Here is a 55,405-nt window from a genome sequence, read left to right on the forward strand (position 1 = left end):
GCCGGGGGGGGGGGGGGGCGGGCCGCCCCCCCCCCCCCCCCCGGGCCGCGGCGACATCAACCTGGCGCGCACCCACCGGCGCGCCACCGATCGACTCGGGTACGCCATGACACGAATCCTGACAATCGGCGTCTACGGCTTCACCGCCGAGACCTTCCTCGACACGCTCGCCACCGCGGGCGTGACCCTGCTGCTGGACCTGCGCCAGCGCCGAGGCGTGCGCGGTCCCGACTACAGCTGGGCGAATTCGCTGCGGCTCCAAAGCGCCCTCGCCGCAACCGATATCGGGTATCGGCACATCCGGAACCTCGCCCCGACCACCGAGTTGCGTCAGCTGCAATACCGGGAGGACGACAGGCGCGGGGTCGGCAAGCGCAATCGCGTGGCCCTGGCCCCGGAATACACCGAGCGCTATACCCGCGAAATCTTGACCCCGTTCGACCTGGACGCCCTCGTGGCCGGGCTGCCCACGGACGCGTCGGTCGCGCTGTTCTGCGTCGAACGCGACGCCGGCGCCTGCCACCGCTCCCTGGTCGCGGCGCGCCTGCGCACCGATCTTGGGATGGCGATCACGAACCTGCACCCGGTGTCGGCTATGACAAGGGAGCCGTAGCATCCTCCGAATTCCGGGCAGATATGGCGAGCCCGCTGGTGGGGGCCGAGTTTGGGCTGGTCGCGCGCACCATGGCCGGTGAGCGACTGATGGCCGATGTCCCTGTGCCGACAATCCCGGCTAGCGCGTCGATCGATCAGCGTGGCGTGACGAGCCGGGCTTCGTAGGCGAAGATCGCGGCCTGGGTTCGGTCGCGCAGGTGGAGTTTGTCGAGAATTCGGCTGACGTGGGATTTGGCCGTCTGTTCGGAAATGACCAGATCTCCGGCGATTTCGAGGTTGGAGCGGCCACGCGCTATCAGAGTGAGGACCTCTATCTCCCGGCCCGTGAGGCCCGCCAGGCGGTTCTTCACCGGGGCGGGGGGATCGGCCCGGGCGGCGAACTCTTCGAGCAGGCGGCGGGTGACCGATGGCGCGAGCAGCGCGTCGCCGCGCGCGACCACCCGGACGGCGTCCGAAAGCGCTTGGGCCGAGGACTCTTTGAGCAGGAAGCCGCTCGCCCCCGCGCGCAATGCGGCGTAGACGTACTCGTCGAGGTCGAAGGTGGTCAGCATGATGACGCGGGTGGACCGGGCCGCGGCAGCGATACGGCGGGTGGCTTCGATGCCGTCCATGACCGGCATCCGAACATCCATCAGCACGATGTCGGGACGATGGTGTTCGACCTCGTGGATCGCTCGCATGCCGTCCTCGGCGAGCGCGACGACGTCCATGTCGGGCTGAGCGTCGAGCAGGACGGCGATGCCCTCGCGAACCAGGCGCTGATCGTCGGCCACCAGCACGCGAACGGTCATGGCTTCGGCTCTCCGATCGGGAGGGAAACGGCGACGCGGAACATGCCGGTCGCGTCGGGTGCGGCGTGAAATGTGCCGCCCAGCAGTGTGACTCGTTCACGCATACCCGGCAAACCCTGCCCGGCCCCAGATGCGGTGCCGGCATGGCGGCGGATCTCGTTGTCGATCCGGATGCGAATCCGTTCCGGGGCGATGTCGATCACGATCCGCAAGGGTGCTCCGGGGGCGTGCCGCAGGGCATTGCTCGAAGCTTCCTGCACGATCCGATACGCGGAGAGACCGAGTCCGGGCGGCAATCCGGCGGGGTCGCCGGTCACCGCGCAGTCGACGGGGGTTCCGGCGGCGCGCACCGAGTCGATCAGGGCATCGATATCGGTCAGGGTGGGCTGGGGGAGTAGTCCGGTCTCCCCGGAGCGCAGCACACCCAGGATGCGCCGCATCTCCCCGAGCGCGGTCACCGCGCTGTCGCGAATGGTGTCGAGACCGGCGAGGGTGGAAGGCGCGGCCGCGGGGTCGCGAACCCGGATCGCTTCGGCCTGGATCGCGATCACCGACATATGGTGTGCCACCACATCGTGCAGCTCGCGCGCGATACGCGCGCGTTCCTCGAGCAGGGCCCCGCGTTCGCGCTCCCGGTCGACGGCATCGCGCTGGCGGCGCAGGGTGCGCCTGGTGTCGAGCAGAGCGCGGGACGCTCCGCCGGCCACCAGGGCGAGACCGGCCAGGACCGCCAACTCGATCGACCCGGCAACCGCGTCCGGGGGGCGTAGCGCCAGGGTCAGCCCGAGGGCGAGAACCAGTGATACACACCAGTACCCGGCCGCGATGCGCGGTGTCGTGCCGAACGCGATGAGCGCGAGCACGGCAAGGTGGCTGTTGAACATCGGGTCCACCCACAACCCCGCGTCCACCCACACCGAACACAGCGCCGTCGCCCCGGCCGAGATCACCCAGGCGGCGTGCGGTACGCGCACCGCGATCAGCAACGCGAGCCCCTGCGCCAGGGCCAGCCCGAGGGCCTGCCGGTTCGACAGGCCGGTATCGGATTGCAGGGTGTGCAGCACTATCGCGAAGGTCAGAATCGTCAGCACGGCCGTCGCCACGAGCCATCCCCACTGCCGGACAACGGGCTTCGCGAATCGATTCATGCGTCACGCCGATCGAACATCACGCCCGCGCCGGCCAGCGCGAGCATCGAGTATCCGAACATCACCGCCAGGGCGGCCCAGCCACCCAGGGTTCCCAGGAGCTCGGGCGCGGAGTCCGAACTCTGTGCCAGTTTCGCGACGACCGCCGACGGACTCGCCCCGCTCACCCACGGCCCGGCCCTGCCGAGCAGCGGACCGAGGATCCCGGGCAGCACGGCCACCGACAACATCAGCGCGACCGCGCCGGCGGACGATCGCAATGCCACGCCCGCCGCCACCCCGAGGCAGGCCATCGCCGGATAGCAGGCCGCGACCCCGAGCAGCGCCGGAAATGCATCGCCCGCAGCGTATTTCGATGGATCGAGCAGCGTCGTGCCGAGAGCCATTGCCAGACGGCCGGACAGCGTCCCGACAATGCTCGCCACGAGCACCGCGACAAGGGTTTTGGCCGCGAGAACCACCTCGCGGCGGGGCCGGGCGGCCAGCACCGCCCACAGCGTGCCCGTCGAATACTCGGTGGTCACCAGCAAGGCGCCCCACGCCCCGATAAGCGCGAGACCCAGCCCGGCTCCGGTCAGCGACCCACCGAGCACCGTATCGTCCGGACGCAGGCTTTCGGTGAGCCCGACCAGCAGCGCCACCGCCGGGCCGAGCAGCGTCGTCAGCAGTGGCAGCGCGCTGAGCGACCGCACCGATCGGACCTTGTGCGCCTCCGAACGGACCTGTGCGGCCAACATTCACGCCACCTCCCCGGCGACCCGGTGCCGATGACGCCCGTGCGGGGTGACCAGGTCGGTGTACACATCCTCGAGCGAGGCCCGCTGTTCGGTCAACTCGGAGACGATCACCCCGGCCTCGGCCGCTATCGCACCGACGCGGGCGGCGGGCACGTCCCGGATCACCAGCCGGTGTTCGGCATCCGGTTCGATCCGGTCCGCGCCGACTCCGGCGCGGGCGAAAGCCCTTGCCAGCGCGGCATTGTCGTCGGATCGAACCCGGACTGCTCCCGCCGTGCTCCGGGCGATGAACGCGGGCATGGGTTCATCGGCCAGTAATCTGCCGCCGCCGATCACGAGCAGGTGATCGGCCACCAGCTCCATCTCGCTCATGACATGACTCGACAGCAGCACCGTGCGACCCTGTCCGGCCTGCCCGCGCAGGAAGCCGCGCAACCATCGAATGCCCTCGGTATCGAGCCCGTTGGTGGGTTCGTCCAGCAGTAGCACCGCGGGATCGCCGAGAATGGCCGCGGCGATGCCCAGGCGCTGCAACATGCCGAGGGAGAACCCGCGCACCCGCTGCCGCGCGACCGAACCCAGGCCGACGACGGCGAGCACCTCGGCCACGCGCGCGCTCGGAATCGCATTGCTCAGCGCCAGCATGGTCAGGTGATCGCGGGCGCGCCGATCCGGATGTACCCGGCGGGCATCGAGCAGCGCCCCGACCGTTCGCAACGGTTCACGCAGGGTGCGATAGGGCCGGCCGCCGATCAGCACGGTGCCCCGGCCGGGCCGGTCGAGGCCGAGGATCATGCGCATGGTCGTCGATTTCCCGGACCCGTTGGGGCCGAGGAAGCCGGTCACCCGGCCGGGCTCGATTGTGCAACTCAGCTCCGAAACCGCAACTGTCGCACCGTAGTTCTTGGTCAAGGCATCGCATTCGATCACGCATTCCACGCTATGACCGCGGCTCGCCGACCACATCCGGCGAAGGAGTGCATCCGCGCATCACTCTCGAGGACCACTCGGCACGATCCGATCGCATCGCGCATCCGCCCGGGCGACCACTCGCTGCGCCGATGTCGGCCGAGCGGGCTGACCGGCGGAACGAGAAGACGGGTCGAGGTGATGTGGGCATCGTCCGCATGCAGCCATGTCTGCTGGATTGGATGGTTGCCAGATCCTGCTCGGCCGACAGCGGGGCGCTCGATCGTTGTCCGGTGCGCGAACCGCGCCGAACAGGACGAGCCGGATCTGCAGGAGAGGACTGTCCGCGACCCCGGACATGGGCGGGGGCAAGGAGAGAAATCATCCTTGCCCCACTTCAATATATAGCTCACCCCGGGGCTTGCGGCAAGGCCCGGGTGATGCTGCACAATCATCGGCCGAAGCCGGTACCTGCGGAAATCGGGTTTCGCGACGCATCCACGCACCGCTTCGCCCGGGGGTTCCGCGGCAGGTGGAATCTCCGGATGAACGGCGCGGGGGAGTCGGGAACGCTCGGCGCGGAGCGGCCGGCCGAGGTGGATCGAGGGAACGGAGAGTTCATGATTGATGTGATCGTGGCCGGCGGCGGGCCGACCGGGATGATGCTCGCCGGTGAATTGCGGCTGCACGGGGTGGAGGTGGTGGTCCTCGAGAGGGACCCCGAACCGACGCCCGTCGTGCGCTCGCTCGGGCTGCACGCGCGCAGTATCGAGATCATGGATCAGCGTGGCCTGCTGGATCGATTTCTCGCGCAGGGCACGAAGCATCCGGTGGGCGGATTCTTCGCGGGCATTCCCAAGCCGTCACCCGAGGGGCTCGATACCGCGCACCTGTACACCCTGGGCATTCCCCAAACCCGCACCGACCGGTTGCTCACCGAGCACGCCCTCGAATCCGGCGCCGAACTGCGGCGCGGCTGCGCGGTGACCGGGCTCGACCAGGACGAGCAGGGGGTGCGGGTGGAACTGTCGGACGGAACGAGTCTGCGGGCGCGGTACCTGGTGGGGTGCGACGGCGGCCGCAGCACCGTGCGCAAACTGCTCGGCGTGGACTTCCCCGGCGAACCCGGCACGGTGGACACCCTGCTGGCCGAAGCGAAGTTGACCGCGTCCCCGGAGTACATCGACGAGATCGGGGTCGAAGTCCGCAAGACCCAATTGCGTTTCGGCGCAATGCCGCTGGGCGACGGGGTGTACCGGATCGTGGTCCCCGCCGCCGCGGTCGCCGAGGACCGTTCGGTGCCGCCGACCCTGGACGAGCTCAAAGCGCAGCTGATCGCGACCGGCGGCACCGATTTCGGCGTGCACTCGCCGCGCTGGCTCTCCCGCTTCGGCGATGCCACCCGCCAGGCCGAGCGCTATCGCACCGGACGGGTGTTCCTGGCGGGCGACGCCGCGCACATTCACCCACCCACCGGCGGACAGGGGCTGAACCTCGGCGTCCAGGACGCGTTCAATCTGGGCTGGAAGCTCGCGGCGGCGGTCAACGGCTGGGCGCCGGAGAATCTGCTGGACACCTATCACGCCGAACGGCATCCGGTCGCGGCCGAGGTGCTCGGCAACACCCGCGCGCAAATGCAGCTGATGCTGCTGGAGCCGGGGCCGCAGGCCGTGCGCAAGCTGGTGGCACGACTGCTCGACTTCGAGGATGTGAACCGCTATCTGACCGAGATGATCCTCGCGATCGGCATCCGCTACGACTTCGGCCCCGGCCCCGACCTGCTCGGAAAGCGTTTGCACGACATCGAATTGAAGGAGAACGGCCACCTCTACGGCCGCATGCGCCGGGGCCGTGGTCTGCTGCTCGATCAAACCGGCACGCTGTCGGTGTCGGGCTGGGCCGATCGCGTGGACCTGGTCTCGGATGCCAGTGACGAGCTCGACGCGCCCGCCGTGCTGCTGCGCCCCGACGGTCATGTCGCATGGATCGGTTCCGAGCAGGCGGATCTCGCCGCGCACCTGCCGATCTGGTTCGGCGCAGCCACCGGGTAGTGCGCCTAGTTGGGCCGGCCGAATTCGGGATGGTTCGAATTCGGCCGGTACCTATGCAGATTCATCCAACCGAGGCCCGTGACTCCTAGCCCAGCCACTCCGACGTTCGGGGAGATGCGGGGGCCGGTGGCTGGAGGACGTTCATGCACATCCGCGCGCAGTCGGCGGCGAGTTCGGCGGCGGTCATGGTGATCGCACCGGACAACCATTCCTCGATTATCTGGTCGACGCCGCCGGTGATGAACAGGCTGGCGCGGCGGAGCCGGGACGGGTCCGGGGCGAATCCCAGGGCCGCGGGGGCGTATTCGACGACCAGGTCGGCGACGGTGTCGACCACGGCGCGGCGGCGCTGGGCGAGGGCGCCGATGCCTTTGGGGTCGCTCGAGATGATGCGATGTAGATGCGGGTCGCTCGCCACGGCTTCGAAGAACGCCTCGAGCGCCGCGACCAAACGCGTTTCGGCCGGTCCGGTGCCCGCCAGTCCGGCAGTCACCATCGCGGCCAGCAGTTCGTCGCGGACCTGGTCCGCGACCGCGAGCAGGAGTTCGTCGAGGTTGGCAAAGTGCTCGTAGAAGTAGCGCGGAGTGAGGCCGGAGGTCTTGCATACGCCCCGCACGGTGACCGCGGTGATGCCCGACTCTCCCCACGCCGCGGTCGCCGCGGCCAGTAGCCGATCACGGCGGGCGGAGCTGCGTTCCGCCGCACTCACACCGCCGTAGGGACGGGACTCCTCAGACATTGACAGCAGTGTAATCGGCTCCTACATTCTGATAACGCTCGTATGCAGAATACGCGCGTTATCAGAATTGGTTCAAAGGAGAACCGCGATGACCACAGCGCGAACCGGCCGGGCCCTGACGCCCTATCAGCAGGTCACAGCCCCGCTACTTGACGAGCACGATTACCACGTGACCCGGATCGACGGCGCCCTTCCCCCCGACCTCACCGGAACCCTCTACCGCATCGGCCCGGGCAAGTACCAGGTCGGCCGCACACTGCTGCACAACATCTTCGACGGCGACGGGATGATCTCCCAGTTCATCCTCGACGGCCGCTCGGTGCGATTCCGCAACCGCTACGTGCGCACCCGGCACTTCGAGCACGGTCAGAAGTCGAACACCGTCCGATTCCGTGGCGTCGGGGATCAGATCCCGGGCGGCTTCTGCGCCAACGTCGGCCGGTTGCCGGAGAACGTGGCCAACACCAACATCGTCAACTACGCCGACGAACTGCTCGCGCTCTGGGAGATCGGCAACCCGCACCGGATCGACCCCGAAACCCTGGACACCCTCGGGCGCACCGACTTCGATGGTCAGCTCGGATACCTCGGCGCCTTCTCCGCCCACCCGAAGTGGGACCCCGTCACCGGCGACATGTACAACTTCGGCCTCGACCTGCTCCCCACACCCCGCATCCGCACGTTCCGGATCGACCGCGGCGGCAAGCTCACCAAACTCGCCACGGTCCCGATGCTGGATCTGCCCTGGAACCACGACTTCGCATTGACCCGGAAGTACATGGTGTTCGTGCTGGACCCGATCATGCCCAACATCGCCAAGATCGCGCTGTCGATGACCTCGTTCGTCGACTCTCTGGAATTCAAGCGCAACAGGGGAACCCGGTTCGTCCTGGTCCCCAGGAACGGCGGCCGCGTCCGCATCGTGGAGCACGAGGCACTGCTGCACGTCCACTTCACCAACGCCTACGACGACGGCGACGATGTCGTCGTCGAACTCCCGCGCCTGGAAACCGACTGGGACAAACTACGGAACATGACCGGGGTGGTCAATCGCACCGACCGCGGCATCCCCGAGTACCCGGACTCCACGCTCATGCAATACCGGATCACCAGGGACGGCCGCATCATCGAGAATCAGATATCGGACCGATCCGGTGAGTTCCCGCAGTACGACTGGCGCCGGGGCACCCGCAAACACCGCTACACCTACTTCGCCGGCAAGGGCGGCCCGGCGAAGCTGTTCAATTCCGTGGTCAAGGTCGATACCGAGACCGGCGAGACCACCGGCTGCGACCTCGGCCCCAGCTCGGTCGGCGAACCACTGTTCATCCCGCGTAGCCGCGACGCGGCCGAAGACGACGGCTGGCTGCTGGCCATGAACCACCATTTGGACGAAGACCGCTCCCAGCTCGTCGTCCTCGACGCGCGCGATCTCGAGCGCGGGCCGCTGGCCACCGCCTGGCTCGACCACCACATCCCCTGGGGATTCCACGGAACCTTCAAACGCCGGATCGCCGCACCGGCGCCGGTGTGGTGATCGAGACACCGCGCGACACCCCACGGCAAACGACGATGCCCGCCCGGAAGACTTCCCGGACGGGCATCGTCGGTACTCCGAATCAGCTGACCGGCACCGGATCCGGCTTCGGCTTGCGCTTGGGCCTGGCGAAATTCTTCATGATCGGCAGATCCACCCAGTGGTACAGCACCGCCGCGATGGCCGTCGCGACCACCAGGCTCAGCAGGGAGAAGCCGGCCCAGCCGAGAATCCCGAACTGCTTGCCGCCGATGAGGTATCGGGTGATCACCACCATGACGGGGAACTGGATCAGGTAGAAGGCGAACGACACGTTGCCGAGCCAGACCATCCGCGGGTGCGAGTTGATGCCGCGGATGCCCGCCAGATCACGGGTGGCCATGGTGGCGACGACCGCGGTCATGGGCACGAGCATCAGTACCGACATCTTGTAGTTGACCGGGACGACCCAGGTTGCCGCGTAGGTGATGGCGAGGGTGAGCAGGGGCAGCACCATACTCGTGTTGCGCCACTTGCCCTCGAGCACCATGCGGGCCGCGAGCACGCCGAGGAAGAACTCCGGCAGGCGCGAGAGCGGGAAGGTGTAGCTCAGCCAGTACGACAGCGAGACGGGGATGTCGGGCTGGGCGAACCACGCGGGGGAGGCGTGCAATTCGTAGTACGGCGAGTTGTCGCCCGGGACCAAACGCGGGGCGAAGGCGTTGGCCGTGCCCTTGAATCCGTCGACCCAGAAGAAGTAGCTGGTGTGCAGCGCCACGATGCCGAGCATGAGCAGGCCCGCGGCCAGGAGCAGATGGCGTGTGGGGATGCGCCGGATCAGCGGCAGCACCAGCGGGAAGGTCGCGTAGAACAGCACTTCCGAGGCCAGCGACCAGGAGGGCACGTTCAGTCCACCGACCGTGGTCCACTTCGGCACCCAGGTGTGCACCAGCAGCAGGTTGGGCACCCAGACCACCACGCGGCTCAGCGGCACACTGGCCGCGACGATGAACGCGGCCGCGGCCAGCAGGTGGGTCGGATAGATCTTGAGCACCCGGCGCCGATAGAACGCGCGCGTGGACATGCCGGGCCGGACCGACCAGTAGATGATGAACCCGGACAGCACGAAGAAGAACGTGACGCCGGCCGCGCCCAGCTGCATCGGAATCCACTGGTGGATGGTCTTGAACGTTTCCGACTTCTGGAACGGATAGACCGGCAGGAACACCAGCGCGTGCAGCACGAAGACCGCGAACGCCGCCCACCAGCGCGCGCCGGTCAGCGAGGGCAGCGGGGGCCGAGTCCGATCGGCATCCGCTGCCGTCACCGCGGCAGCGGATTGCACTGGGGGAGCGGTCGATCCGGCTTGCGCCGCAGGCACGACCTCGGGTGGGCGGGTCATCGGACGTACCTTTCGTACAGCGCATTCGCGACTACGGCGTCGCCGGTGGGCGACGGGTGGAACGGCAAGCCATCGAACTTGACGGTCGGATCGAAGACGCCGTTGACCCACGGTTCGGGCGAACACAATCCGTGCCCGGTGGTCACGGCGCGGGCGTCGAAGAACTCCACGTTCAGTTCCCGGGCGGCTTCACGCTGCGCCAGGTCCATCCGGTTGAGGTATTCGACGATGGTGCGGCCTCGCGGCTGAACGAAGGGTACGACACCGAAGAAGTTCAGGCAGACCGTCTCCTGCTCCTCGCGGAACAGTTCGGGATAGCCGACGAGCACGATGCGCGCGGCGGGCGCGTAGTAGCGAATGTAGGTGACCGCGTTGCGAATACGATCGGCGAACGCCGCACCCGTGATGGCCTGCGCGTCGGGCATGCGCCCCTCGGCGACCGCCTCGGTGCCGCAGCCTTCGGCGAGATCGAAGACGCACGCGCGCATCGCATCCCACAGCGACGTGTCCGACCCGCCCCAGCGATCGTTGAGTCCGAACTGCAGCGTCACGAGTTTGGTGGCGGGCCCGAAAGCCCCCGCCGTGGCGCCGGCCCGCGTCTCGTGGGTCAGCGTGTGTCCCGGCGGGGTGTCGATCGATGCGCCCAGACACGAGATGTCCGCGACCTGCTCGGCGCCACGTGCGCCGAGCCTGCCGGTCAGCTGCGCGGGCCATGCCGTCGGCCCGCGCAGGCACTCGTTCGTGGGCAGCGGGTCCCAGACATTCGCGGTGAACGAATCACCAAGGACGACAATTGGTTTGCCCTCGGGAGCAGGCGCCGCATGCGCTCCCGGAATCGCCGTCAGGGCGGTGGATGCCGCCACTACCGCGGCGCACAACCACCGTCCACTGTTTCCCGACACCTGAGTAGCTCCGAATCCCTCGGCTCAGTAGCCGGCGCGCGGCTCGAAGCCGGGGGCGTCCAGGGTGGGCGGCGCGGGCTTCTCGGGCGCCTTGGTCTCCGGGGCGGGCTTGGGCGCGGGCGCGGCAGGCTGCGGCGCGACCGGCTCGGGGGCGGCGGGCTGCTCGGGGGCGGGCTGCTCCGGCGCGGCCGGCTGCGGAGCGGCCTCGGTGGTGGCGGCCGGGGCGGTGGTCGCGGCGGGGGTGGTGGTGGCGGCCGGCACGGTGGTGCTGGACGGGGTGGTGGTGTCGGCCTTGTCGTCGCCACACGCGGCGACGCCGCCGACGAGCAGCATTCCGCCGAGCACCGCGGCCGCGGAACGCATCACGAACACACCTGGGGTACGCATCTTCATAGAGTCCTCGAATCGAAAAATGAAGTGTGAAAAGTTCACTTCAGCGGGGAGTGTACAAGAGAAACGAGCGTTGTAGATCCGGTTCCCGCAAGCCCCAAAACCGCAGGGCAATACGGTGTTCCGGGTCGATAGCTAATGGCTGTCAACCCTGTTACGGGGTGGTTTTCGGCCTGCGCCGACCCCGAGAATTCACTTGCCGTAGCGTTCGTAGAGGGCGGTGGCGACCACCGAATCGCCCTTGGTGGACGGGTGGAAGAACAGGCCGTCGATGTCGGTCCGGGGGTCGAAGACGCCGTTGAGCCACGGCTCCTCCGAGCACAGGCCGTGTCCGGTGGTGAGGGCGCGGGCGTCGAGGAATTCGATCTTCAACAGCTGCGCGGCCTCGCGCTGGGCCTTGTCGATGCGGTCCATGTACTCGACCACCGCGCGCCCGCGCGGCTGGATGAACGGCGCCGCGCCGAGGATGTTCAGGCACACCGTGCTGGTGCCCGGGGTGAACAGCTCCGGATAGCCGACGAGGACGATCTTGGCGTTCGGCGCGTAGTAGCGGATGTAGGTCACCGCGTTCTTCATGCGCTCGGCGAGCAGCTTGCCCGAGACGCCGTTGAAGTCGGTCATGCGACCCTGGGCCACCGCGTCGGGATCGCAGCCCTCGGCGAGGTTGAACACGCACGTCGGCAGCGACTTCCAGAGCGTCTGCTCGGAGCCGCCCCACTTGTCGTTGAGGCCGAACTGCAGGGTCACCAGTTTGGTGCGTGGTCCGAAAGCGCCCGCCTTATCCGCTTTCGAGGCCTCCATGCCCATGGTCCAGCCGGGACCGCTGTCGACCGACGCGCCGGGACACGAGGTGTTGACCATCTGGTCGGTCCCGTGCACGCCCATCAGGCCGCCCAACTGCGCGGGCCAGGCGGTATCGCCGTGCCGCAGGCAGGTATTGCTCTCGTCGAAGAAGTCCCACGCGTTGGCGGAGAACGAATCGCCGAGTACCACCAGATCTTTCCCCCCGGAGGCGGATTCCGCCCCCGCCCCCGCGATCCCGGTCATGGAGACCGAGAGTGCTACCCCGGTGGCACACAGCCACCGTTTGCTATTGCCGAACACCTGTATTCCCTGGCCTTCTCATCGCCCGCGGATCGAATCCGGCGCTGCCGGATCGGGGGTGCGGGCTCGTGCGTATGCGGAGCGGGTCCAAACTGAAGTGAACGATGTTCACTTCAGCGGGAGTGTACAAAAGGGCTCCGGACATACCACCCATAACGGTGAAAAAACCTGCCCCGAAAATCCGGGGGGCACCATCACGCCAGGTCGCGGGGCGTGATGGGTCAACCGCGGGGGCGTGATGGGTCAACCGAGCGGGCGGGCCTGCCGTCCGACCTCGTCGAGATGGCGCATGGCTTGCGCGTAGGACACGAAGAGACCGGTCTCGGCGTACGGGACGGCGATCTCGGCGCAGAAGGCCGCGACCATGGGCTGGGCCCGGCGCAGATTCGGCCGCGGCATGGATGGGAACAGGTGGTGCTCGACCTGGTAGTTGAGTCCGCCGAGCAAGGTGTCGATGAAGAAGCCGCCGCGCACGTTGCGCGAGGTGAGCACCTGGCGGCGCAGGAAGTCGGTGGTGTCGCCTTCCTCGAACACCTCCATGCCCTTGTGGTTGGGCGCGAACGTGCAGCCCATGTAGAAGCCGAACAGGCCCTGCTGCACCGCGATGAAGACCAGCGCCTTGCCCGGGGGCAGCACCAGGAACACCGTCGAGAGGTAGCCGATCGCGTGCGCGGCCAGTAGCGCGCCCTCCCAGCGACGATGCGGGATCGGCCAGCGCAGGCACGCGCGCACGCTCGAGAAGTGCAGGCTGCCCGCCTCGAGGAACAGCAGCGGGAAGAACAGCCACGCCTGGTAGCGGAAGATGAAACGCCGCCAGCCGCGTTCGGCCGCGGCCCGGCCGCCGGAGAAGGCGAGCACGCCGCCGACATCGGGATCGGCGCCCTCGGTGTTGGGATGCGCGTGGTGCCGGTTGTGGTTGCTCGTCCACCAGCCGATGCTGAGGCCGATGCCGAGGTTGCCGGCGATCAGGCCGTACAGGTAATTGGCCCTGCGGGTGCGGAAGATCTGCCGATGGCCGGCGTCGTGCCCGAGGAACGCGATCTGGGAGAACACCACGGCCAGCAACACCGCGGGCGCCAGCGTCCACCAGGAATCGCCGATCAGCGCGAACGCCGCCCAGCCCGCGAGGAATGCGCCGCCGGTGATCGCGCTCTTGATCGCGTAGTACCCGTAGCGCCGGTCCAGCAGTCGCGCCTCGCGCATGCGTCGCTTGAGCACCGCGTACTCGCTGCCCCGAATGGGGGCCGACTCGGCGACCCGGGGCGGCCGATAGTCGGGCTCGGTCCGCATCGGCCGAAGCGGTGCCATCTCAATTACCACGGTCGCTGCACATCCTGGGTGTCGCTGTTCGAGTCGCCGGACTCGACACGAGCATGACGGGACGCGACCACCGCCGGGTGAACGGACCCGTGGAATAGCGACACATCTGCATGACAATCTCGCGCAGAATGCCGGGTTCACGGCGTTTGTCGTGAACTGCCCTCGGGGCGTCAAAACGGCTTCTGCGCAACTTGTTTCGGGTCGGTCAGGCGGTGCGGGTTGCGCGGGCCATTATTCATGACCTTTCGGACGGGTCCGCGCCGGGGGACCGTCAAGGCCCCGCGATCAGGAACGTAGTCGCTCGAGGCCGTCCAGCACCAGGTCCAGGCCGAACTCGAACTCGCTCTGATCGTCGCACCAGCCCAGGGTCGCGCTCTGGTCGTCGTGGCCCGGATCCTCGGCGAGCATGCCCGCGATGTTGGGGAAGCGATCGGCCATGGTCGCGAGGGTCGCGGCGCCTTCGCGTTCGTGTTCTTCGGACATCGGCTGGAACAGTTCCTGGGTGAACCCCAGTGCGCGACTGCCCAGCGCGTGCATGGCGTGGTGGGTCAGGTCGTAGGAGAAGCCGCCCAGGCGCAGCAGGCCGATGATCGAATCGAAGTACGCGATGATCGAGAGCGTCATGGGTGAGCGCGAGCCGATCAGCGCCGGCGCCCAGGGGTGGGTCAGCAGGACGCCGCGGGCGGTGAGAATTCGGCTGCGCAGCACGGGTTTCCACTCGGCGGGGGAGTTCGCGGTCACCGGTCCGACCGCCGCGTTGATCGCGTCGAGCACGACTTCGACCATGCCGTCGAGCAGTTCGGCCTTGTTCGCCACGTGGTGGTAGAGCGACATGGCCTCGACCCCGAGGTCGGTGGCAACGCTGCGCATGGTCACGGCCTCGATGCCGTCGCGATCGGCGCGGGCCACGGCCGCGTCCAGGATCTGTCCCCGGCTCAGGCGGGGTCGTTGCTCGGTGACCATGGTTTCCCAACCTACCGTACGTCGTAAGTTTGCCCGCTCTTGACAGCCTTACATTGTAAGTGTTTCGCTGGGAAGCGTACGACTTACAACGTAAGGGAGCAATCATGTGGGTTCTCATCGCGATAGCCGCGGGCACGCCGATCGGGCTGGCGCTGGCCTGGTTCCTGTTCCTGGTGGTGGTGATGCAGACCGGCTACGCGCCGGGGCTGGCCGTGGTCCGCCGGTTCAATCGCCGGGTCACCAATCGGGGCGTCATGAAATCCGCCGGGCAGCCCGGGGCGTCCGCCTCGATCATCCGGCACGTCGGGCGCTCCAGCGGGAAGGCGTATGCCACCCCGGTCGGGATCACCGAAGCCGGGGATGACTTCCTGATCTCGCTGCCCTACGGCACCTCGCCGGACTGGCTGCGCAACGTGCTCGCCGCCGGCCGGGCCGAGGCCGTCCACGAAGGCCGGACCTACGGGGTGGGTTCACCCGAGCTGGTGCCGGCCGCGTCGGTCGCGCGCTATCAGTCGCGCACGGAACGCCTGGGGCAGCGCGTGTTCGGCGTCGATCAGGTGCTGCGGCTGCGCCGGACGGCGGTCGAGGGCTGACGGCGCGGGCTGGTTCGGAAAGGGGAAATGTCATGACCCGATACGCGATTCGCGCCGAGGGCCTGCGCAAGCGGTTCGGCGATACCGTCGCGGTCGACGGGATCGACCTGGCCGTGCCCGCGGGCTGCGTCTACGGGGTGCTCGGCCCCAACGGCGCGGGGAAGACGACCACGATTCGGATGCTCGCGACGCTGTCACGACCCACCGGCGGGCGGGCGTGGATCTTCGGACACGACGTGGCCGCCGAACCCGCGGCCGTGCGCTCGCGGATCAGTCTGACCGGCCAATACGCCTCGGTGGACGAGGATCTCACCGGAATGGAGAACCTGGTCCTGATGGGCAGGTTGCTCGGACACCGGCGACGAGTCACCGCCGAGCGCGCCCGGGAACTGCTGGCCGCCTTCGGGTTGGAAGCAGCCGCCGACCGCCCGGCCAAACGCTATTCCGGCGGCATGCGGCGGCGACTCGACATCGCGGCGAGCATCGTCGTCACCCCCGATCTGCTGTTTCTCGACGAGCCGACCACCGGGCTGGACCCGCGCAGCCGCACCGCGGTGTGGGATGTGGTGCGGGAGCTGACCACCACCGGCACCACCGTGCTGCTCACCACCCAGTACCTGGAAGAAGCAGACCGTCTGGCCGATCGGCTCGCCGTGATCGACCACGGGCGCGTGATCACCGAGGGCACGACGACCGAACTGAAAGCCGCCGCCGGGCACAGCACGCTCGACGAGGTGTTCCTGGCCCTGACCGCCGCCGAAGAGCAAGCCCGCGAGGAGATTCCGGAATGACCACCGATTCGGCCGGCCCGCTGCGGACGGCACTCTCGACCATCGAACGGCCGCCGCGCGCCGATGCCGTCGCCGCCGTCGTCTCCTTCGTCTGGCGCGCGATGCTGCGCATCAAGCATGTGCCGGACCAGCTTTCGGATGTGACGGTCTTCCCCCTGATGATGCTGGTGATGTTCACCTACCTGTTCGGCGGTGCGCTGGCCGGTTCGACCGGCGACTATCTGCAGACCGTCCTGCCCGGCATCCTCGTCCTGACCGTCACCATGACCACCCAGTCGACCGCGGTCGCGCTCAACGCCGACATCGGCAGGGGGGTGTTCGACCGCTTCCGGTCCCTGCCGATCTGGCAGCCGGCCCCGCTGGTCGGGGCGCTGCTGGCCGATGTCGCGCGCTATGTGATCGCCGCGAGCGTCATCGTGGGAGTCGGTGTGCTGCTGGGCTTCCGGCCCGGGGCCGGGGTGCCGGGGCTACTGGCCGGGGTGGGGTTGGTGCTGCTGTTCGCATGGAGCCTGTCGTGGGTCTGGACCACCCTGGCGCTGCTGGCCCGCACCCCCGAGTCGGTGATGTTCCTGGCGATCCTGGTGACGTTCCCCCTGACCTTCGTCAGCAACGTGTTCGTCGACCCGGCCACCCTCCCCGGATGGCTCGAGGCGTTCGTGAACGTCAATCCGATCACGCAGCTGGTGACGGCGGTGCGTGGGCTGATACACGGGATGCCGGCCGGAACGGAGGTCGCGCGGGTGCTGGGGATCTGCGCGGCGCTGGTGGCGGTCTTCGGCCCGCTGACCATGCGGCTGTACCGCCGCGAACGATGAGGCAGGGCACGTAGCTCAGGAACGGTCACGCAATGGCGGCAACGTCTCCATCGTCGAAATGAATCGACTGGTGCAGCCGACCCCCGAGTGCCGTCGCATATCGGGCGAGCACCTCCTGACCGGAGATATGACCTCGTTCGATCTGTGAGATCCGGCCCTTGGTCACACCCATACGCACGGCAAGTTGCTGCTGGGTGAAACCGCGGCTCTTGCGGATCTCGGCCAGCCGATGTCCCACGATTTCCGCAAGAAGCTGTTCCTTGCCGGCCTGCACGGCGGCTTCGCCACCCGCACGCTCGACAAAATCGCCCCGAATGTCCTTCCAACGAGAGTATCCGCTCATCGCCGACCCTCTTCTTCCTCTCGCCGATCCTTCACGTACTGCTCATATCGTTGCTCCGCCAAGGGGATTGCGGTGCGGTACCAGGAAGCCCAGCGTCGCGCTTTGTCGCCCGCCACCAGCAGGATGCACGTTCGCCACGGGTCGAACACGAACAGTATCCGAACAGTGCCTGGCCGAAGCTCTTTCAAGTTGGAAAACGAGGACCCGCTGATCGTGTCGACCAGCGGTCGGCCCAGCCCCGGACCGAAATCGGACAGCGCGTCGATTGCTTCGACCACTCTCTTGTAGCTCAGCTCGTCCAGATCCTCGATCCAGTCTCGGACCTCGTTCACAACGTAGATCTCCCACTCCTGGTCGGCCATTCCGGAAGTATAGGAATCACTATACCTCCGTGTGTGGAAATCGGCGGAGGTGGGATCGCACGACGTTGCCCTTCCCGAACCAGGCAGGGCAGGTGCCGATTTGATGGTCACGTGACGAATGCGTGGGTTGTCGGTCCCGAACTTCTGCGCTGGCGCATTCCGCGAGACCCGCTCACGCGCCTTGTTCCGCTGGGTCGTGTGGGGTGCTTGAGTAGGCCCATGGCAACCCGAACCCGTGCGATGATCGCGCACGAGCGCCGCAGCCTCGCCGAACTGCTGCGCACCCTCACCGCCGAACAGTGGGCCACCGAATCGTTGTGCGCCGGTTGGCAAGTACGCGACGTCATTGCCCACCTTCTCTATGAATCCACCCCGCCGCTGACCTATGTTCTGGAAACCGTGCGTGCGCGCGGCTCTTTCGACCGGATGAACGCCGACTATGTTCGCCGCGGGCGGGAACTGTCACTCGAAGAACTCCTGACCCGGTTCGAAGCCACCATCGAATCCGGTCTGGCCGCCCGCACCGTTCCCCGAATAGCGCTCGCCGACACCCTGATCCATCACCAGGACATCCGCCGAGCCCTCGCCCTGCCCCGTGCCGTCCCGGCTCCCCATCTGCTCTCGGTCCTGCGCCATCCCGACCCCTTCATCCGCCCCGGACGCCGAACCCGTGGCCTCCGCTTCACCGCCACCGACCTGCCCTGGCAGCACGGCGCCGGACCCGAAGTGACCGGCCCCGGCGAGGCGATCGTCATGGCGATCGCCGCCCGCCCCGCAGCCCTGGCCGACCTCGAAGGCCCCGGCCTGCCGCTGCTCCGCGCCCGCCTCGACTGATCGAGGAAACACTCCCGCTTCGGCCGAATATCGCGGCGGTGGGAGAATGGTCGAATGGCTGGTGCCGGCAGGCAACTGATTTACCGAAATTCCGTAGTTGATTTTGAGGCCGAACCGCCGCACAGAATGGTCGAATCCAGTCGAGATTTGCATATGGCCGGTCAGATAGGTGTTTTTCAGCGCGTCGGCGAATAAGTAACGTGTGCGACCCCGCCACGCGATGTTCAAAACAACATCGATTCAGGAGGTCGAAATGCTATCAGCGAAGCGGATTGCCGCCGGAGCATTTGTTGCAACCGCAGCCGTGGGCACCGTTCTTGCCGGTGGGGGCGCCGCACAGGCGGACGTACCGGTGTGGCAGGCCAACTGCCACGTGTACAACGTATTCAATACCGGCGGAATGTCCAATTGCGAGTTGCCGACATGGCATCAGGTGAAGCTCACCTGCGTCGCCTGGCCCGTGCCGTTCACCTACTGGAAGTACGGCCCGCCCCAGTACGGCCAGAACCAGTCCTGGGCCAGCTGCGATTCCTTCAACGCGATGGTGAACATCGAAGTGATTCAGGCGTAGGCGGGTGCGGTTCAATGCCGGCAGCGACCGATGAGGTGCTCCGGCATTTTCCGTGCGGGAATTCGGGTCAGCGTGCGTCGCTGTCGAATACGCGGTGAAAGATCTCGGTCGCGTGGCTGCCGGGTTGTGGCGGAGCGGGGTTCAGGTGGAACGTGCGGGCGCCGGTGGGCAACGGGTCGGCCCGGAGAAACAGGTCGGTGGAGTGGGCGGCGGCGTGGCGGGCGCGAGCGAATTCGTAGAGATGGGTGACGAACACGAGCTTCACGCCCGATTCGGTGAGGGCGGCGACGAGGGGCGTCGCGATGCGGGTCGCGTCGCGTTCGCTGGTGGAGGCGAAGGATTCGTTGCACAGCAGTAGGGAATCGGGGGAGATGCGGTCGACGATGGCGCTGATGCGGGCGAGTTCGTCCACGAGTTTGCCGTGGGTCATGGTGCGGTCCTCGTCGGTGACGAAGTGGGTGAAAACGCCGTCGCGGACATCGGCTTCGAAGGCATCGGCCAGGACGAACATGCCGGACTGCATCATCAACTGCGCGGTGCCGAGACCGCGCAGGAACGTGGACTTTCCGCCGTTGTTGGCGCCGGTGACCACGATCAGGGTGCGGTCATCGGCCCGCACATCGTTGCCGACCACCGCGCGGCCCGAGGACAGGCACAGAGCGAGATTGCGCAGTCCCGCGCAGCGCAGCCGCGGCCTGCCCGCGTCGTGGACGACCGGCATACAGGTCGGCAAGCCCGCCGCGTCGATCCGATCGTGCAGCGCGAGACAGCCGATGTAGAAGGCGAGTTCGGTGCGCAGCCGCTGGAAGAAGTCATGGACGTGGTCGGCCGCGTAGGCGACGATCTCCGCGACCTCGGCCAGCGCGCGGTCCTGTAACTGCTTGATCGGATTCATCGCCGGGTTCGCGGCGGCCTCGGGATCCTCGATGGGGCGGAAGGCGCGATCGGCACGCCGCCCGATCCCGAACCGGGTGCGGCGCGGCCGCACCGGCTCGTGCAGGACGATATCCGCGATCTTGTTGCCGACGCCGAGCCCGGCGGTGAGGTGTACGCCGTTCTCGAAATACAGTGCGGCCAGGTGTGATTCGACGGTGTCGAGATAGGCGTCGTCGAACCGCTCGCTCACCGCGGCGACCAATCCGGTGAGCCCGGCCGAGCCGAACACGGACGCGTTCCGCTCACACAGCGCGCGCAGCCTGCGCAGGCACGAGAGCAGATCGGTGAACGGTTGCAGCGACAGCAGCATCTTGCCGCCGCTCTGACGTCCCGGGGCGAGCGGCCAGCGGCGAATCCCGGTGGGCTCGACCGCTATCGCGTAGAGCTCGCGCACCACGGCGGGGTGGGCCAGACAGTCGGTGAGCACGGCCTGGCGGTAGCGAATCACCTCCGGGTCGATCAGGGTCGCGGGCACGATCGCGCGCACGGCCTCCAGCACGATCGGGTCGCCGGCGGACATGGCGCTGTACAGCGACTCCATGCCGAGATCGTCGAACGCGCGGTCGCCGTTGGCCGCGATGCGTGGCGTCACGCCGGCCGGTTGCAGCAGATCGACCCTCATCGTGCGATCCTCGCCGTCACTCGCTCGTAGGTCAGCCCGTATCGTTCGGCCAGCACCACGGCGTGGGCGTTGCCGTCGGCGGGCCGTCGCACGATCCGGAACGTGCGCTGTGCCGAATCATCCGGCTCGGTGACCGCCACCATGCTGACCGTCTCCGGTCCCGCGTGCGCGAGCTCGTCGAAGAACGTCACCCACACCGCGATCGACCCTCGCGCGATGATCTGCCGCAGCACCTCGAGGCCGATCCGCACGCCGTCCACGGTGCTCGTCGAGCTGAAGCTCTCGTTCAGGACGATCACGCTGTCCGCGGTGGCGTGCTCGAGCGTGTCGCGCATCCGTTCGAGCTCGGCCAGCAGGCGGCCATCGGTATCGGTGGCCTGTTCGGCGCGCTCGAAATGCGTGGTCAGCCTGTCCGGGAGGGGCAGTCGAGCCGATGCAGCCGGCACGGGGCAGCCGAGTGCGGCGAGGTAGGCGAGCTGGCCGACCATGCGCGCGAAGGTGGTCTTCCCGCCCTGATTCGGGCCGGTGACCACGAGTATCCGCTCCGGCCCGGACAGTTGGAAGTCGTTGCACACCAACGGCTGATCGCTACCCCGTCGGCGATTCGCCAGCGCGAGATCGAAAGCCCGCTCCGCGCGCACTTCCGCGGGCCCGGAGGCCAACTCCGGCAGGCACATCGTGCGGCCGTCGGCGGCAAGACCCCGGGCGAAGTCGAGGTACAGCAGGTAGAAGTGGATTTCCCGATCGAAGGTGACGACGTCGAGGTCGGCGAAATCCCGGTGCCGGGCAGCGAATTCGGTCAGCCGCGCGAACGCCTCGGGTCGCAGGGCCACGACCCGGTCGAGGATCTGTTCCTCCATCTGATTCATGTCGGCCCACTCACCCGCCCGTCGAACCGCGGGTGGCGGCCCGGCGCCGAAGCGGGAGACCAGATCCGCGACCGTCGCGCTGTAGTCCGCGTCGTCACCGGCCGCGCCCACCTCGACGGTCCCGTCGATGAGCCGAATGCTGTATCGAACCGTGGCCAGTGCCCGCTGCACCTCCCGGACATCCTCGGCGAGCCGGCCGAATTGCGAACCCGCGACCGAGAAGTCGAGGAATGCCCGCCACCGCCGCAGTGCCCGCGAGGTCAGCTCGAGGTCCGCCAGCTCCGCGGCCATGTGCGCGACCGCCGTGACGTATTCGGCCGCGGCGTCGAGCCGCCACCGCTGTTGCTGCAGGGGATGGGTGAGTTTCTCCGCGCCGGCGAGCCGCCGCCACATGCGTCGCATCCCGGCCGCGAAATCGTCGAAGACCCGGCGGACGGCGTCACTTCCCAGGTCCGCGAAGACTTCCTGCCGATACCGTACGACCTCCAGGTCCCGGACCGGCCGCCTGAACACCGAGTCGAGCTCGTATTCGTGCCCGTCCCGCAGCACCGCGGCGATCACCTGGTCAAGATTCAGATCGGCTACGGTCTCGGGCTCGACGACCATCTCGGCGACTCCCGCCGAGCCGTCCGGCCACAGCACGCTGTCGGCTCGCATCCCCACCCCTCACCGTGTGCACGGCCCGCACGAAGGCGCTCGCACCTACCCCTGGCACCCTAGGTAGCTCTCCGACGAAGCGTCAAGAATGCCGAGCCGAACCGCTCGACGTGTCGCCATCGAGCGACTGATCAGCTCGCGCGTTCGAGGCGGGCGCGGTACGGCGTGCCCAATCCATCCGGGCCATAACCTTCGAGCCCGGCCCGCACGAAAGAGAATGCCCGGGAGTCGCGGCATTCAGGGGATTCGCACACACGAATGCGCGGCCGGTGTGGCTTCGGGTAGCCGCACCGACCGCGCATTCTCGACCCGCCTGCGCGGATCAGCTTCTGGGTCAGGGCTTCTGCTTGCACTCCGCGGGAGCGACGAGACCCTGGTTGGCGACGTTGTTGCCGAGCAGCACGGTCACCTTCGACTCGACCGTGGTCTGGCCGGGGGCCGAGATCTTGACGGTGAAGGCCTCGGTCTTCTCCGTGGCAGACGCGGTGCACAGCGCGGTCCAGGCGATCTTCTGCCCGTTGTCGATGATCGAGAAGGCGATGTAGCCCTTCTTCGGCTCGGCGCTGGTCACCAGTTCGATCTTGGGGGTGACACCGGCGGGAGCGTCGGCCAGTTCGGAGATCGGGGTCTCGGCGCGACCGAAGGTGTTGACCGAGGCGCGATCCTCCTTGGCGGTGAGCTTGGCGCCCTGCCCGGTGCCGACCGTAGTGGTGATGAGGGTGTTGGACGCCGCGGTGGTGTCGAACGCGCCGTTCGGGGCGAAGCCCTTGACGACGGCCTCACTGGAGATGGCGGTCTTGTCGGGCGTGGTGCCCGCGACCATGACGGTCAGGGTGCCGGTGCCGGGCTTGGCCTTGGTGACCTCACCCAGATTGAACACAACCTTCTGGGTGCCCTGCAGGGTCCCGCCGGACTGGTAGACGGTGTTGCTCGGGATGGTCACCTCCGCAACGACATTGCTGAAGGTGTCGTTGCCGGCGGTGCTGACGGTCAGGGTGCAGGCCACCTCGTCGCCGGGGAACAGGCTACCCGGGGTCTGCAGGTCGCGGCACTCGTACTTCGAGGTCGGCCCGGCCACGGCGTAGGCCGGGGCGATGCCGAGCTGCATGCCGCCGGCGGCGAGGGCGAACGCCGACGCGGCGAGGACGACTCGTTTGAGGGCGGGCTTGGCGGAGCTGGTCATTGTCTTGTCACCTTTCTGGTGGGTGGACCAGCCCCGCTGGTGCGGTTCGGATCACCGTTGCTTTGTGTCTGAACCCATGGTCGGATGCGCCACTCCGCATCCACCAACGAAGCACTAACGGCCGGGTCGCCCCGGAAGAACCGGTCGGGAGCCCCTGATAGAACTCCGTCGTGGTCGATACGACGAACACCGGCCGGGAACACACCCCGCCGGTACCCCCGCAGTTGGAAGCCTTGGCGCACATCGAGTTCGACATACGTGGTAGGTCCGGTGTCGACTTCCACGCATGGCCCGGGCTCTCCAAGGAAGAGGTGACGGCCGAGACCCTGCAACCGGGAAGTGCCGACCCCGCGGCGATTTTCTGGAAGTTCGGGCAGGACAGACTCGGCGGAACGGCCGCGTTCTGGCAGGTGCGCCCGGACCGCGACCTGGTCGACCAGCCAGTTGTCTTCCTCGGCTGTGATGGCGAGTTGGGCGTTGTCGCCAGCGATTTCGGGGACTTCCTCTGGGTGTTGGCGGACGGCTACGGGCCCAGGGAGGCCGCGGACCCGCGGGACTTCGAGCCCGTGCCCAACCCGGGTGCGGCCGCGCTGGCCGAGCGATTCGCTCCCGAGAAGCGACAATCCGCCGAGTCCGCGATCGGCAGGGCGCGGTCCGAGTTCCCCGAATTCGAGCAGACCATGGCGAGACTGCGCTTCGAGAAGCCTGTGAACTATCCGCTGTTGTTCCCCGCCGATATGGCCCGGGCGACCCACGCCGAGGTGGCCGCGAAGGTCGATCGGCTGCGGGCGCTCCTGCCGAATGGTGACTATGACGACTACATCGCACAGTTCGCGCCCGGTGTGGAACTCGATGAGCGCCAGCTCCTCGATGCGTACCTCGAGTGCATTGATTTCGAAGCCGAGTACCGAGGCGGCCCGGCCCACGCCGGCTCCCCTCGGGACGATCTCCGGGTGCCTCCCGAGTTGATCGCCCTGTTCGGCATCACCGAGCACCCGCGGGCCGGTTACCTCGACCTCGGTCTGAACCCCCGGCGCCTCCAGGGCGAGATCATGGACCCTGACGGGGAGTGCTGCCGCCTGGACGAGCACTGGATCAGGGTCGGGCTTCTCGGTAACGACCTCTTTCTGGTGAGTCTCACTTCCGGCGAGGTCATGTTCGCGGACCAGTACTTCTGGCGGTACGCCGAGAAGGACGCCTCCCGGGTCGTAGCGCCCGACCTGCTGACCTTCTTCAACGAGTACCTGGTCGGGCCGCGATACCGAGAATTCGCGTCTCCGGAGGAGCTGGAGAACCCGAGGGGATGGTTCGCGTTCCTGCGGGACAACGGCTTCGCTTGACCGGTGTCCCAAGTCCGGGGCAGTACGGCGGTCTCCGATTCGGGCGATCTGGCGGGAATGGGACGGGTGTACAGGGGTGCACAGTTTTTGGTGGGTTTAGTTGTAGATACGTTTCGTTTGGTGCGACCAAACGTAAACGTATTGTTTGCGACGTCAGAACGGGAAGGTCGGGATGCTGACGCCCGATAAGGTTCACTTATCGGAGGTTAGGGCGCGATGGGTTGATTTGGGGCGGAACGGGATTCGTTTCGTGTTGTTGCGTTGGAAATGACGGAACAAACGCTACGATTCTGCGGTGTCGAGCATCTGCAACTACCCGGGCTGCACCAAGCCGATTACCCGCGGCGGCGGGCCGGGCAGGCCCTCGGAATACTGTGAACACCCGGACCACACGCGCTGGCGAGCGTGGCGAGAGCGACAGCGGCTGTCGCAGGAGGAGGTGGCGGGTCCGGCCGCGAACGTCACTGTGACGCAACGCGGTCCGGTGACCGTGGCCCGATTACGGGCCGATGAGCTGCTGGTTCAGTTCCGGACGCTGGCGGAGCAGCTGAACACGACGCTGGCCGCCAGTGTGGCCGAGTTGTCCACGCTGGCCGACCCTTCCGTGGCCGAGGCGCAGGTCCAGGCGGTCCAGGCGGACGCGGGACGCAAGATCGCCGAGGCCGAGATGGCCATGGTCGGCGCCGAACAGGCCCGGCGTGAGTCGGAGGACGCGCGCACCGCCGCCGAGGCCGCCGCGGAAGACGCGATCACCGCGGCCGAGGCCGCCGAGGGCCGAATCGCCGAGGCGCTCAGTGCCCGTGACGACGCGCTCGGAGAAATGGAGCGGATCACCAAGCAGGCCGCCGACGACGTCTTCGCCGCTCGCACCGAGGCCGAGGCCGACGTGCGGACAATTCGCCGGGAAGCCGCCGAGGATGTGGAGCGGGCCCGCCAGCAGGCCACCGAGGAGATCGAACTCGCCCGGTCCAAGACCGTCGCGGAGATCGAGCAGGTGCGCCGGGACACCACGCAGCGAATCACCGCCGCCGGCGCGGAACGCGATCTGGCCGTGCAGCGTGCCGCCGACGCCGAACGGGCCATCGAACGCGCGGAACAGGCTGTGGCGGAACGCAATCAGGTGGTCGCGGAGACCCGGGACGAGCTGGCCCGGGTGCGGGAGGAACTGGACAGGGTGCGGTCCGAGATGGCGGCCGTCCAGCGCGCCGCCGCCGCCGATATCGCCGCCGTGCGCGCGGACTCGGCGACGGCCCTCGAGCAGGTGCGCCAGGAATCGGCCGCGCGAATGGCCACCCTCGACGACGCCCGGCTGCAGACCCTCACCCGCGCCGAACGCGCGGAGCGGCAACTGGACGAACTGGTCGCGAGCAGTCGCGCCGGGCGCGGCAAGGCCGCCGAGGTGACGGGCTGAGGACATGCGGCGCTACCGGGGCGTGACCTCGATACGGTAGGTTTCCGCATGACTCGCAAACGAATGTGAGTCTCAGTAACGATGCCTGGTGGAACCTGCTGCGGCGCATCGAGGTTCGTCATCCGCAACCCGCGAGCGTTATTGCCATGAGAGGGTCTGAGCGTGGGTTCGTCACGGTATTGTCTGAGGGAAAGCGCGTTCCGTCCGAGCGTTGATCTGGAATGATCTTCAATCAAGGTTCTGCCGGAGGCGAGCTTCCCGTGCGATCGACAAACCCGCTGGTGCACGGAGGGTAAAGGGGTGTGAGAGTTGAACATCAACACCATGCGACAACGGCAATCGCGGCCGAGTGTCGCACGCGTATACAGCTACGTACTCGGCGGCCGGGATCACTACGGTGTCGACAAGGATGTCGGCGACTACTTCAAGGGCGACCTGCCCGGTTCCGACCAACTCGCGATTACGAACCGCCACGCCGTCCGGCGCGCGGTGAGCAGCATGGCGAAGCAGGGCATTCGGCAATTCATCGATATCGGTTGCGGCCTCCCCGATCCCGATAATTCCGACGTCCACCAGGTGGCGCGCGAGCAGCACGCGGACGCCCACATCGTCTACGTCGACAACGATCCGTTCGTGGCGGGCCACGGCCGCGCACTGCTCGCTGTCGACTCCGGTATCGCCTTCGTCGAAGCCGATGCGAGCAAACCCGAAGCGATCCGGGAACACGAAGATGTCAAGCGGCTCATCAACTTCGACGAGCCGGTCGGTATCCTGTTTGCCGCCGTCCTGAGCTTTCTCGAGGACGACGAGGATCCGTCGGGCGTGGTTCGCTACTGGACCGAGCAGGTGCCCACAGATAGCCTGATCTACATTTCGCACTTCCGATCCGGCGAGACCCGCGAGGCCATCGCGACGGAACGGAAGATCATCGACGCGTTCGGGCGCGGCCGGCTGCGCCCGATCAAGGAAATCGAGGCGCTCTTCGGCGATCTCGAACCGCTCGATACTCCGACGGTGCGGCCGTGCGCGGAATGGCGCCCGGACGACACCATGGAGCCGCACAAGCTGACCGACTTCGAGACGATGGTCGTCGCGGGAATCGCGCGCAAGCGCTGAGCACAGCCACAGGTACGACGGCCGGACGCAATCACGCGTCCGGCCGTCGTGCGTTGTGGCGCGTGCGCGGCCCGTTCATCCCCGGGCGTCGGGGGATTCGGCGGTGCGGCTGATCACGCGCGTCACCCCGAGCGCGGCGAGCTTGTCCGGGTTGCGAATCCCGTAGCCGTTGACGATCTTTCCGCCGGCGAACTCGAGCACAACCACGGCCTCGAGCCGCTCGCCCCGGTAGATCGCGACCGCGGGATCGCTGTTGCAGTGCACCTGCTCGATGCGGGTGTCGGGCAGCCGGTGTATCGCCTTCATCAGGGTCACGAGCATGACGGCCACCCGCGTCGCGCCGGTCATCAGGAGCTCACGCACCGCGAACGCCTTGCCGCCGCTGTCGGTGGTCCAGTGGACGTCCGGCGCCAGCAGCGACAGCAGCCCGTCCAGATCCCCGGTGGCGGCGGCGTTCAGGAACCGGTCGGTGAGTTCGCCCGTGCGGGCGGTGTCGACGGGGCCGAACCGGTTACGGCGGGCGTGCACGTGCCCGCGAGCGCGATAGGCCAGCTGACGCACCGCCGACGCGGATTTGCCCACCGCCCCGGCGATTTCGTCGTGCTCGAAGCCGAAGACCTCGTGCAAGACGAAGACCGCGCGCTCCTCGGGCGTGAGCGTCTCCAGCAGGATCAGCATGCCCATGGAGACCGATTCGGCGAGCACGACGTCCGCCGCTGCGTCCGGCGCCAGCAGCAGCGGTTCGGGCAGCCACGGCCCGACGTACTCCTCCCGGCGACGCGTCCGGGACCGCAGGACATTGAGTGCCTGCCTGGTGACCACCTGCGCCAGATACGATTTCGTGTCCCGGACCGCCGACAGCTCGACCTCGGCCCAGCGCAGATAGCTCTCCTGCAGCACGTCGTCGGATTCGGTTGCGGAGCCGAGGATCTCGTAGGCGATGGTGAACAGCAGCGGCCGTAGCAGGGTGAAACGCTCGGCGTGCTCGTCGGGGGAGTTCACGGGTTGCCGACCTCCTCGGCGTCGAGCACGACCGCCGCGGGCCGCGGGCCGCCTTTGGCCCAGATGAGTGAGCCGGGCCTGCGGGCTTCGGTGCGGATCGCCCACAGCGTGGCCCGGGTCGCGCCCTCCTTGACCGGGGCCGCGACGCGCCCGCGCAACACGAGCCGGCGAGGCGTGTCGTCCCTGTGGGTGAACTGGACGACCGCCGCACGACGACCCAGGCTGACGTTCGCGCCCAGGAATCCCATGTCCAGCGCCGCTGGCCGCGTGCCCGCGACGCGGCTCAGGATCGTTTCGGCGGCCTGCGCGCCGAGTGGGCCGGCGGCCTGGCAGCTCATGCGCAGCGGCCTGTTGGACGGTGCGGCGGCGTCGCCCGCGGCAAGTACGCGATCGTCGTCCAGGCTGGTCAGGGTTTCATCGGTGAGCAGTCGGCCGAGCCGATCGGTGCGCAGACCACTGCGCCGCGCCAGTTCCGGAACCCCGAAGCCCGCGGTCCAGATGGTGACCGCGCCGGGCACGACGCTGTCGTCGGCCAGCAGCACCCGCCGCGCCCGCACCGCCGTCACCGGCATCCCCTCGATCACCCGGACATCATGTCGCGCCAGCCAATCCGCCAGTGCGCCGCGGGCACGCTCGGAGAAGGTCGGCGCGAGCTTGCCGCCGCACACCAGGGTGACGTCCCAGCCCTGTTCGATCAACTCGGCCGCGGTTTCGATGCCGGTCAGTCCGCCGCCCACGACGGTGACCGGTGCGCCCGGGGGCAGCTCCGCGAGCCGTGCCCGCAGCCGCTCGGCGTTCTCCAATTCGGCCAGGGGATAGGCGAATTCGGTCGCGCCCGGTATCGCGCCGGGCACCGCCGCGGTGCTGCCGACGGCATAGACGACGTAGTCGTAGCCCAGGTCGCGTCCCGAGGCGAGGCGCACGATCCGGCTCGCGGTGTCGATCCGGTCGGCGGCGTCGACGACCAGGCGCACCCGTTCGCCGAGCAGCGGGCCGTAGTCCGCGGTCACCGTCCCGCTGCCGGCCACCAGCTGGTGCAGGCGCAGTCGTTCGACGAATCTGCTTCGCGCGTTGACGAGGGTGACCGCGACGTCCTCGCGCTGTCCCAATCGGTTGGCTGCGACGGTGCCGGCGTACCCGCCGCCGATGACGACGACTTCGGTCTTGGAGGTGGTGCTGTTTCGAGTCATGCCATCGAGACACCGGCGGTGGCGACTGCGTAACAGCGCGTGACCCAGGTCATGTACTCGACCGGGCGGGGTCGAATACGTACACCGGATGCTCCGACGCCGAGCGAATCATGTTCTCGCGACGGCCCGGCCGCGGTTCCGCGCCGCCCGATCGCCGACCCGAGATCGCGAGACTCGCGAGGCGAGCTTTCGAGTCCCGGATTCAATGTTTGCCAGAAGTAAGCTGTCGCAATGATCAGCCGCCCGGCGAATCAGTCGAACCGTGATGCCGTCCCGCCGCAGGCCCGAACCGGGCGCGAGCAGGCGGATAGGCAGTGGCGAAGACGCAGCCCGCTGACCTGGATCGGCCTGGCACTGTGCGTCTATCTCGCGGCCACCTCGGCTGCCTTCGGCATATTCCCGCCCGCGGCGGCCGCCGCCCCGCTCACCGAGCTCGCCCCCTGGCACTTCCGCCTCGGCGCCATGGCTTTCGGCCTGACCTGCGCCCTCGCCTTCACGGCCTCCGCGATCTGGATCTGGCGCCGCACCGGGCGACCGGCGGGTGCCGGACCCGCCCTCGAGTCACCTCTCACCTGACTCGAGGGCGAGCGACTCAGCCCACTACTTCGTTGAGCTTGCCCGTGGCGACGTCGAACACGAACCCGCGCAGGGACGTGGTGGCGGTGACGAACGGGCTCGACTCGATGCGCCGAATCGATTGGCGCACATCCTCGTCCAGGTCCGGGAAGGCCTCGGCGGACCACGCCGGCTTCAACCCCGTCTCGTCCTGGATCGAACGTTTGAAGTCGTCGTCGGTGAAGGTGAGCATGCCGCAGTCGGTGTGGTGAATGAGGATGATCTCCGTGGTGCCCAGCAGTCGCTGACTGATGGCCAGCGATCGGATCTCGTCGTCGGTCACCACCCCGCCGGCATTGCGGATGACATGGGCTTCGCCGTCGCCCAGCCCGAGAATGCGGTACACATCGAGCCGGGCGTCCATGCACGCCACGACGGCGACATGCTTGCTCGGCGGCAGTGGCCGCGGGCCGCTGAACTGCGCGGCGTACTCGGCGTTGTTGGCGAGGTATTCGTCGGTGACGGTCATATCGCGTCCTTGCGTCGATGAGGGTGAGGACATGCGAATCTCTGCATCGACGACGGTGGCCTACCGGCGGGCCGGGCGCGAGGGATCCACGCACGGTGAACGAAACACTTGTGCCGCGAGGTTGCCGGCCCCTTCGGCGATTCACCCGGCGTGGCGTGCGATCAGGTGGAGATGCGTTTGACGTCGCTGATCAACCAGCGGCCGTCGGGTTGCTCCTCGGCGGTCACGGCCGCGGCGATCAGCGATATCGAGGGGATCGGATCCAGATCGCTCGAGGTCGATTGTTTGACGTAGCCGATGCCCAGGGCGGTGGTGCCGGTGATCGCGCGCAATCCGGCGTTGAATTCGATGACCTGGCAACGACTGTTGGTGGAGAGAAAGTATTCTCGCGTCGAATTGCGCGTATCGATCAATTGCTGACGGCACGCGCCGGTGGTCGTTTCGATGGCGCCGGCGAAATACGCGTCCAGCGATTGCGGTTCGTAGTTCGAGATATGAGCCAAATAGTTGTGAATGGCGTGCAGCGCGGCGATATGCCGGCTGCCGATCTTCGAGATCTCGGGCTGCAACCCCTCCGGCGGCGCGGATTGCGTGGGGATGGTGTCGGCTCCCGCGGCGGTGCGGGCGGGAGTCTCGGCGCTGTTGCGCACTTCGGCGTGCTGGTTGCCGTCTTCGCCCCGGACCAGGAACGCGGTGCCGACGGCGGCCGCGCCCAGCGGCAGCACCCCGGCGATCGCGGCGAGTTTGCGACGGGACATTCCACGCTTCGCCGGTTGCGGTTCGGGTTCGGGAAATGGCGGAGGCTCAGCCGGCGGAAAGGACATCGACACATTCTCGTCCTGAGTCATCGGGTTCCTCACTGTTGGTAGGCCATTGCGAGATGCTACCTGCCCGCAGGATTCCCGACAGTGGAACCAACTCCGAAAGCCATTAATGACGGAATTGGGCGAAATGCGATTCTTGTGAATGAAATACGATTTCTCCGGGAACTCCGCCGCGCCGCGGGTCGAGCGCGGCGGGGCGGAGCAAACCCTCAGAGGCTGAAGAAGACCGAGCGCAGGATGATCGCCAGCACGAACACGATGGTGAAGGCCAGGTCGATGGCCAGCCCGCCCGCGCGGATGGGCGGGAGCACCTTGCGCACCGGCGCGATCACCGGCTCGGTCAGCTTGTGGGTGATCTCGCGCGCCCGATACGTCGAGGAGGGGTTGTCGCTGAGCGTGGCGATCCAGTCCAGAATCAGCCGCGCGAGCATCACGAGGATGAATGCCGTCAGTATGTATCCGAGTACCGCGCCGATGAGGCTCATGATCAACTCCTTCGCGGCGGCCGCATCGGCCGCCCTACCGGTTCCAACGGACAGCCGATGCAAAAGTGCCGGTTTTGTCGCATTCTCAGCTAACTGATATCACGGCGTGCCCGCTGCCGGCGCCCACGGACACGCCGCGCCCGCGACTCAGCGCGGCGTCCGCCACATGGGCCACATCAGCGGACCGCCATCGGTGACATCCAGCTCCCCGGTCTTCTCGAATCCGAACCGCTCGTAGTACGGCACATTGTCGGGCTTGCTGGATTCCAGATACGCGGGCGCGCCCTCGGCGTCGCAGCGATCGAGCCGCGAATTGAGCAGGGCCTGACCGAAACCCCGCCCGCGCGCACTCGGCAGCGTGCCGATGAACGCCAGATACCAGTGCGGTTCCTTCGGATGGTGCGCGGCCATCGCATCGGCCATCCGGCCGGCCTGCGCGAGTCGCAGGCGCAGGGCACGCGCGAGCGCGGGGAAAACGCGCAGGGTCGCGGCCCCGCCGGAATTCCATTTACCGGGCGGCGCCCACACCGCGGCTCCGACCAGTACGCCATTGTCGTCGAGCGCGACGTCGGCGCCGCCGTGTGCGAAGAACTGGTATCGGATGAACGCCTCGAACATGAAGGCGGCGCGCCGGGGACGGGTTTTGTCGTCGGGAATGAGCCAGGTGAACACGGGGTCGTCGGAGAAAGCGACCCCGAGCACCTTGGCCATGGTGGGAATATCCGATGCGAGTGCCGGGCGAACCGTGACGTCCATGGCATCACGCTACTGGGTGCGTACCCGCTTCCGAATCAGTCGTGAGAGTGAGAGCGGCGGCGTGGTCGTGGGTCGGGACGACGGTCGTGACGTGCCGCGCGAGGTGCAGCCGATGCAGCGTCCTGAACGCCAGGTCGCGATCGTGATCCACCAAATTGCCGGGGAAGCTGGACTTCTGGCGGATCTCGGAGATCTGCAGCGTGTGCCATGCGGCGTCACCGGCCAGCAGCACCCAGCCGCGCGCGGTGTGGGCGAGCACGCCGATGCTGCCGGGCGTGTGACCGGCCAGATCGACCAGCACGACACTGCCGTCACCGAACAGGTCGTGGCTGCGGGTGAAGGTGAGCACCGGCGGGCCGTCCAGGTCGTAGTGCACCACGGGCCGGTCGAGCAGTGCGTCGCGGACGCCGCCGACCGGCGCGACCGGCCCGGCGGTGACCCAGTCGTATTCGGGCCGGTGCATGTGCACGGGCAGCCCGGGCAGATCGAGCAGGCCGCACACGTGATCCCAGTGCGCGTGGGTGGGCAGCGCGAATTCCGGTGCGGGCAGGCCGGGTTGGTTCGCCAGCGCGGTGACGGTCGCCAGGGTGGCGGCGGGCGGTCGCACCACCGCGCGCAGGATCGGCGCGAGCTGTGCGATGGCCCGGCGTTCGGCGTCGAGACAGACGCTCGGGTCGACCAGGAACGTCGCCCCGGGATGGCGCACCAGGAAGGTGGTGAGCGCGTTGGTGATCCGCCGCGGCGACCGGACTCCTTCCACGATCGCCGCCGTCGGCACGCTGCGCGGCGCCTGCTCGAGCGCGGTGACCCGCACCGTGGCGCGCGGACGGGGGAGCCCGGCATCGGTGATCGAACGCAGGAACCGCTCGTCACGCGGGCGCGGGCGGACCAGGCCGCGCGCCAGACCGGCCACGGCCGTGCAGCATTCGAGCAGACCGGGGGAATGAACCGGATCGGACATGTGCTGAATCTCCATCCACCGCTGGGAGATCGGCCCGGCGGCCGGTGCGGTGCGAGCACGGTAATACTTGATGTCGACCTGAAGTAAAGGGGCGAGTGTTGATCACCACCGAACCGCTGCGCATCGGCGATGCCGCGGCCGTGCTGGGCACCGAGGCCCATGTGCTGCGGCATTGGGAATCGGTCGGGTTGCTGCATCCACGCCGCAGCCCGTCGGGCCACCGAACCTACGACGCACAGGCCCTGAACGTGGCCCGGCTCATCCGCCGGCTGCAGCGAACGGGCCTGTCGCTGGCTCAGATCCGCCGCCTGGGCGTGGGCGGGCACGACGAGCGGATCGCCCTCATCGACGCCAAGCGGGCGGAGGTGCGCGAGCACATCGACCTGCTGCGGGCCACCGATCGCTTTCTCGCGCACCTGACCGAATGCGGGCACGCCGTCATCACCGAATGCCCGGAGTGCGCGGAGTTCGCCGGGCAGGAGCCGGCCGGGCCGTATGCCCAGGGGCCGATCAGAGCGCGGTGAGCCGCACGGGTGCGCCGTGCGCGGGCACGTGGGTGATATTGCGAATGCGGGCGCGCTCCCCGGTCACGCCCGCGGGCAGCGAAAGCCGGTAGTGCGTCAGCACTTCGCGCAGGATCACGGTGCCCTCCATGATCGAGAATCCCGCGCCGATGCAGCGTCGTACGCCGCCGCCGAACGGCAGCCAGGTGTTGGCGGCCACGCTCCCGTCGAGGAAGCGCTCGGGCCGGAATCGGGCGACATCCGGGAAGCTGTCGGTGCGCCGGTGCGCCAGCAGGATCGAGGTGGACACGATCGTGCCCCGGGGCAGATCGATCCCGCCGATGGTCATGTCCCGGGTGAGCCTGCGCCCGGTGGCCGCGATGACGGTGCGCAGTCGCATGGATTCCTTGAGCACGGCCTCCAGGTATTTGTCGTCACCCCCGAGCGCGGCGGCGCGGGCCAGATCCTGGATGGCGGGATCGGCCGCTAGTTCGTGGCAGGCCCACGCCAGCGCCGACGCGGTGGTCTCGTGCCCGGCGAGCAGCAGCGTGATCAGTTGATCGCGCAGTTCGGCGTCGGACAGCGGTGCGTCCGAGGTGTTCTCACCGGATCCGAAGGCCAGCAGCCGGGACAGCACATCGGCGCGCTGTGCCAGTTCGGGGTGGGCGCGACGCTGCACGATCTCGCGGTAGAGCAGCTCGTTCATCGCGGTCTGGTTGTCGTGGAAGCTCTTCCACGGGCCGAAGCGCTGCAGGCGCGGGTACTTCCAGCCGAAGAACACGATGGGATTGATGTTCACGATGCGGCGCAACCGGGGCGCGAGTTCCGCGCGCCGTGTCTCCTCGGTCATGCCGAACACCACCTGCATGATGACATCGAGCGTCAGATCGTTCATCCGATCGAGCGTGTGGACCTGCGACCGGCCCGCCCAGCGTTCGATATGGGTCTTGGCGATGGCCTCGACCAGCGTGCGATAGCCGCGCAGGGCGGATCCGGCGAACGCGGGCATCAGCAGGCGCCGGGCGCGGGCGTGCTCGGCCTCGTCGGTGAGCAGCAGCGAATGCTCGCCCATGACGTGCACCAGCAGCCGATTGCCTTCGCCGGCATGCAGATCGGCGGGGTCGGCGGCGAAGATCTGCCGAATGTGCTCGGGCCGGGAGAACACGACGACGCGTTTGCCGTAGGGCGGAACGAGGCGCAGTCCGAACACGTCACCGTAGCGCCGCTGGGCGCGGGTGAGCAGTGCGGTGCGCCATTGCGCGTACATCGCGGTCTGGACGATACGGGGCAGCCGGGGCCCGGGTGGATATGCGATGGTCACGACGCCGATCCCTTCGCGCGGGCCGCTTCGGGGCAGCAGCCGGAAAACGCCTGCCCTCCAGCTTAGGTCGCGGGCCCGCCCGTCGGCGGTCGCGGCCGAGATCGGGCGGCGCTATCCCGGGCGATACTCGCGATCGGGGGCCTGCCCGGAATTGGCGGGGACGGACCGGCAGATCTTGTCGATCAGCCCGTCCACCGCGGCCAAGGACGACGACGCGTTGGCATGGCTCAGTGCGGGAAATTGTTCGGACCTGGCGATGAACGCGGCATCGCGGGCCGACCACCACACCTGGATGGCCGACAGGCGAATCCGCTCAGCGATGTTCTGCATCGCGACTTACCTTTTCGACAGTGGGACTGTTGTGTTGCGCCGGTCGCCCGGTGGTGGCCGGACTCCCGTCTGCCCCCTGACGTACCCCGGCTTTCGGCCGTCAATCGCACTATCGGGTGTGGAAATGTTCCGGCGCTGAACGTCACTGTGACGCAGCGGGGTTCGCCGCCGGGGTGGCGGCGGTGCAGCGGCGGGCCAGATTTCGGATCTGTTCGACCAGCTCGGGCGGCTCGACGACGGTGAAATCGGTGTCGATGGAGGTGATCATCCAGGACAGCGCCCAGGGCGAATCCGCGCCGACGTGCAGCAGGCAGCTGTGCTCGTCCACGTCCTCCAGCACGCCCATTCCGGCCCAGATGCGTTCGGCGAGTTCGGCTGCCGGGCGATGCAGGGTGACGGTGGCGCGGAAGGGCCAGGCGCCGGAGGAGAGCCGGTGCGACAGGAAGGTGACCACGTCGCCGTCCGGTGGATCACGGGGTTCGAACCGCGGCCCGGTCGGCGTGCGCGGATCGAGGCGATCCACGCGGTAGGTGCGCCAGTCCTGCGCGGTGATCTCCCAGGCGACCAGGTACCAGCGCCGGTTGAAGTTCACCAGCGCGTGCGGCTCGACTTCCTTGCGCGACTGCCCGCCCGTGTGGTTGGTGTAGTCGAAACGCAGGCGCTCGCGGCGGTGACAGGCGTCCGAAATGGCCAGCAGGGCATCGGGTTCCACGCGCCCGGTGCCCGGCTCGACGCGAACGACCGTGCGCTGCAGGGCTTGCAGGCGATACCGCAGTCGCGACGGCATGACCTGTTCGAGCTTGGCCAGGGCGCGCAGGGAGGCTTCCTCGATCCCGGTGACGGTCCCGCCGGTGGTGGTGCGCAGCCCGACCGCCACCGCGAGGGCTTCCTCGTCGTCGAGCAGCAGCGGTGGCAGCGCGCTGCCGGCGCCGAGCCGATAGCCGGCGATCCCCTGCACGGCGTCGACCGGGTAGCCGAGTTCGCGCAGGCGGTCGACGTCGCGGCGCACGGTGCGCCCGCTGACGCCCAGCTTGCCGGCCAGGTCCGCACCGGACCATTCGCGATGGGTCTGCAGGAGCGACAGCAGTCGCAGCAGCCGGGCCGAGGTTTCGAGCATGTCTCCAGGTTGCCATTTTCTTAGGACAGAGGCTGGCCTAACCGGGTTCTACCGTTGAAGCATGACGAATTCCGAGCCCTTCCAGATCGATGTTTCCGCCGCTCAGCTCGAGGATCTGCACGCTCGCCTGGGCAACACCCGCTGGCCCGACGAGCTGCCGGGCGTGGACTGGTCGTACGGCATTCCGACCGCGTACGTGCGCGAGCTCGCCGAGTACTGGCGCACCGAATACGACTGGCGGGCGCACGAGGCCGCGTGGAATCGGTATCCGCAGTTCGTCACCGAGATCGACGGGCAGCGCCTGCACTATCTGCACGTGCGCTCGCCGGAGCCGAACGCGCTGCCGCTGGTCTTGATTCACGGGTGGCCGTTCGCCGATTTCACCGAGGTTATCGGACCGCTGACCGACCCGCGCGCGCACGGCGGTGATCCCGAAGACGCCTTCCACCTGGTGATTCCGACGCTGCCCGGATTCGGCTTCTCCGGTCCCACGCGGCAGCCGGGGCAGGCGAGCACCGAACGCAGTGCCGAGCTGATCGCCGCGCTCATGGCCGAACTCGGGTACGACCGCTATGCCGCGCAGGGCGGGGACGCCGGATCCTTCGTCGCCCCGAACCTCGGCCGCATCGATGCCGAACGCGTGGTCGGGGTGCATCTCAACGACCCCATCACCATCCCGGCGTGGGACGAGGACGGCTCCGGGTACAGCGCCGCCGATCAGGAGAAGCTCGCGGCGCTGTCGGATTGGAGCAGCCAGGACACCTCGGGATACGCGGGCATACATTCGACCCGGCCGCAGACCCTCGCTCCGGCGGTCGCGGATTCGCCGGCGGGTCTGCTGGCCTGGGTGCTGGACGTGGTGAATACCTATGTGAACCCGGACGCATCGACGCCGGACGAGGCCATCGACCGGGACATGCTGCTGACCAACATCTCGGTGCTGTGGTTCACCAACACGATCGGCTCCTCGATGCGCCTGTACAAGGAATCGCAGCAGTGGGGTGCGGACCTGCCGAACTCCGGCGTGCCGACGGCGGTGGCGGTGTTCCCCGGCAACGGCACCGTGCGGGGTATCGCCGAGAAGCAGAACACCGTCGTGCGATGGTCGGAGTTCGAGCGCGGTGGCCACTTCCCGTCGATGGAGACCCCGGATCTGCTGATCACCGATCTGCGCGAATTCCTGCGCAAACTGCGCTGATCCGGTGGTTCGCCGCTAGCCGGTGGTTCGACCGGTTATCAGCATGAGCAGTTCGACGGCCCGGGCTTCGGTGACGGCACCGGAGCCCGCGGCCCAATCCAGGTCCGTCGCCATCAGGCGGCGGCCCCGGAAGCGCCGCTGCGCCCGGAAATCGCGCATGCCCCACACGTGTTCGAGTGCCAGCCGGCCCGCGAACGCGGGCACGGGGTGATCGATGCCCAGGGGAATCGCGATGTCCTGTGCGTGGACGACGAGGTCCATGAGCCGGTCGATGGGCCCGGTGCCGAACGGGGTGAATCGCACGGGGACGGACTCGCGCAGCTGGGCGAGTAGTTCGGTGGCCGAGTGCTGTTCGGCGTGCGCGATGGAACTGTCGCGGATCAGCCCGTGGATGTCGCCGCGGGCGCGGATCAGCTCGCGCAGCAGCCGGGGGAGCCGGACTTCGGAGCTCAGGATCAGGTGGGCGACCACGTCGCGGACGCGCCAGTCGGCGCACAGGCTGCGGGTGTCCCACGCGGTCTCGGGCAGCGGTTCGAGCAGTGCGAGCAGCGCCGCGCGTTCTTCGGCTACGGCGCACCAGATCTGGTCGGCGGTGGGGGTCGGCTGGCTGGTCATGGGACGGCTCCTGCTCTGTCGGGTGCCGGTACCGTAGAAACTCCACCGGGGTGGAGGTTCAAGTGACGGTCGGCCGGCAGACGCGCCGCTCGCCGATCGGCGAGCTGTCCGAGGCGACGGGCGTGCCGGTGCGCACGATCCGGTTCTATTGCGACACCGGACTTCTCGCGTTCGAGCGCACGGGCGGCGGGCATCGCACCTTCGACGCCGCGGTCGCGGTGGATCGCCTGCTGCTGATTCGGCGGCTGCGGGCGCTGGGGCTGGGGTTGGCCGCGATCACCGAGGTGCTCGGCGGTGAGCGATCGATCGGCGAGGTGGTGGATGCCGAGCGGGCCGCGCTCGATATCGAAGTCGAGGCCCTCGCGTGGCGGCGCGCCGCGCTGCTGGCGGTGCGGGACTCGGATCCGGACGACCGCGCGGCCCGTCTGGAACTGCTCGCGGGCGTCGCCGATCGCACGGTCGCGCAGGACACCCTGGTGATGTTCTGGCACGGTGCGCTCAGCGCCCTGCCGCCGGATCTGCTCGACGCGTTCGTCACCATGAATGTGCCGATGTTGCCCGGTGAGCCGAGCCCGGGTCAGCTCGTGGGCTTCGCCGAACTCGTTGCGGCGGTGACCGATCCGGCGGTGCGGCTGCTGCTGAAACAGCAGCTGTGGCGGCGGGATCCATTCCGCGTCCGGGATCGGCGCGGTCTGCTGGTCGGCGTCGCGGAGGCGTGCCTGGAGGTGGGCTCGAGACTCGCCGAGGGTGTTCCGCCCCGCCCGGGCGCCGAACTGGATCGCTTCGTGGACGCGCACGCGCGGGCCCGCGGGGAGCGGGACACCCCGGAGTTGCGGCGGCAGTTGCACATCGGCGGGTCCGGCGCGCGGGTCGATCGCTACTGGAGTGTGACCGGCGAGTTGCTCGGCGATCCGATCACCTCGGCGACCGCGCTGTCCTGGCTGGACGAGGCCCTGGCCCTGTCGTTGCCGGGCGCGGTCGACCGGATCGTGCCCGCGTAGCTCTCGGCGATCTTCGCGATGTTCCGTCAGTCCGCTGGTCAGGGTGGCGGTCTCGACCTGATCGAGCCCGGCAGGCTGATCGGCCGGTTCGCGGATCTCGTCGATGATTCGGGGCGCGGACTCATCCGATGCCGCGGCGACCTATCGCGGTGTCAGCCACGGCCCTTCCGGTGGACGGCGTGCCGGGTCGTAGCCGTCGTGCGGGTGCGCCCTGCTCCTGACAAGATAGCCGAATGGTTGCTTCGATCTTGGCCGTGACGGTCACCATTGTTGTGTGGGCGCTGCTCGCCGCGAAGCTGGACGCGTGGCGCGTCAGCCCCGCGGTGGTGGTCGTGGCCGCCGGGGCGCTGGTGGGGCTGAGCACCCGCGACAGCATCGGTACCGCGCTCAATACCGATGTGGCGCTGCATACCGCGGAGATCGTGCTCGCGGTGCTGTTGTTCGTGGACGCTGTCGAGGTGCGCGGCGGGCTGCTGGGGCGCAATCCGGGTGCGGCGCTGCGGTTGTTGTTCATCGCCATGCCGTTGAGCCTGGCGGCAGCCGTCGGGCTCGGATGGCTGGTGCTGCCGCAGTTCGGCTGGGCGACATGGCTGGTCGTCGCCTGCGTGGTGGTGCCCATCGACTTCGCGCCGGCCACGGCGATTCTGCGGGACAGCCGCCTGCCGACGCGGGTGCGCGACATCCTGAACGTGGAGAGCGGATACAACGACGGAATCGTCTCGCCCATCATCATTTTCGCGCTCATCGTGGCCGGTGACGTCACCCAGCAGCAGTCGCCCGCCGGGGCGCTGGGCACCGCGCTGCCCGCAGCGCTCGAGGCGATCGCGGTCGGTGTGCTGGTCGGCGCGGTGCTGGCGGGGCTGAGTAATCGGTCCGACAGCGCGAATCTCATGAGTTCGCAGGCCAAACGGATGATTCTGGTCGCGGCGCCGCTGCTGACCTACGCGCTCTCCACCCAGATCGGCGGCAACGGGTTCGTGGCCGCGTTCGTCTGCGGGCTGGCCATGCACCGCTTCCGCAAGCGCGAACAGCACCTGCGTGAACTCGAGCTCATCGACGACGTCGGCTTCCTGCTCACCATCGTGATGTGGTTCGCGTTCGGCGCGGTCGCGGTGTACATCCTGGGCGAGGTGGGGGATTGGCGGCTGTGGCTGTTCAGCGCGGCCGTGCTGACGGTGATCCGGATCGTGCCGGTGCTGTTGTCGCTCATCGGTTCCCGGCTCACGTGGATCGAGAGTCTGCTCATCGGCGGGCTGGGTCCGCGCGGCACGACCTCGATCGTGTTCGCGCTGCTGGCGTTCAATCAGCTGCGCGACGAGGACGACGCGAATCTCGCGCTGACGGTCATGGTGCTGACCGTGTCGGGCAGCGTGGTGCTGCACGGTCTGGGGTCATCGTTGACCGCGCGCACGTATGCGCGGCGCAGGCCGCACCGCAACCGGCGGGTTCGCGCGGCGGTCGAGGGTGGTAGTGGCCCGGCCTCCCTACCGCCGTCGAGCTGACGCAGACTGCTTGCCATGATGCGATATCGACTTTTCGGCAGGACCGGGTTGCGGGTGTCCGAGCTGGTCCTGGGCACGATGGCGCTGCGCGAGGAGGCCGAAACGCGCCGGGTGCTGGAGGTTTTCGCCGAGGCGGGCGGGAACTTCATCGACACCGCCTCGGCCTACGGCATGAGCGAGGAGGTGCTCGGCGCGACCATCGAGGGTCGTGACCGGTTCGTTCTGGGCAGCAAGTACACGCTGACCCGCGACGCCGCCGACCCCAATGCGGGCGGCAACCATCGCAAGAACCTGGTGGCCTCGCTCGAACAGAGTCTGCGCCGGCTGCGGACGGACTATCTCGACGTGTACTGGGTGCACGTCTGGGATAGGCGCACGCCCATCCAGGAGACCCTGCGGGCGCTGGACGACATGGTCCGCGCGGGCAAGGTCCTGCACATCGGCATTTCCGACGCGCCCGCCTGGGTTGTGGCCCAGGCCAATACGCTCGCCGATCTGCGCGGCTGGACCGAGTTCGCGGGTCTGCAGGTTCCCTACAACCTGCTGCAGCGCGACATCGAGCGCGAGTTGCTGCCCATGGCGGAGGCGTTCGGGCTCTCGGTCACCGCTTGGGCTCCGCTGGCGCAGGGAAAGCTGACCGGTGTCGCTGGAAATCGCTCGAATCCCGCTGAACTGACCGGCCACGAGCGGGCCACCGCGGACGCCGTGACCCGGGTCGCCGCCGAATTGGGCGTGCTCCCGGCGCATGTCGCCATAGCCTGGACCCGGCACCACTCGCGCGCGGTGCTGCCCATCATCGGGGTGAGCAACGCGGCCCAGCTGGAGACGAATCTCGCGGCGACGGCCCTGACGCTACCCGCGGACGCCGTTGCGACCCTGGAGGCGGCGTCCGCCTTCACCCTCGGCTTCCCCGGCGATTTCATCGCGGCCTGTGATACTTCCGCCCACGCCTACGGAGAGGCCGTGGACCGCACCGACACTCGATGAGCGGTCACCCCGCGGTCGACCGTCGCCGGCCGATCGTGAGGGTCGCTCCCCAATGCCGGACCAGGGTTCCGTCGGCACGGTTCGCCAGCAACCGCCGAACCTCGCCGTAGAGGTGATCGCGTTTGTCGGTCTGCATCGCGATGTGATTCGAAAAGGTGTTCAGCAGTGCGAGGTACGTGTCCGCGGTATAGGTCACGGACCACAGGTACGGGCGCACGAGGGTGACATCGAACAGCCCGGATTCCGCCATCTCCGCCGCGGTGGAGTCGGCCTGGTGCAGCGGGGGAGGCCAGGGCAGATCCGGCTCCCCGATATCGAGGTAGACCCGCTGGATCTCGGTGAAGAACGGATCGAAGTCCGGCGGAAAGGCATGCCCCGCGGACCAGACGGCGAGATGCCCACCGGCTCCGAGCAGGTCGGCCGCGCGCCGGTATCGCACGGCGGGGTCGATCCACTTCCACGCGGTGGCGCAATAGACCAGATCGAATGCTCGTCGATCACCGGGATCCCACTGCTCGAACGGCGCGGTGATCACCTCGACGGAGGGAAACGCGGCCAGCCGGTCCCGGGCCACCTCCGCCAGCGCCGGCCCCAGCTCGACCGCGGTGATCGCGTACCCCCGCCGAGCCATCGGGACGGTCGCGATACCCGGTCCGCACCCGATCTCCAACAGCCTTGTCGCAGCACCCAACTCGGTCGCCGCGATCAGGTCGTCGAACAGCCGCTCCGGATATTCCGGCCTGGCCGATCGATACAGCGCCGCCGCGGTGTCGAAGGTATCGCGCAGTTCTCGTCCGCTCCCCATGTCCTCATTCTCGTGGACCGGCGGGTGGGGCGAAGAAAGCGGTCAGGCGGTCGAGGAGCCAGGCGGGCTGTTCCTCCGGGATGAAGTGCCCGCAGTCGGGGACGAGTTCGAGGGTCATGTCGTCGGCGTAGTCGCGATACGAGGGTGGAACGGCTTCGCTGAGCGGGTCGTTCGCGCCGTTCAGGTGCAGGGTGGGGACGCGCAGGCGGAGCAGCCGGTAGTGGCGGGCGAACTCGGGGATCTCGCGGCGAATGACGTTGCGGTTGAACGCGATCGTGGCGGTCCGGGCGGCGGGACCGCGCATGGGGCGCAGATAGATCTCGGTTTCCCGCGGCGTGAAGTGGCCTTCGTGTCGCCAGGCGCGCAGGCAGCGCGCGGTGAGGCCGCGGTAGAGCGGGGTGGAATTGCCCAGGGCCGCAAGGACGTAGATGTGCCAGGGCCGGTAGAGGACGGGTGCGGAGATGCCGTCGAGACACCAGGGATGGATCCCCGCCATGGCGACGAACCGCTCGAATCGTTCCGGCCAGTTCAGGCATGCCCGGTAGCCGGTCACGAGCCCCCAATCACGTCCGACGAGCCGTGCGCGCGGAATGTCCAGGGCGTCCATCAGATCCACGACGTCGCGAGCGAGCCGTTCGAAGCTGTACCCCGTCCCGTCTCCCTCGGACCAGCCGAGCCCGCGCACGTCCGGGCAGATCACCCGATAGCGCTGCGCGAGCGGCCCGATGAGGTGCCGCCATTCCCACCAGTGCTGCGGCCAGCCGTGCAGGAGGATCAGCGGGTCACCCGATCCGGCTTCCGCGTAGTGGATGCGCAGTCCGTCGATCATCGCGTAGCGGTGGCGCACGCCGGCGAGGGAGCTGTCCGTAATCGATTCGAGCACAGTGGATTCGGCGAGTTCGACGTGCACGGTATCTCCTCGGTTGGAACGTATGCCGCCGACCGTAGCATATGATTCTGGAGTATGAGCTACCTGTTTTGTGAGTATATGAGACGTGAAGCTAGAGTCGACTCATGACGCGGCGTTCCTACAGCCAGTACTGCGGCCTGTCCCGCAGCCTCGATCTCGTCGGTGAGCGCTGGACGCTGCTCGTCGTGCGCGAGCTGATGTCCGGTCCGAAGCGCTACACCGACCTGGGCGCGGCACTGCCGGGCATCGGCACCACCCTGCTCGCGACCCGCGTCAAACAACTCGAACAGGACGGCATCGTCACCCATCGCCAACTGCCCCCGCCCGCGGCCTCGCAGGTCTACGAACTCACCGACGTCGGCCACGAACTCGCGCGGGCCCTTGTGCCGCTGGCGATGTGGGGCATGCGTCACCAGCTCGAGCACACCCGCGAACCCGGCGAGACCTACCGCGCGGAATGGACCCTGGTCTTCCTCGCCGACCTCATAGATCCGTCGTCCATAGCCGGCAAGTACGCCACCTACCAGTTCCGCATCGAGGACTCCACCGCCCGCCTGGAGCTACGCGACGGCCACGCGACGGTCACCCCCGGTACCCCCGAACCTCCCGCCGACGCCACCCTGACCACCACCCTGGCCACGATCATCGACCTGACCCGAGGTGACCTCGACATCGCGGCGGCGGTCGCGGGCGAACGAATCACCGTGGACGGCAACGCGACTGCGATCAATCTGCTTGTGCAGGCACTGACCCCGCTGACGCCCGGCTAGCTCTCGGTGACCACCGTCATTCCCGCCACCTCGGAGACCAGGTCCGGGCTACCGGGTCCGCGCACCGCTATGCCATACAGACCGGTCGGCGCCCCCTGCTCGAAACGCACCTCGGCACCGGGCAGCGCGACCGTTGCGCCGTCGACCGGACAGTCGACGAGGGCGCCGAGCAGGCGGGCCTCGGACTCGGGGTCGGCGCTGCGCACCAGCAGGGCCGACAGGTCGGGACCGCTGCCGGCGGTTACACCCTGGGCCGCACGGTATTCGGCGCGCATGCGGGCCAGCTCGGCGCGGGGCGGATCGTAGGTGATGAAGAAGGGGAAGTGAGCGGGAGCGTCGCGGACGAAGACCTCGACGAAGCCTACGTTCCTTTCCTCGAAACGCACCTCGACCTCGTCGACCTCGCGGCCGGCCGCGCGCAGGCGCGCGGCGACGGCGCGGGCGTCGGGTACGTCGACGGCGAAGGTCAGCAAACCCGGACCGGGCAGGGCCTGCACCGCCGGACGCAGGATTTCCAGGGCTTGCGCGTATTTCGAACTCGCCACCGCGTCCCAGTCGTCCACCGTGGCCAGCTCGACGTAGCGTTCGTCGTCGACGGTCCAGCCGGCGTTGCGGAACCCGGGCATGGTCAGGGACGCGTGCGTAGGCAGGCCGAGGGCGTCGTAGGACGCCATGGCGGCGTCGATGTCATCGACCCAGTGGATCAGATGGTCGAAAGCGGCAACGTATTCGGACAAGGGACCTCCCACATCGGCAGCTGGTTAGGTGAGCCTAACTCGTGATCGCGGGAAAGTGTTCCGCTCCGTCGCCGGCGGGGGAGTTGATCATGAGCTGCCGGAATCGAAACTGCCGGTGTACTTTTCGCAGCCGTCGCCGGTGTGAGGCAGTTGCTGGGGCGCGGGCGATCCCGGCGGAGCGGGGAGTTCAGCGATGAAGCTGATGCCCTTGCCCCGGCACATCGTCGGGATGCGCGTTCCCGCGCTCATCAGGTGCCCCACTTGCGAGGCCTCGAGACCCCGGGCAGCGGCGGCCCGACACGCCGTCGGCACTCCGCGTCGACGTGCGGGATTCCCGGACCTCCGACCAACTGGACTAATCGGTCATATCATGAAGCTATGCCCACCAATCGGGTCGAGGGGCGTACCGCGGTGTTTGCCGACTGGGCTTGGCAAGCGCTGATCATCAGTGGGATCTGCACCATGGCCGCGGGGGCGGCACTTGCGGTGTGGCCCAACAAGTCCGAAGTCGCCATGGGCGTGCTGGCCGCGTTGATCCTGCTCGGATCCGCGGCCGCGCAATTCATCGTGGCGTTCGGCGCGCAGCTCCCGACCGCGCTCAAGGTGCTCGAGGGGCTCAGCGGCACGGCGGCGCTGCTGCTGGCCATCTGGTGTTTCGACAGCGGGCAATGGGTGCTGTTACTGGCCTTGTGGATCGGCATGGGCTGGATGATCCGGGGTGTCGTGCTGGCGATCGTCGCGGCGTGGTCGAACGAATACGTCGGGTCGGGCGTACAGGAGGCCGTGGGTCTGGCGACCGCGGCGGCGGGCATGTTCATCGCGGTCGGGCCGTTCCGGTCCGACACCTCGTTCGCGGTGACGGTGGGCCTGCTGACCGTTCTGGTCGGCGCCAGCGAGTTGGTGGCGGCCGCGCGCGTGGAGCGCGACGCGGTCCAGCCGGTCTCCAACTGACACTCGGCCGAGGCCCGTCGGGCTCTAATTCCCTGATTGCCGACTGTTTGCCGGTACGGTTTCGGCTATTCGTGTGCTCGAATGGCCGATCGTGTGGCGGGTGACGTCGCCGGTCATCGTGGAAGGCGGGTCAGATGGCGCGGAACAGCGGTTATGCGCTGGACGGCGAACTAACCGAGGCTCTCATCAAGTCCAGGAGATTCTTCACGCGCACCGAGATGTCACCGGACCTGCGCAGCGAGTACCTGCGCGGCGGGCGCGAGGCCGACGACTTCTACCGCGACCGCTGGTCGCACGACAAGGTGGTGCGCTCGACGCACGGCGTCAACTGCACCGGCTCCTGCTCGTGGAAGGTTTTCGTCAAGGACGGCATCATCACCTGGGAAACCCAGGCCACCGATTACCCCTCGACGGGACCGGACCGCCCCGAGTACGAACCCCGCGGCTGCCCGCGCGGCGCGGCCTTCTCCTGGTACACCTACTCGCCGACCCGGGTGCGCTACCCCTATATCCGGGGCGTGTTGCTGGAAATGTACCGAGAAGCCAAGAAGCGGTTCGGTGACCCCGTACTCGCCTGGCAGTCGATCGTCTCGGACCCCGAACTCTCGCGCCGCTACAAGAGCGTGCGCGGGCGCGGCGGGCTGGTCCGCGCGAGCTGGGACGAGGCCGTCGAGCTGATCGCCGCGGCGCACGTGCACACGGTGAAGCAGTACGGGCCCGACCGCATCGCCGGCTTCTCCCCGATTCCGGCCATGTCCATGACCTCGTTCGCCGCCGGCTCACGCTTCATGTCGCTCATCGGCGGGGCCATGCTCTCGTTCTACGACTTCTACGCCGATCTCCCCGTGGCCTCGCCGCAGGTTTTCGGCGATCAGACCGACGTGCCCGAGTCCGGAGACTGGTGGGACGCGGGCTATCTCATCATGTGGGGCTCGAACGTCCCGGTGACCCGCACCCCGGACGCGCACTGGATGGCCGAGGCCCGTTACCGCGGGCAGAAGGTCATCTCCATCGCCCCGGACTACGCCGACAGCGTCAAGTTCGCCGATGAGTGGGTGGCCCCGCATCCGGGTACCGACGGCGCGCTGGCCTTCGCGATGGGCCATGTGCTGTTGCGAGAGTTCTTCATCGAGCAGCAGGTCGAGTACTTCCAGCAGTACGTGCGCCGCTACACCGATCTGCCGTTCCTGATCCGGGTCGAGCAGACCGCAGACGGCTACCGCCCCGGCAAGTTCCTCACCGCGGCCGATCTGCCGGAATTCGCGGGCGAGGCCAACGCCGCGTTCAAGACCATCTTCTTGGACGGCGCGGGAAATCCCGCGCTGCCCAACGGTTCCCTGGGCTTCCGCTACGGCGAAGAAGGCGCCGGGAAGTGGAATCTGCAACTCGAGGACGTCGAGCCGCTGCTGAGCATGGACGGCCAGGATTCGGTGCCGATCTCGTTGCCGCGCTTCGACACCGGTGACGGCTCGGCCGCCGAGATCGCCCGCGGCGTGCCGGTGCGCACCGTCGGCGGCCACCTGGTGACCACGGTCTTCGACCTCATGCTGGCCCAGTACGGCGTCCACCGCCCGGGTCTGCCGGGCGAGTGGCCGAGCGGTTACGACGACGCCGCCCAGCCCGGCACCCCCGCCTGGCAGGAGGCGATCACGGGCGTGAAGGCCGAGGTCGCCGCCCGGATCGGGCGCGAATTCGCCACCAACGCAGCGGAATCGCGCGGCCGGTCGATGATCATCCTCGGCGCGGGCACCAACCACTGGTTCCACTCGGACACCATCTACCGCACGTTCCTGGCGCTGACCACTCTCACCGGGTGCCAGGGCGTGAACGGCGGCGGCTGGGCACATTACGTCGGGCAGGAGAAGTGCCGACCGGTCACCGGCTGGGCGCAGGTCGCCAACGCGCTGGACTGGACCCGCCCGCCGCGCCAGATGATCCAGACCGCGTACTGGTACCTGCACACCGATCAGTTCCGCTACGACCCGTTCAGCGCCGACGCCCTCACGACCACGACGGGTGCGGGCAAATTCACCGGCAAGTCCACCGCGGATCTGCTCGCCCAGACCGCGCGTATGGGCTGGATGCCCTCGTTCCCTACCTTCGACCGCAATCCGCTGGATCTGGTGGACGAGGCCGAAGCGGCCGGGGTCGAGCCCGCCGATCACATTGTGGCGCAGCTGAAATCGGGGGAGCTCGGCTTCGCGTGCGAGGATCCGGACGATCCGAAGAACTTCCCGCGCGTGCTCACCATCTGGCGGTCGAACCTGCTGGGCTCCTCCGCCAAGGGCAACGAGTACTTCCTCAAGCATCTGCTCGGCGCGGATTCCTCACTGCGCGCCGAGGAAGCACCCCTGGGGTCGCGGCCCACGGAGGTGCGCTGGCGCGACGAGGCGCCGACCGGGAAGCTGGATCTGCTGCTGACCCTGGATTTCCGCATGACCAGCACGACCATGTTCTCGGACGTGGTGCTGCCGGCGGCGACCTGGTACGAGAAGCATGATCTGTCCTCCACGGACATGCATCCGTTCGTGCACTCGTTCAGCCCGGCCATCGCCCCGCCGTGGCAGACCCGCACGGACTGGGACGCGTTCATGACCATCGGCGCGGAGTTCTCCAAGCAGGCGCGCAGGCACCTGGGCGTGCGCAAGGACCTGGTCGCGACCCCGCTGCTGCACGACACCCCGGATCAGATGGCCAATCCGCACGGTGTGGTCCGGGACTGGAAAGCCGGTGAGTGCGAACCGATTCCGGGCGTCACCATGCCGCGCCTGACGGTGGTGGAACGCGACTACACCGCGGTGCACGCGAAGATGCGCGCGATCGGCCCGCTGCTGGACAAGCTCGGCGCGACCACCAAGGGCATCACCTACCGGGTCGAGCGCGAGATCGATTACCTGGGCAGGCACAACGGCATCGTGCACGGCGGACCGGCCGACGGGCGGCCCTCGCTCGCCCGCGACATCGACGCCTGCGAGGCGATTCTCGCGCTCTCGGGCACCACCAACGGGCATCTGGCCACCCAGGGATTCCGCACCCTGGAACAGCGCACCGGCACCGCGCTGGCGGATCTGGCCGCCGAGCACGAAGGCAAGCAGGTCACTTTCGCCGATACCCAGCGCGCGCCGGTCCCGGTCATCACCTCCCCGGAGTGGTCGGGGTCGGAGAGCGGCGGGCGGCGGTACTCGCCGTTCACGCTGAACGTGGAGCGGCACAAGCCCTGGCACACGCTCACCGGCCGCCAGCACTTCTATCTCGACCACGATTGGATGCAGGAGGTCGGCGAGGGACTGCCGGTCTACCGGCCGCCGCTGAACATGACCGCGCTGTTCGCCGAACCGCCGCTGGGCTCCCACGGTGAGCAGGGTTTGACGCTGCGCTATCTGACCCCGCACTCCAAGTGGTCGATTCACTCGGAGTATCAGGACAACCTGTTCATGTTGAGCCTGTCGCGCGGTGGTCCGACCATCTGGATGTCGAACCTGGACGCCGCCAAACTCTCCATCGCGGACAACGAGTGGATCGAGGCGGTCAATCGCAACGGCGTGGTCGTGGCCCGCGCGGTGGTGTCGCATCGCATGCCCGAGGGCACGGTGTACATGCATCACGCGCAGGATCGGCTCATCGACGTGCCGCTGGCCGAGACCTCCGGAAAGCGCGGCGGCATTCACAATTCGCTGACCCGCCTGCTGATCAAGCCGACCCATCTCATCGGCGGCTACGCCCAGCTCTCGTTCGCGTTCAACTATCTCGGCCCGACCGGTAATCAGCGCGACGAAGTGACGGTCATCCGCCGTCGCAGCCAGGAGGTTCGCTACCGATGAAGCCCATGGCCCAGATGGCAATGGTGATGAATCTCGACAAGTGCATCGGCTGCCACACCTGTTCGGTCACCTGCAAGCAGACCTGGACCAATCGCGCGGGCGTGGAGTACGTGTGGTTCAACAACGTGGAAACCCGTCCGGGACAGGGGTATCCGCGCACGTACGAGGATCAGGACAAGTGGCGCGGGGGCTGGGCCCTGGATCACAAGGGCCGGTTGAAGCTGCGCGGCGGCGGGCGAATGCACAAGCTGTTCACCATCTTCGACAATCCGATCCTGCCCGAGCTGGCCGATTACTACGAGCCGTGGACCTACGACTACGAGACGCTCACGACCGCGCCGGTGCAGCAGAACACCCCGGTGGCGCGGCCCAAGTCGCTGATCAGCGGCAAGGACACGAAGATCACCTGGTCGGCCAACTGGGACGACAATCTCGGTGGCGCACCCGAACTCGCGCAATCGGACCCGATCCTGAAGAAGGTCGGGGACAGGGTGAAGTTCGAGTTCGATCAGACCTTCATGTTCTATCTGCCGCGCATCTGCGAGCACTGCCTGAACCCGGCGTGCGCGGCCTCGTGCCCGTCGGGCGCGATCTACAAGCGCGAGGAGGACGGCATCGTCCTGGTCGATCAGGATCGGTGCCGGGGCTGGCGCATGTGCGTCTCGGGCTGCCCGTACAAGAAGGTGTTCTTCAATCACCGCACGGGCAAGGCCGAGAAGTGCACGTTCTGTTTCCCGCGGCTCGAGGTCGGGTTGCCGACGGTGTGCGCCGAAACCTGTGTCGGGCGACTGCGATACATCGGCGTCATGCTGTACGACGCCGACACGGTCGCGCAGGTCGCGGCCACCCCGGACGAGAAGGATCTGTACGCGGCCCAGCGGGACGCGTTCCTGGATCCGTTCGATCCGCAGGTGATCGCGGCCTGCGAACGGGCGGGAATGCCGCGCGACTGGGTGCAGGCGGCGCAGGACTCGCCGGTCTACGCCCTGATCCGCAAGTACCGGGTCGCGCTGCCGCTGCATCCGGAATACCGCACCGTGCCGATGGTCTGGTACATCCCGCCGCTGTCGCCGGTGGTGGACGCGCTGCGCGATACCGGACACGACGCCGAGGATCACGGCAACCTCTTCGCCGCCATCGAGGCGCTGCGGATTCCGGTCGAGTACCTGGCCGAGCTGTTCACCGCGGGTGATCCGGAGCCGGTGAACGATGTGCTGCGCAAGCTCGCCGCCATGCGCAGCTATATGCGCGACATCAATCTCGGACGGGAGTCCCGGCCGGAGATCGCCACCCGGGTCGGGCTGACCGAGCAGGAGATGTACGACATGTACCGGCTGCTCGCTATCGCCAAATATGAAGAGCGGTACGTCATTCCGTCCGCGCATGCCGAGCAGGCCCACGGGCTCGAGGAGCTGGCCACCGATTGCTCGCTGGACTACGACGGCGGGCCGGGGATGATCACCTCCGGGCCGTTCGGCGAGAGTTCGGGAAGCCCGACGCCGATCGCGGTGGAGAACTTCCGGATGCTGCAGGATCGGCAGACCGCGGACTCGTACGCGGGTGTGGAGGGCAGCGGCCGGGTGAACCTGCTCAACTGGGACGGTCGCGGGACGCCGGAGGGGCTCATGCCCGAGACCGACGGCGGGAGGCATCGCCGGTGAAGCTGTCCGAATCCGTGCGGGCCGGCGCGTTCCAGGTGCAATCGCTGCTGCTCGCGTATCCGGATGAGAGCGTGCGGGATTCGCTGCCGATGCTGCGCCGGGCGGCGGCGACGCTGCCCGCGCCGATCGGTGCGCCGTTGCGTCCGCTGCTGAATCATCTGGAGAACACCGATCCGGTCGAGCTGGCGATCGAGTTCGTCGACACCTTCGACCATCGCAAGCGCTTCAGCCCGTACCTGACCTGGTTTCTGTACGGGGACACGCGTAAGCGCGGGATGGCACTGCTGCGGTTCAAGCAGCTCTATCGCGCATCGGGACTGCTGCTCGAGGACGGGGAGCTCTCCGATCACCTGGCGGTGGTGCTGGAGTTCGCGTCGGCGCATCCGGCGCCCGGGCAGGAGTTGCTCGAAGAGCACAGGGCCGGAATCGAAGTCATGCGCCGGGCGTTGCGTGAGGCCGAGTCGCCGTGGGCCGGGGCGCTCGATTCGGTGTCGGCAACGCTGTCGCCGTTGCGCGGCGACGAGCAGGCTGCCGTGGATCGGCTGATCGCGGCCGGGCCGCCCGGCGAGGACGTCGGATTGGAGCCCTTCGCACCACCCACCTACATGCCGCAAGTGATCGGAGGCCGTCGATGACACTGAGTGCGAAGGACGTGCTGCTGTGGGTGGGCGTGCCGTACGCCGCCCTGGGCATCTGCGTCGTGGGGCTCATCTGGCGCTACCGCTACGACAAGTTCGGGTGGACGACCAGGTCCTCGCAGATCTACGAGAACCGGCTGCTGCGCCTGGGCAGTCCGCTGTTCCACTACGGCATCGTGTTCGTGTTCCTGGGCCACGTCATCGGCCTGGTGATTCCCGAGTCCTGGACCGAGAAGGTCGGGATCAGCGAGCACACCTATCATTTGGCGTCCTACAGCCTGGGCGTCGTGGCCGGCGTCGCGACCGTGGCCGGGCTGCTGATCCTGATCTACCGCCGCCGCACGGTCGGCCCGGTGTTCTCGGCCACGACCCGCAACGACAAGGTCATGTACGTGCTCCTGGGCCTGACCTTGGCGCTCGGCCTGGGCGCGACCCTCTACGGCAATCTGACCGGCAATCCTCACAACTACCGCGCGGACGTCTCCCCGTGGTTCCGCTCGATCTTCTACTTCAACCCCGAGCCCGAACTGATGGTGAACGCCCCCTTGGGCTTCCAGCTCCACGCCCTGTCGGCCTGCGCCCTGTTCGCGTTCTGGCCCTTCAGCCGCCTGGTCCACGTCTTCTCGGCCCCCGTCGGCTACCTGACCCGCCCCTACATCGTCTACCGCAGCCGCGACAAGGCCACGATAGGCACCCACAAGACCCGCCCGGGCTGGGAACGCGTGCAGTAATCTCGCCCGCCGCACTCCCACCGAACCGGCCCCCGGAATCATCCGGGGGCCGGTTCTTCTCGGGGTAGCCGTCGCCAGACCTTCGGGGCGGACAGCAGCAGGAGGGCAGGTCCGATCGATTACGGCTGAGCCGGCCGGACTACGCCTGCCTTGCGGTACTTTCCGTGTCCGCCTTCGCCGATGACCCATGTCACCGGCATGCCGGGCGTGATGAGTTGTTCGTCGCCCTGGTATTCCCAGAGGGTGAACGTCAGGTCGCCGGAGTGGCAGGCGATGAGGCCGTCGTAGCTGTCGGGCAGCCACCATCGGACCACGCCGTCGAGGCTCGGATCAGGATCCTTCGCTGCCTTGACCTGCCCGTACGGTATCAGGCCGCCCGGCCCCTGCCATCCGTCCCGGGTGGGAAGCAACGGCTGGTCCCCACCCTCGGGGTCGGCAGGCCAGATCTTTCCGCTGCGGGCCAGGACATCGTCGTGAAGGCGCCGGGCAAGTTCGCACGCCACGCCGCTCGGGGTGTGCGCGACAGGGGTACAACCAATCATGACTTCCAAAGCCGGGACGGTGAGTTCGATCCACCATGCCGGTGGGAAAGGTTGTCTGAGCAGACGTTCGGGGATCGTTTCGTCGATGGGTACCTCGAAACCCAGAGCTGACCGGATGTCACTCGCCAGCAGGTCGGCGCCGCGCCGCGATATCTCCTGATCCATGTAGCCATCCTGCCCGAATAGGGGATGCTGCAACGGTTGGCGGATTACTGCCGTTGCGAGCGTGTAGGCGTAGGTGTTCCGTAACCGCCTTGTTCGGCGGGTTGGCTGGATAGTGTTGTGGCCCATGGAGTCTGATCGGAGCGAGTACATCGCGGGGCTGCCGCGCAAGCGGATGGGGGCGGGGGCGGTGTTCGTCGACTCCGAGGACCGGGTGCTGCTCGTCGAGCCCACGTACAAGGACCACTGGGAGTTGCCCGGAGGGGTTGTCGAGGCCGGCGAATCGCCGTTGGCGGCGGTGGTTCGGGAGGTGGGGGAAGAGCTGGGGCTGGTGGTTTCGATGGGGCGGTTACTGGTGGTGGATTGGGTTCCGCCGGGGCGGTATCCCAGTGACGGGGTGATGTTTCTGTACGACGGCGGGGTGCTGGACCCGGAGCAGAGCGCGGCGATCGTGTTGCAGGAGGCCGAGTTGCGCGGCTGGGCCTGGTGCGACGCGGACGAGGCGGTGGAGCGGTTGCCGGCGCTGCTGGCCCGGCGGGTGGTCGCCGCGCGGGCGGCTCGGCACTCGGGGCGCACGGACTACCTCGAAAATGGTTTTGCCACATTGAGATAGGGCGGGCTTTGTCTTAGCGCACAGCCTGGCGCGCGCCAGCGCTACCGCGCTACCCAGCCAGCGCCGCCGCGAGATGCAGATTGTCGACGCTCCGCAACTCTCGTTCGCCGGGAATCCGCAGACCGGACTTTCGGCAGATGTCCACCAGTCGGAAATGAACTCCCCAGGTCAATAGTGGCGGCTCTGTGAGCAGGGGTAGCAGCGGTTCTATGCGGTCGCCGAGCAGCGAGATCGCCTCGTCACGTATGCCTTCACGAAGGTCGTTGCGCGCCAGCGTGATCAGGCACTCGTCGAGTTCGCCCGGTGCGGTGTGGGCGGCGCAGGTGGCCAGGGCCTCGTAACCGGCGGTGCCCGCGACCGCGCCGCTTTCCACCAGGTTCCAGGTGAACGCGGCGATCTCCCGGGAAGGGGGCACGTTTCGCAGGTGGTAGACGGCCGACTTGCGAACTATCAGGTTCGGATCGTGGGCCAATTCGAGCAGGCGGTCGGCCTCGTGCCAGTCCGACAGCGGACCGCAGCTCAGCGTCCGCACCTGCGGATCCGGGTGGGCGGCAAGGAAGGCGGCCAGCGCCGGGCGATCGGCGGCGGGCATCGCGCTCCAATCGCGGTCGAACAGCATCGCGATTCGCGACGCCCACGAACCGTCGGGATCGGAGAAGACGGCGATGATTTCCGACGCCAGCGGTGCAGCCGGTTTGACCGGGGACGGCCCCGGAGACCACGGTTCCGGCTCGGCGACATCGCCCGTTCCCAGCAGGTCGGCGATCGGCGCCATCCAATCCGCGAGCCGCACCCGTTCGGGCTCGAAGTCGCCGAGCAAGTAGAGCTCGGCGTCCCGGGCCATCTCCGCCCGCTCACCGGTGCCCTGCGCTATGTCGTGCAGCAGCCGCAGCGTCGCACGGCCGGGGTAGTAGCGCAGCGTGTCCAGTGCCGCGCACGCGACGGCCTCGTCTGCGTCGGCGGCCGCGCGATGCAAACCGGGTTCGGCGGCAACGGGTTCGTCCCAGCACAGCGCGTCCGCCGCGGTCCGCCGCACGGCGGGATCGGCATGGTCCAGTGCCGCGATCTTGCACTCCTGCCAGCGCGGTTCCTCGAAGCCGAACTGCAGTCCGACCAGCGCGTCCCGATACAGCGGATGCTGCGGGTCGCGAGCCACGG

The 55,405-nt window shown here is 68.0% G+C and carries 56 protein-coding genes and 1 pseudogene (1 of these 57 cut by a window edge); 24 read left to right on the forward strand and 33 right to left on the reverse strand.

Translation table 11 applies throughout. The annotated features are described in order from the left end of the window. Window positions 1-106: 106 nt before the first annotated feature. The gene (locus ABZ319_RS13535; protein WP_354986675.1) at window positions 107-613 is read left to right on the forward strand and encodes a DUF488 domain-containing protein; all 507 of its coding nucleotides are present in this window, start codon (window positions 107-109) and stop codon (window positions 611-613) included. Between the two features lie 136 nt (window positions 614-749). On the opposite strand, the gene ABZ319_RS13540 is transcribed toward ABZ319_RS13535, so the two are convergent. From ABZ319_RS13540 to ABZ319_RS13555, 4 genes are read right to left on the reverse strand one after another with little or no spacing between them, the layout of a single operon-like run. Further along, window positions 750-1,406, reverse strand: coding sequence for a response regulator transcription factor (locus ABZ319_RS13540; protein WP_354986676.1), 657 nt, complete (start codon window positions 1,404-1,406; stop codon window positions 750-752). Further along, window positions 1,403-2,554, reverse strand: coding sequence for a histidine kinase (locus ABZ319_RS13545; RefSeq protein WP_354986677.1), 1,152 nt, complete (start codon window positions 2,552-2,554; stop codon window positions 1,403-1,405). Before ABZ319_RS13545 ends, ABZ319_RS13540 begins: the two co-directional genes overlap by 4 nt. After that, entirely contained in the window at window positions 2,551-3,291 is a 741-nt protein-coding gene (locus ABZ319_RS13550; RefSeq protein WP_354986678.1) for a hypothetical protein, read from the reverse strand. The genes ABZ319_RS13545 and ABZ319_RS13550 overlap by 4 nt, the downstream gene beginning before the upstream one ends. Continuing rightward, window positions 3,292-4,221, reverse strand: coding sequence for an ATP-binding cassette domain-containing protein (locus ABZ319_RS13555; protein WP_354986679.1), 930 nt, complete (start codon window positions 4,219-4,221; stop codon window positions 3,292-3,294). Window positions 4,222-4,820: 599 nt separating this feature from the next. On the opposite strand from ABZ319_RS13555, the gene rox reads away from it, so the two are divergent. Continuing rightward, complete coding sequence (gene rox / locus ABZ319_RS13560; protein ID WP_354986680.1) at window positions 4,821-6,251, forward strand: rifampin monooxygenase; 1,431 nt, start codon at window positions 4,821-4,823, stop codon at window positions 6,249-6,251. A gap of 85 nt (window positions 6,252-6,336) precedes the next feature. On the opposite strand, the gene ABZ319_RS13565 is transcribed toward rox, so the two are convergent. Further along, window positions 6,337-6,990 (reverse strand): TetR/AcrR family transcriptional regulator, encoded by a 654-nt coding sequence (locus ABZ319_RS13565; protein ID WP_354986681.1) that lies wholly within the window; start codon window positions 6,988-6,990, stop codon window positions 6,337-6,339. 88 nt (window positions 6,991-7,078) lie between these two features. On the opposite strand from ABZ319_RS13565, the gene ABZ319_RS13570 reads away from it, so the two are divergent. Next, window positions 7,079-8,527 (forward strand): carotenoid oxygenase family protein, encoded by a 1,449-nt coding sequence (locus tag ABZ319_RS13570; RefSeq protein ID WP_354986682.1) that lies wholly within the window; start codon window positions 7,079-7,081, stop codon window positions 8,525-8,527. 82 nt (window positions 8,528-8,609) lie between these two features. Here ABZ319_RS13570 and ABZ319_RS13575 read toward each other — a convergent pair whose 3' ends face one another. The 6 genes from ABZ319_RS13575 to ABZ319_RS13600 all read right to left on the reverse strand — a co-directional run bounded on the left by ABZ319_RS13575 (window position 8,610) and on the right by ABZ319_RS13600 (window position 14,587). Next, window positions 8,610-9,833: an acyltransferase gene (locus ABZ319_RS13575; RefSeq protein WP_354986683.1), complete on the reverse strand. Its 1,224-nt coding sequence runs from the start codon at window positions 9,831-9,833 to the stop codon at window positions 8,610-8,612. A 71-nt stretch (window positions 9,834-9,904) separates the two neighbouring features. Next, window positions 9,905-10,771, reverse strand: coding sequence for an SGNH/GDSL hydrolase family protein (locus tag ABZ319_RS13580; RefSeq protein ID WP_354986684.1), 867 nt, complete (start codon window positions 10,769-10,771; stop codon window positions 9,905-9,907). 63 nt (window positions 10,772-10,834) lie between these two features. After that, entirely contained in the window at window positions 10,835-11,197 is a 363-nt protein-coding gene (locus ABZ319_RS13585; protein ID WP_354986685.1) for a hypothetical protein, read from the reverse strand. Window positions 11,198-11,392: 195 nt separating this feature from the next. Continuing rightward, window positions 11,393-12,247 (reverse strand): SGNH/GDSL hydrolase family protein, encoded by an 855-nt coding sequence (locus ABZ319_RS13590; protein WP_354986686.1) that lies wholly within the window; start codon window positions 12,245-12,247, stop codon window positions 11,393-11,395. A gap of 300 nt (window positions 12,248-12,547) precedes the next feature. Beyond that, complete coding sequence (locus ABZ319_RS13595; protein ID WP_354986687.1) at window positions 12,548-13,594, reverse strand: acyl-CoA desaturase; 1,047 nt, start codon at window positions 13,592-13,594, stop codon at window positions 12,548-12,550. Window positions 13,595-13,909: 315 nt separating this feature from the next. Further along, window positions 13,910-14,587, reverse strand: coding sequence for a TetR/AcrR family transcriptional regulator C-terminal domain-containing protein (locus tag ABZ319_RS13600; RefSeq protein WP_354986688.1), 678 nt, complete (start codon window positions 14,585-14,587; stop codon window positions 13,910-13,912). Window positions 14,588-14,691: 104 nt separating this feature from the next. On the opposite strand from ABZ319_RS13600, the gene ABZ319_RS13605 reads away from it, so the two are divergent. The 3 genes and pseudogenes from ABZ319_RS13605 to ABZ319_RS13615 all read left to right on the forward strand — a co-directional run bounded on the left by ABZ319_RS13605 (window position 14,692) and on the right by ABZ319_RS13615 (window position 16,786). Next, window positions 14,692-15,180, forward strand: a complete 489-nt coding sequence (locus ABZ319_RS13605; RefSeq protein WP_354986689.1) for a nitroreductase family deazaflavin-dependent oxidoreductase — start codon at window positions 14,692-14,694, stop codon at window positions 15,178-15,180. A gap of 32 nt (window positions 15,181-15,212) precedes the next feature. Continuing rightward, window positions 15,213-15,908: pseudogene (locus tag ABZ319_RS13610) on the forward strand (ATP-binding cassette domain-containing protein); the annotation flags it as partial. A gap of 59 nt (window positions 15,909-15,967) precedes the next feature. Beyond that, window positions 15,968-16,786 (forward strand): ABC transporter permease, encoded by an 819-nt coding sequence (locus tag ABZ319_RS13615; RefSeq protein WP_354986690.1) that lies wholly within the window; start codon window positions 15,968-15,970, stop codon window positions 16,784-16,786. Between the two features lie 25 nt (window positions 16,787-16,811). Here ABZ319_RS13615 and ABZ319_RS13620 read toward each other — a convergent pair whose 3' ends face one another. Together ABZ319_RS13620 and ABZ319_RS13625 are read right to left on the reverse strand one after the other, a co-directional pair. After that, window positions 16,812-17,129, reverse strand: a complete 318-nt coding sequence (locus tag ABZ319_RS13620; RefSeq protein WP_354986691.1) for a helix-turn-helix transcriptional regulator — start codon at window positions 17,127-17,129, stop codon at window positions 16,812-16,814. Further along, the gene (locus ABZ319_RS13625; protein ID WP_354986692.1) at window positions 17,126-17,491 is read right to left on the reverse strand and encodes a type II toxin-antitoxin system RelE/ParE family toxin; all 366 of its coding nucleotides are present in this window, start codon (window positions 17,489-17,491) and stop codon (window positions 17,126-17,128) included. The genes ABZ319_RS13620 and ABZ319_RS13625 overlap by 4 nt, the downstream gene beginning before the upstream one ends. A gap of 219 nt (window positions 17,492-17,710) precedes the next feature. Here ABZ319_RS13625 and ABZ319_RS13630 point away from each other — a divergent pair, with 219 nt between their 5' ends. Together ABZ319_RS13630 and ABZ319_RS13635 are read left to right on the forward strand one after the other, a co-directional pair. Then, window positions 17,711-18,325: a maleylpyruvate isomerase family mycothiol-dependent enzyme gene (locus tag ABZ319_RS13630; RefSeq protein ID WP_354986693.1), complete on the forward strand. Its 615-nt coding sequence runs from the start codon at window positions 17,711-17,713 to the stop codon at window positions 18,323-18,325. 253 nt (window positions 18,326-18,578) lie between these two features. Next, window positions 18,579-18,896, forward strand: coding sequence for a hypothetical protein (locus tag ABZ319_RS13635; protein WP_354986694.1), 318 nt, complete (start codon window positions 18,579-18,581; stop codon window positions 18,894-18,896). A gap of 67 nt (window positions 18,897-18,963) precedes the next feature. Here ABZ319_RS13635 and ABZ319_RS13640 read toward each other — a convergent pair whose 3' ends face one another. The 3 genes from ABZ319_RS13640 to ABZ319_RS13650 all read right to left on the reverse strand — a co-directional run bounded on the left by ABZ319_RS13640 (window position 18,964) and on the right by ABZ319_RS13650 (window position 23,163). Continuing rightward, a complete protein-coding gene (locus tag ABZ319_RS13640; RefSeq protein WP_354986695.1) occupies window positions 18,964-20,454 on the reverse strand; it encodes a DNA mismatch repair protein in 1,491 nt (496 codons plus the stop codon). Beyond that, entirely contained in the window at window positions 20,451-21,980 is a 1,530-nt protein-coding gene (locus ABZ319_RS13645) for a DNA mismatch repair protein MutS (protein WP_354986696.1), read from the reverse strand. Before ABZ319_RS13645 ends, ABZ319_RS13640 begins: the two co-directional genes overlap by 4 nt. A gap of 334 nt (window positions 21,981-22,314) precedes the next feature. After that, complete coding sequence (locus ABZ319_RS13650; RefSeq protein WP_354986697.1) at window positions 22,315-23,163, reverse strand: hypothetical protein; 849 nt, start codon at window positions 23,161-23,163, stop codon at window positions 22,315-22,317. Window positions 23,164-23,333: 170 nt separating this feature from the next. On the opposite strand from ABZ319_RS13650, the gene ABZ319_RS13655 reads away from it, so the two are divergent. From ABZ319_RS13655 to ABZ319_RS13665, 3 genes are all read left to right on the forward strand, one after another. Next, window positions 23,334-24,503 (forward strand): hypothetical protein, encoded by a 1,170-nt coding sequence (locus tag ABZ319_RS13655; RefSeq protein WP_354986698.1) that lies wholly within the window; start codon window positions 23,334-23,336, stop codon window positions 24,501-24,503. 295 nt (window positions 24,504-24,798) lie between these two features. Further along, entirely contained in the window at window positions 24,799-25,914 is a 1,116-nt protein-coding gene (locus tag ABZ319_RS13660) for a hypothetical protein (protein WP_354986699.1), read from the forward strand. Window positions 25,915-26,238: 324 nt separating this feature from the next. Beyond that, entirely contained in the window at window positions 26,239-27,030 is a 792-nt protein-coding gene (locus ABZ319_RS13665; RefSeq protein WP_354986700.1) for an SAM-dependent methyltransferase, read from the forward strand. 75 nt (window positions 27,031-27,105) lie between these two features. Here the strand turns inward: ABZ319_RS13665 and sigJ are convergent, their stop codons facing one another. Together sigJ and ABZ319_RS13675 are read right to left on the reverse strand one after the other, a co-directional pair. Further along, window positions 27,106-28,032, reverse strand: coding sequence for an RNA polymerase sigma factor SigJ (sigJ, locus tag ABZ319_RS13670; RefSeq protein ID WP_354986701.1), 927 nt, complete (start codon window positions 28,030-28,032; stop codon window positions 27,106-27,108). Further along, window positions 28,029-29,222 (reverse strand): FAD-dependent oxidoreductase, encoded by a 1,194-nt coding sequence (locus ABZ319_RS13675; RefSeq protein WP_354986702.1) that lies wholly within the window; start codon window positions 29,220-29,222, stop codon window positions 28,029-28,031. Before ABZ319_RS13675 ends, sigJ begins: the two co-directional genes overlap by 4 nt. A gap of 231 nt (window positions 29,223-29,453) precedes the next feature. On the opposite strand from ABZ319_RS13675, the gene ABZ319_RS13680 reads away from it, so the two are divergent. Continuing rightward, window positions 29,454-29,798: a hypothetical protein gene (locus ABZ319_RS13680; protein ID WP_354986703.1), complete on the forward strand. Its 345-nt coding sequence runs from the start codon at window positions 29,454-29,456 to the stop codon at window positions 29,796-29,798. A gap of 16 nt (window positions 29,799-29,814) precedes the next feature. Here ABZ319_RS13680 and ABZ319_RS13685 read toward each other — a convergent pair whose 3' ends face one another. From ABZ319_RS13685 to ABZ319_RS13705, 5 genes are all read right to left on the reverse strand, one after another. Further along, window positions 29,815-30,306, reverse strand: a complete 492-nt coding sequence (locus tag ABZ319_RS13685) for a carbonic anhydrase (RefSeq protein WP_354986704.1) — start codon at window positions 30,304-30,306, stop codon at window positions 29,815-29,817. 161 nt (window positions 30,307-30,467) lie between these two features. After that, window positions 30,468-31,064 (reverse strand): hypothetical protein, encoded by a 597-nt coding sequence (locus ABZ319_RS13690; RefSeq protein WP_354986705.1) that lies wholly within the window; start codon window positions 31,062-31,064, stop codon window positions 30,468-30,470. Window positions 31,065-31,339: 275 nt separating this feature from the next. After that, window positions 31,340-31,615, reverse strand: coding sequence for a YggT family protein (locus tag ABZ319_RS13695; protein WP_354986706.1), 276 nt, complete (start codon window positions 31,613-31,615; stop codon window positions 31,340-31,342). Between the two features lie 147 nt (window positions 31,616-31,762). Next, entirely contained in the window at window positions 31,763-32,371 is a 609-nt protein-coding gene (locus ABZ319_RS13700) for a GNAT family N-acetyltransferase (protein ID WP_354986707.1), read from the reverse strand. A 4-nt stretch (window positions 32,372-32,375) separates the two neighbouring features. Continuing rightward, a complete protein-coding gene (locus ABZ319_RS13705) occupies window positions 32,376-33,332 on the reverse strand; it encodes an MBL fold metallo-hydrolase (RefSeq protein ID WP_354986708.1) in 957 nt (318 codons plus the stop codon). 98 nt (window positions 33,333-33,430) lie between these two features. Between ABZ319_RS13705 and ABZ319_RS13710 the strand changes: the two genes are divergently transcribed. After that, entirely contained in the window at window positions 33,431-33,856 is a 426-nt protein-coding gene (locus ABZ319_RS13710) for a MerR family transcriptional regulator (RefSeq protein WP_354986709.1), read from the forward strand. Here ABZ319_RS13710 and ABZ319_RS13715 read toward each other — a convergent pair. From ABZ319_RS13715 to ABZ319_RS13725, 3 genes are all read right to left on the reverse strand, one after another. Then, entirely contained in the window at window positions 33,843-35,156 is a 1,314-nt protein-coding gene (locus ABZ319_RS13715; protein WP_354986710.1) for a cytochrome P450, read from the reverse strand. The two genes, ABZ319_RS13710 and ABZ319_RS13715, sit on opposite strands and share 14 nt — an antisense overlap. Before the next feature lie 111 nt (window positions 35,157-35,267). Then, window positions 35,268-35,486 carry a hypothetical protein gene (locus ABZ319_RS13720; protein WP_354986711.1) on the reverse strand — a complete coding sequence of 73 codons (219 nt, stop codon included), beginning with the start codon at window positions 35,484-35,486 and terminating at the stop codon, window positions 35,268-35,270. A gap of 142 nt (window positions 35,487-35,628) precedes the next feature. Beyond that, the gene (locus tag ABZ319_RS13725; RefSeq protein ID WP_354986712.1) at window positions 35,629-36,603 is read right to left on the reverse strand and encodes a WYL domain-containing protein; all 975 of its coding nucleotides are present in this window, start codon (window positions 36,601-36,603) and stop codon (window positions 35,629-35,631) included. Between the two features lie 61 nt (window positions 36,604-36,664). On the opposite strand from ABZ319_RS13725, the gene ABZ319_RS13730 reads away from it, so the two are divergent. Beyond that, window positions 36,665-37,801 carry an epoxide hydrolase family protein gene (locus ABZ319_RS13730; RefSeq protein WP_354986713.1) on the forward strand — a complete coding sequence of 379 codons (1,137 nt, stop codon included), beginning with the start codon at window positions 36,665-36,667 and terminating at the stop codon, window positions 37,799-37,801. Window positions 37,802-37,816: 15 nt separating this feature from the next. Here the strand turns inward: ABZ319_RS13730 and ABZ319_RS13735 are convergent, their stop codons facing one another. Continuing rightward, window positions 37,817-38,416: a maleylpyruvate isomerase family mycothiol-dependent enzyme gene (locus tag ABZ319_RS13735; protein ID WP_354986714.1), complete on the reverse strand. Its 600-nt coding sequence runs from the start codon at window positions 38,414-38,416 to the stop codon at window positions 37,817-37,819. 50 nt (window positions 38,417-38,466) lie between these two features. Here ABZ319_RS13735 and ABZ319_RS13740 point away from each other — a divergent pair, with 50 nt between their 5' ends. The 3 genes from ABZ319_RS13740 (at window position 38,467) to ABZ319_RS13750 (ending at window position 41,906) form a co-directional block, all read left to right on the forward strand. Beyond that, window positions 38,467-39,417: a MerR family transcriptional regulator gene (locus ABZ319_RS13740; protein ID WP_354986715.1), complete on the forward strand. Its 951-nt coding sequence runs from the start codon at window positions 38,467-38,469 to the stop codon at window positions 39,415-39,417. Window positions 39,418-39,650: 233 nt separating this feature from the next. Further along, entirely contained in the window at window positions 39,651-40,919 is a 1,269-nt protein-coding gene (locus ABZ319_RS13745) for a cation:proton antiporter (protein WP_354986716.1), read from the forward strand. A gap of 15 nt (window positions 40,920-40,934) precedes the next feature. Continuing rightward, entirely contained in the window at window positions 40,935-41,906 is a 972-nt protein-coding gene (locus tag ABZ319_RS13750; protein ID WP_354986717.1) for an aldo/keto reductase, read from the forward strand. Between the two features lie 4 nt (window positions 41,907-41,910). Here ABZ319_RS13750 and ABZ319_RS13755 read toward each other — a convergent pair whose 3' ends face one another. Further along, on the reverse strand, window positions 41,911-42,711 hold the full coding sequence (locus ABZ319_RS13755) for a class I SAM-dependent methyltransferase (RefSeq protein ID WP_354986718.1): 801 nt from the start codon (window positions 42,709-42,711) through the stop codon (window positions 41,911-41,913). A gap of 4 nt (window positions 42,712-42,715) precedes the next feature. Then, window positions 42,716-43,621, reverse strand: a complete 906-nt coding sequence (locus tag ABZ319_RS13760) for an alpha/beta hydrolase (RefSeq protein WP_354986719.1) — start codon at window positions 43,619-43,621, stop codon at window positions 42,716-42,718. A 104-nt stretch (window positions 43,622-43,725) separates the two neighbouring features. Between ABZ319_RS13760 and ABZ319_RS13765 the strand changes: the two genes are divergently transcribed. Further along, window positions 43,726-44,391 carry a winged helix-turn-helix transcriptional regulator gene (locus tag ABZ319_RS13765; protein ID WP_354986720.1) on the forward strand — a complete coding sequence of 222 codons (666 nt, stop codon included), beginning with the start codon at window positions 43,726-43,728 and terminating at the stop codon, window positions 44,389-44,391. On the opposite strand, the gene ABZ319_RS13770 is transcribed toward ABZ319_RS13765, so the two are convergent. Both ABZ319_RS13770 and ABZ319_RS13775 read right to left on the reverse strand, forming a co-directional pair. Beyond that, a complete protein-coding gene (locus ABZ319_RS13770) occupies window positions 44,388-45,128 on the reverse strand; it encodes a VOC family protein (RefSeq protein ID WP_354986721.1) in 741 nt (246 codons plus the stop codon). The genes ABZ319_RS13765 and ABZ319_RS13770 overlap by 4 nt on opposite strands. An 87-nt stretch (window positions 45,129-45,215) precedes the next feature. Beyond that, window positions 45,216-45,377 carry a hypothetical protein gene (locus ABZ319_RS13775; protein ID WP_354986722.1) on the reverse strand — a complete coding sequence of 54 codons (162 nt, stop codon included), beginning with the start codon at window positions 45,375-45,377 and terminating at the stop codon, window positions 45,216-45,218. Window positions 45,378-45,506: 129 nt separating this feature from the next. On the opposite strand from ABZ319_RS13775, the gene ABZ319_RS13780 reads away from it, so the two are divergent. From ABZ319_RS13780 to narI, 5 genes are all read left to right on the forward strand, one after another. Continuing rightward, entirely contained in the window at window positions 45,507-46,079 is a 573-nt protein-coding gene (locus ABZ319_RS13780; protein ID WP_354986723.1) for a DUF308 domain-containing protein, read from the forward strand. Between the two features lie 134 nt (window positions 46,080-46,213). After that, the gene (locus ABZ319_RS13785) at window positions 46,214-49,900 is read left to right on the forward strand and encodes a nitrate reductase subunit alpha (RefSeq protein ID WP_354986724.1); all 3,687 of its coding nucleotides are present in this window, start codon (window positions 46,214-46,216) and stop codon (window positions 49,898-49,900) included. Continuing rightward, window positions 49,897-51,561 carry a nitrate reductase subunit beta gene (narH, locus tag ABZ319_RS13790; protein ID WP_354986725.1) on the forward strand — a complete coding sequence of 555 codons (1,665 nt, stop codon included), beginning with the start codon at window positions 49,897-49,899 and terminating at the stop codon, window positions 51,559-51,561. Before ABZ319_RS13785 ends, narH begins: the two co-directional genes overlap by 4 nt. Next, a complete protein-coding gene (gene narJ, locus ABZ319_RS13795) occupies window positions 51,558-52,196 on the forward strand; it encodes a nitrate reductase molybdenum cofactor assembly chaperone (RefSeq protein ID WP_354986726.1) in 639 nt (212 codons plus the stop codon). The genes narH and narJ overlap by 4 nt, the downstream gene beginning before the upstream one ends. 2 nt (window positions 52,197-52,198) lie before the next feature. Beyond that, complete coding sequence (gene narI, locus ABZ319_RS13800; RefSeq protein ID WP_354986760.1) at window positions 52,199-52,930, forward strand: respiratory nitrate reductase subunit gamma; 732 nt, start codon at window positions 52,199-52,201, stop codon at window positions 52,928-52,930. 119 nt (window positions 52,931-53,049) lie between these two features. Here the strand turns inward: narI and ABZ319_RS13805 are convergent, their stop codons facing one another. Further along, window positions 53,050-53,637: a hypothetical protein gene (locus tag ABZ319_RS13805; protein WP_354986727.1), complete on the reverse strand. Its 588-nt coding sequence runs from the start codon at window positions 53,635-53,637 to the stop codon at window positions 53,050-53,052. A 124-nt stretch (window positions 53,638-53,761) separates the two neighbouring features. On the opposite strand from ABZ319_RS13805, the gene ABZ319_RS13810 reads away from it, so the two are divergent. Then, window positions 53,762-54,247 carry an NUDIX hydrolase gene (locus ABZ319_RS13810; protein WP_354986728.1) on the forward strand — a complete coding sequence of 162 codons (486 nt, stop codon included), beginning with the start codon at window positions 53,762-53,764 and terminating at the stop codon, window positions 54,245-54,247. 49 nt (window positions 54,248-54,296) lie between these two features. Here ABZ319_RS13810 and ABZ319_RS13815 read toward each other — a convergent pair whose 3' ends face one another. Continuing rightward, on the reverse strand, window positions 54,297-55,405 hold the 3' portion of the coding sequence (locus ABZ319_RS13815) for a hypothetical protein (protein ID WP_354986729.1). Its footprint extends 370 nt past the window's final position; the window shows 1,109 of its 1,479 coding nt (coding positions 371-1,479); its start codon lies off the right edge, out of view; its stop codon occupies window positions 54,297-54,299.

This window comes from Nocardia sp. NPDC005978 (assembly GCF_040614455.1).
Classification (GTDB): domain Bacteria; phylum Actinomycetota; class Actinomycetes; order Mycobacteriales; family Mycobacteriaceae; genus Nocardia.

Excerpts from the sequence above, each read along its gene's own strand:
- ABZ319_RS13535 (WP_354986675.1), top strand. The coding sequence starts at position 107 with ATGACACGAATCCTGACAATCGGCGTCTACGGCTTCACCGCCGAGACC.
- ABZ319_RS13540 (WP_354986676.1), bottom strand. The coding sequence starts at position 1,406 with ATGACCGTTCGCGTGCTGGTGGCCGACGATCAGCGCCTGGTTCGCGAG.
- ABZ319_RS13545 (WP_354986677.1), bottom strand. The coding sequence starts at position 2,554 with ATGAATCGATTCGCGAAGCCCGTTGTCCGGCAGTGGGGATGGCTCGTG.
- ABZ319_RS13550 (WP_354986678.1), bottom strand. The coding sequence starts at position 3,291 with ATGTTGGCCGCACAGGTCCGTTCGGAGGCGCACAAGGTCCGATCGGTG.
- rox (WP_354986680.1), top strand. The coding sequence starts at position 4,821 with ATGATTGATGTGATCGTGGCCGGCGGCGGGCCGACCGGGATGATGCTC.
- ABZ319_RS13565 (WP_354986681.1), bottom strand. The coding sequence starts at position 6,990 with ATGTCTGAGGAGTCCCGTCCCTACGGCGGTGTGAGTGCGGCGGAACGC.
- ABZ319_RS13570 (WP_354986682.1), top strand. The coding sequence starts at position 7,079 with ATGACCACAGCGCGAACCGGCCGGGCCCTGACGCCCTATCAGCAGGTC.
- ABZ319_RS13585 (WP_354986685.1), bottom strand. The coding sequence starts at position 11,197 with ATGCGTACCCCAGGTGTGTTCGTGATGCGTTCCGCGGCCGCGGTGCTC.
- ABZ319_RS13590 (WP_354986686.1), bottom strand. The coding sequence starts at position 12,247 with ATGACCGGGATCGCGGGGGCGGGGGCGGAATCCGCCTCCGGGGGGAAA.
- ABZ319_RS13595 (WP_354986687.1), bottom strand. The coding sequence starts at position 13,594 with ATGCGGACCGAGCCCGACTATCGGCCGCCCCGGGTCGCCGAGTCGGCC.
- ABZ319_RS13600 (WP_354986688.1), bottom strand. The coding sequence starts at position 14,587 with ATGGTCACCGAGCAACGACCCCGCCTGAGCCGGGGACAGATCCTGGAC.
- ABZ319_RS13605 (WP_354986689.1), top strand. The coding sequence starts at position 14,692 with ATGTGGGTTCTCATCGCGATAGCCGCGGGCACGCCGATCGGGCTGGCG.
- ABZ319_RS13615 (WP_354986690.1), top strand. The coding sequence starts at position 15,968 with ATGACCACCGATTCGGCCGGCCCGCTGCGGACGGCACTCTCGACCATC.
- ABZ319_RS13620 (WP_354986691.1), bottom strand. The coding sequence starts at position 17,129 with ATGAGCGGATACTCTCGTTGGAAGGACATTCGGGGCGATTTTGTCGAG.
- ABZ319_RS13625 (WP_354986692.1), bottom strand. The coding sequence starts at position 17,491 with ATGGCCGACCAGGAGTGGGAGATCTACGTTGTGAACGAGGTCCGAGAC.
- ABZ319_RS13630 (WP_354986693.1), top strand. The coding sequence starts at position 17,711 with ATGGCAACCCGAACCCGTGCGATGATCGCGCACGAGCGCCGCAGCCTC.
- ABZ319_RS13635 (WP_354986694.1), top strand. The coding sequence starts at position 18,579 with ATGCTATCAGCGAAGCGGATTGCCGCCGGAGCATTTGTTGCAACCGCA.
- ABZ319_RS13640 (WP_354986695.1), bottom strand. The coding sequence starts at position 20,454 with ATGAGGGTCGATCTGCTGCAACCGGCCGGCGTGACGCCACGCATCGCG.
- ABZ319_RS13645 (WP_354986696.1), bottom strand. The coding sequence starts at position 21,980 with ATGCGAGCCGACAGCGTGCTGTGGCCGGACGGCTCGGCGGGAGTCGCC.
- ABZ319_RS13650 (WP_354986697.1), bottom strand. The coding sequence starts at position 23,163 with ATGACCAGCTCCGCCAAGCCCGCCCTCAAACGAGTCGTCCTCGCCGCG.
- ABZ319_RS13665 (WP_354986700.1), top strand. The coding sequence starts at position 26,239 with ATGCGACAACGGCAATCGCGGCCGAGTGTCGCACGCGTATACAGCTAC.
- ABZ319_RS13675 (WP_354986702.1), bottom strand. The coding sequence starts at position 29,222 with ATGACTCGAAACAGCACCACCTCCAAGACCGAAGTCGTCGTCATCGGC.
- ABZ319_RS13680 (WP_354986703.1), top strand. The coding sequence starts at position 29,454 with ATGATCAGCCGCCCGGCGAATCAGTCGAACCGTGATGCCGTCCCGCCG.
- ABZ319_RS13685 (WP_354986704.1), bottom strand. The coding sequence starts at position 30,306 with ATGACCGTCACCGACGAATACCTCGCCAACAACGCCGAGTACGCCGCG.
- ABZ319_RS13690 (WP_354986705.1), bottom strand. The coding sequence starts at position 31,064 with ATGTCCCGTCGCAAACTCGCCGCGATCGCCGGGGTGCTGCCGCTGGGC.
- ABZ319_RS13695 (WP_354986706.1), bottom strand. The coding sequence starts at position 31,615 with ATGAGCCTCATCGGCGCGGTACTCGGATACATACTGACGGCATTCATC.
- ABZ319_RS13700 (WP_354986707.1), bottom strand. The coding sequence starts at position 32,371 with ATGGACGTCACGGTTCGCCCGGCACTCGCATCGGATATTCCCACCATG.
- ABZ319_RS13705 (WP_354986708.1), bottom strand. The coding sequence starts at position 33,332 with ATGTCCGATCCGGTTCATTCCCCCGGTCTGCTCGAATGCTGCACGGCC.
- ABZ319_RS13720 (WP_354986711.1), bottom strand. The coding sequence starts at position 35,486 with ATGCAGAACATCGCTGAGCGGATTCGCCTGTCGGCCATCCAGGTGTGG.
- ABZ319_RS13725 (WP_354986712.1), bottom strand. The coding sequence starts at position 36,603 with ATGCTCGAAACCTCGGCCCGGCTGCTGCGACTGCTGTCGCTCCTGCAG.
- ABZ319_RS13730 (WP_354986713.1), top strand. The coding sequence starts at position 36,665 with ATGACGAATTCCGAGCCCTTCCAGATCGATGTTTCCGCCGCTCAGCTC.
- ABZ319_RS13735 (WP_354986714.1), bottom strand. The coding sequence starts at position 38,416 with ATGACCAGCCAGCCGACCCCCACCGCCGACCAGATCTGGTGCGCCGTA.
- ABZ319_RS13745 (WP_354986716.1), top strand. The coding sequence starts at position 39,651 with ATGGTTGCTTCGATCTTGGCCGTGACGGTCACCATTGTTGTGTGGGCG.
- ABZ319_RS13750 (WP_354986717.1), top strand. The coding sequence starts at position 40,935 with ATGATGCGATATCGACTTTTCGGCAGGACCGGGTTGCGGGTGTCCGAG.
- ABZ319_RS13755 (WP_354986718.1), bottom strand. The coding sequence starts at position 42,711 with ATGGGGAGCGGACGAGAACTGCGCGATACCTTCGACACCGCGGCGGCG.
- ABZ319_RS13765 (WP_354986720.1), top strand. The coding sequence starts at position 43,726 with ATGACGCGGCGTTCCTACAGCCAGTACTGCGGCCTGTCCCGCAGCCTC.
- ABZ319_RS13775 (WP_354986722.1), bottom strand. The coding sequence starts at position 45,377 with ATGAGCGCGGGAACGCGCATCCCGACGATGTGCCGGGGCAAGGGCATC.
- ABZ319_RS13780 (WP_354986723.1), top strand. The coding sequence starts at position 45,507 with ATGCCCACCAATCGGGTCGAGGGGCGTACCGCGGTGTTTGCCGACTGG.
- ABZ319_RS13785 (WP_354986724.1), top strand. The coding sequence starts at position 46,214 with ATGGCGCGGAACAGCGGTTATGCGCTGGACGGCGAACTAACCGAGGCT.
- narH (WP_354986725.1), top strand. The coding sequence starts at position 49,897 with ATGAAGCCCATGGCCCAGATGGCAATGGTGATGAATCTCGACAAGTGC.
- ABZ319_RS13805 (WP_354986727.1), bottom strand. The coding sequence starts at position 53,637 with ATGGATCAGGAGATATCGCGGCGCGGCGCCGACCTGCTGGCGAGTGAC.
- ABZ319_RS13810 (WP_354986728.1), top strand. The coding sequence starts at position 53,762 with ATGGAGTCTGATCGGAGCGAGTACATCGCGGGGCTGCCGCGCAAGCGG.